Below are 56,482 nucleotides of genomic sequence, written 5' to 3' on the forward strand. Positions count from 1 at the left end.
ATTACCCGCGGGCAGTAAAAAAGAAGCCGCAACGTTATACGTTGCGGCTTCCTCAAAAGCTTAACTGACAAGCATTACGGCGCTGGCCGCCCATTTTTGTTACCAGCGGTAGTTGACCGAAGCGATGATGCTTCGGCCGCTGCCGTAGAAGCAGGCGTACTCGCCGCTGCAGGATGAAACGTATTTCTTGTCCGTCAGGTTCTGTACGTTGAGCTGAAGCGCTGCACCGCGCAGCGCCGACGAAGCCTGGCCGAGGTCATATTTCACCATGGCGTCGTACAGCGTGTAGTGCGGCACATCGTACTGGCCGATGGCGTCGGCCGGCGCATCGCCGATGTAACGCACGCCGCTGCCGACGGTCAGGCCGTTCAGCGCGCCGCTCAGGAAGCTGTAGCTGCCCCAGGCGGACGCCGCGTGGCGCGGGATGCCCGCCGGGCTGTGGCCGATTTCGTCCGCCGAGTTGGAGTCTTTGGTCACTACGTCGGTGTAGGTATAGGCGGCGGTCAGCTTGATCTCCGGCGTCGGCTGAGCGTGCACTTCCGCCTCAATCCCTTTGGATTTCACCTTACCAATCTGCTCGTAGGCGGAGGTGAGGCGGTTATAGGACGCTACATTGCGCTGGGTAATGTCGAACCAGGAGAGGGTCAGCAGGGTGTTGCCGCCCGGGATCTGGTACTTCACGCCCACCTCGGTTTGTTTGCCGGTGGTCGGTTTGAGCGGATCGGCGCCCGGCGCGCTCGGGTACAGGTTAGGATCGAACGAGGTGCTGTAGCTGACATACGGTGAAATGCCGTTGTCGAAGGCGTAAAGCAGGCCCGCGCGGCCGGTAAACTGGGCATCGTTGTAGGTCTGCTCTTTACCGCCGCTGGTGCGATCGCGGGTGTTGACCTGTGACCAGTCCTGACGGCCGGACAGCAGCAGGTTCCAGTTATTCCACTCCAGCTGGTCCTGCAGATACACCCCGACCTGATTCAGCGTCTTCAAGTCGCTGGAAGCCAGCGCCAGCGTGCTGCCATCGATGCTGGGGCGAACCGGGTTGGCCCAGTCGATCGGGTAGTCGTTGCCGCGATCGCGATACATCTTCGAATCGATATGGCTGTAGCGGTAATCCAGCCCGCCCAGCACCGTGTGCTTCACCTCGCCGGTGTCGAACAACCCCTTAAGCTGGTTATCCACGCCAAACTCGTTGGTCATCTGCGTTTCATGCTGCGCCATGCGGGTGACGGTGTGGTCGTTGACCTTCGAGTTTACGTTATAAACCAGATATTTATAGTCTTCATCGCGGTGGGTGAAGCGCAGGTTCTGGGTGAACGACAGCGCATCGCTGAAGTTATGCTCGAGGCTGTAGCCGATCGACGCCTGCTCGCGCCGCGACTTGTTGAAGCTGGGTTCGCTGATGTTGAAGTCGTAGGGCACATAGCCCGCGCTGGTCGGGAACAGCGTGCCGGCGCGCGGCAGGAAGTTGCGCGATCCGGCTTTCGGATCGTTCTGGTAGCTGGTCAGCAGCGTAAAGCTGGTGTCTTCGTTCGGCAGCCAGGTGAAGGCCGGCGCGATGGCCACCCGTTGCTGCTTGCTGTCTTTGACAAACTCATGTTCGGTTCTGGCGATGCCGTTCAGGCGGTAGAACAGGGTATTGTCGTCGTTGAGCTTGCCGCCGAAATCGAACGCCGTTTCCGCCAGATGGCGGTTGCCGGTGCTGAATTTGACTTCGTGAATGCTTTGGGCGGTGGGGCGCTTGCTGGTCATCACCACCACGCCGCCGGGGCTGACCTGGCCGTACAACACGCCGGCCGGGCCGTGCACCATCTCCACGCGCTCCAGCAGCCAGGGATCGATCTGCCCGGCGCCGCCGTTTTGGCTCGAAAGGCCAAAGTGCAGGCCGTCGAGCAGCTTGGGCGCATAGCGGAAGCCGCGGCTGATCACTTCGTCATTGCGGTTGGAGTTGCCGCGGTAGGTGGTGATTACCCCGCTGGTGTAGTTCAGCGCGTCGGCGACCGACGCCGGCTCCTGGTCGTTCATCTGCTCGCGCGTGACCACCGAGATGGACTGCGGCGTTTTACGCAGAGAGGCGGCGGTCTTGGTGCCGGCGGCGCTCTCTTTGGCGACGATCCCCTTGACCGGGGCGGTCACGCTGTTTTGCGCGTCGGCGGTCACCAGAATCGTCTCGTCCGCGGCGGCGGACGCGTGTGGCGCGAAGGGCAGTAAGGCCAGCGCCGATCCCAGCAATAAACGCTTGGCGGACATCGCCTCTGCGTTCGCGTTTTCTATCCCTTTGTTTTTAATCTTCATTATCTCTCCTGCATACCTGCGTTGTGTGTCATGCCACCCTGATAAACCCCGAAATTCCGACAAGCGCTCTTCACCCGTCGACGCGGAAACGCCGTGTGTGCACGACGGTAAAAATCCGACAAATAGTATTGAAAACGATAATGAGTATCAATACGATTGTCAGGTTTTGTAAAAATCACTCATGTTATGTAAGGGGCGCTATGGAGTTTTTGCCGGAAAAGAGGCCAGAAAGCGGTCATGAGGGATTGGCGGCGCAGTGGCTGCGTGAAGAGGCGGCAGGGCAGCCCGCGTGGTGGCAGAAGGTCGCCTCACAAGGCATGCCCATCGTCGAGCCGCACGATGACAGCCACGTCAAAATGACCTGGCTGTGGCGCGATCCCGCCGGCGATGAACGGCACTCGCCGATATGCCGCGTTTACGCCGATATCAACGGCATTACCGATCATCACAGCACGTCTCCCAGCAGCCTGACCCGGCTCCCCGGCACCGACGTTTGGTACGGCGCCGCCGTTATCGATCGCCGCTGGCGTGGCAGCTACAGCCTGATCCCCATTACCGACCGGGACCTTCCCCCCGTCTTCAGCGGCGACGAAACGTTGCGCGATCGCCAGCAGCGCGCCTGGTGGGTATCGCTGTTCCCGCTGGCGATCGCCGATCCGCTGAATCGCCTTTCGCTGGGGCCTTCGCATCGCCCGCGCCCGGTTTCCCTGGCGCAAGGGCCGGATGCCGACGACCAAAGCGCCTGGCAGGCCGCCGATCGGCCATTGGACGAGGCGCGGCTACAGCTTTTTCAGTGGCGCAGCGAACGTCTGGATAACCAGCGGCGCGTTTGGCTGTATGCCAGCGGCGACGCGGCGGTGAAAGCGAACCGCCCGTTGGTGCTATTGCTCGATGGCCAAAACTGGATCGAAAGGCACGCGCTGTTGCCGGTGATCGAGCATGAAACCGCAAAAGGGCGGCTGCCGCCTGCGTGCTGGCTGCTGATCGATGCGATCGACGGTGAACACCGGGAAAACGAGCTGCCCTGCAACGCCGCCTTCTGGCAGGCAATCATCGAAGAGCTGCTGCCGCAGGCGCAGAAGCGCGAAGCGTTCAGCGAGGAAGGGGCGCGCACCGTCGTCGCCGGCCAAAGCTACGGCGGGCTGGCGGCGTTATATGCCGGTGTGCACTGGCCGGAACGCTTCGGCCGCGTGCTGAGCCAGTCCGGCTCCTTCTGGTGGCCCACGGTGCAATTCGTTACCCAGTTCGAAAAACGCCACGAACTGGAGGAAGGCTGGCTGATACGCCAGGTTCGGCAACGCGACGCGGCGGCGCCCACGCTCACCGTGATTCAGCAAGCCGGCGATCGGGAGGCGGACATCGAATTCGTTAATCGCCAGATGCACCAGGCGCTGACGGCGGCGGGGCACCGCGCCGAATACCGCGTGTTTTCCGGCGGGCACGATGCGCTCTGCTGGCGCGGCGGCCTGGTGGACGGCGTGCGCCAGCTGCTTTCCGCGATGGAATAACCCACACATTTTGACAGACAGGTAATGCAAATGACTCAGGAACAACAAAACCCGTTCGATGACGAAAGCCTCCGTTTCACCGTTTTGGTCAACGCGCAGCAGCAGTATTCGCTGTGGCCGCAGTTTGCCGAGACGCCGCAGGGGTGGCGCGTGCTGATGGGGCCGGCGTCGCGCGGCGAATGCATCGACTACATCGAAACGCACTGGCAGGACATGCGGCCGGCGGCGCTGAAAGCGGCGGATGCGGCGCTGAAAGCGGCGGATGCGGCGCGTTAAGCGCCAGGCAGCCACATCGATACATTCCGTTTGAGGAAAAGGACAGACACCATGTCAGAAACGCTTTCTTTGCCGGATACTCAGGTCGAGTATCGGGAGTATCCGCTGGTTGCAGCGCAACCGGGGATCTGGATCGCCGACCAAATCGCGCTGCGCCGCAACGGCTTCGCCGTGGCGCACTACACCGAACTGCACGGCGCTATCGATCGTTCGTCGTTGGAGCGCGCCATCCGTCAAGGGCTGGCCGAAGCGGATACGGTTCAGGCGCGATTCTTTGAGGCGCAGGACGGCCAGCCGGTGCAGCGTTTGCCGCTGATAGCCGACCCCGCACGCGTGCAGGCGCCGGAGTGGCTCGATTTCAGCGCACGGCCGGACGCCGAACAGGCGGCGCTGGCGCTGATGAACGACGAGCTGGCGCAGGATCTGCCGGCAGACGGCGAGCGGCCGCTTTATCGCCATATGGTGATCCGCGTCAGCGCCGATCGCTGGTTCTGGTACCAGCGCTTTCATCATCTGACCCTGGACGGCTTCAGCTTCGAAGCCATCACCCGCCGGATCGCCGATCTCTATCGCGCGCTGCGCCACGGGCTGGCGCCGGCGGCCTCGCCGTTTACCCCGTTCGGCAAGGTGGTGGAAGAGTTTCAGCAATGGCAAACGTCGCCCGCACGTGAGCGGGCGGCCGAATTCTGGCGCCAGCATCTGCGCGATTTGCCGTCGCCGCTGTCGTTATCGACGGAAAACCGGGAGGTTGAACCGGGCGCCCAGCCGCTCAAACAGGCGCTGGTACTGCCTGAATCGCTGTTTGACGAAGCGCGGCGCGATGATGCGCTGCAGTCGCTGCAACCGGCCGATATCGTCACGGCGGCGCTGGCGATGTATCTGGCGCGCATGAGCGGCGAAACCCGCTTCTCAATCGGTTTTCCTTTCATGCGCCGGATGGGGTCGCAGGCGCTGGCGGCGGTCGGCCCGGTGGTCAACGTGCTGCCGCTGCTGCTTAACGTGACGCCGGATCTGTCGCTGGCGGACGTCTGCCAGGCCACCGTGGCGGAGATCAAGCAGGCGCGCCGCCATCAACGCTATGAGGCGGAGCAGATCAAACGCGATCTCGGCCTGGTCGGCGGCCATCAGGAACTCTACGGGCCGGTGGTCAACGTCAAGGTCTACCACGGCGCCTTGTCGTTCGACGGTCAGGCGGCCGTCACCCATACGCTGGCGATGGGGCCGGTCGACGATCTGGAGTTTGAGATCGGTTTTCGAAGCGGCGTGCTGACGCTGTCTTTGGTCGCCAACCCGGCCAAATACTCGCCGCGCACCTTGCATCATCACGCGGAGCGCATCGGCCATTGGCTGCAGCAGCTGGCGCGGCAGCCGCATCAACCGCACGGTCAACTGGCGTTGATCGGCGAAGGGGAACTCAGACAACTCGCGGCCTGGGGGCGCGGCGCAGAGCTGGCGCCGCCGGCGGGCATGGTCTCGATCATGGATGCATTCCAGCGCCAGGTTGAGCGCCAGCCCGAGGCGTTGGCGGTGGCCTGCGGCGACGTGCGCCTCAGCTACCGGCAGCTCTCCGAACGGGTGATGCAGCTGGGGCGAGTGCTGATCGAAAGCGGCATCGGCGCCGAAGACGTGGTCGCCATCGGCATTCCGCGCTCGGTGGACACGCTGGTCGCGCTGTTCGGCGTGCTGGCCAGCGGCGCGGCCTATATGCCGCTCGATCTGGACTATCCGCGTGAACGTTTGGCGCTGATGTGCGACGACGCGCGGCCGGTGATGTTGCTGACCCACCGCGCCACGCGGGCCAACATGCCGGATCTGCCGCAGGTATTGTGCCTGGACGACGCCCCGTGCCTGGCGCGCTGCGCGGCCGCCGAGAGCACGCCGATAACGGATGCAGAGCGGCGCGTGCCGCTGAGCGAGGCGCATCTCGCCTACATGATTTACACCTCCGGCTCGACCGGCAAACCCAAGGGCGTCATGTCCACCCACCGCGGGCTGCTGAACCTGTTCCTGTCGCACCAGGCCTCTCTGTTCGGCCCGGCGATCGAAAAATTCCAGGCTCGCCACGCGCGCCGCTTGCGCGCCGGCCATACCGCCTCGTTTTCTTTCGACTCATCCTGGGAACCGCTGTTCTGCATGATGATGGGCAGCGAACTGGTTATCTTCGATGAGGAGCTGCGCCGCGACCCCTGGGCGCTGCTGGAACAAACCCAACAGACGCCGATCGATCTGCTGGACATCACGCCGTCGTTCTTCTCGCAACTGGTGGACTGCGGCCTGCTGAAGGGGCAGTTCCCGCTGCCGTCGTTCGTGATGATCGGCGGCGAGGCGGCGACGCCGACGCTGTGGAACCTGATGCAGCAGCATCCGGAGGTGGAGATCCACAACTATTATGGCCCGTCCGAATACACCGTCGATACCCTCGGCGCGCCGGTGACGGCCGCAGACCAGCCGGTGATCGGCCGTCCCCTCGCCAATACCTCAGTTTGGCTGCTCGACAGCCGCCTGCAGCCGGTGCCGATCGGCGCGGCGGGCGAGCTGTACATTTCCGGCAAAGGCATTGCACGCGGTTACCTGCGGCGTCCGGATCTGACGGCGGCGCGCTTTGTCGCCAACCCGTTCGCCGAAGGCGAGGTGATGTACCGCAGCGGCGATCTGATGCGCTGGAGCGCGGAGGGTCAGCTGGTGTTCATTGGCCGGACCGATCACCAAATCAAGGTGCGCGGCTTCCGCGTCGAGCTGGGGGAGGTGGAAAGCGCCTTGGCCGCCTTGCCGGACGTGGGGCGTGCGGTGGTGATCGCCGAGCCGATCGGCGCCACCTATCGCCTGATCGGCTACTGCTCGGTACAGGATGACGCGCGCCGCGCCTCGCCAACGTTGCAAAGCGAGCTGCTGGGGCAATTGGCGCAGCGTCTGCCGGATTATATGGTGCCGGCGATCCTGGTGGTGATGCCGGAGCTGCCGCTCAACGTCAACGGCAAGATTGACCGCCAGGCGCTGCCCAAACCGCAGGAGACGCTGGCGCAAAGCATTCGCGAACCGGCCACCGAGCAGGAAAGGCTGATTTGCCGCGCGATGGCCAACTTATTGGGGATGGAGCGCGTCGGCGCCGACGACGATTTCTTTGCGCTCGGCGGCGACAGCATCTCGGCGATGGGGCTGGGCACCGCCCTGCGGCGCAACGGTTATCTGCTGCGGCCGCGCGAGATCTTCGCGCTGCACACCCCCGCGCGCATGGCGCAGGCGATGCAGCCGCTGGCCGTAGACTCTCAGGCCTCACGCAGCGTGCAGCAAGGCCCGATCGACGGGCTGCCAATCCTGCACTGGTTCGCCGAGACGGGCGATATGCATCGCCGCTTCGCGCACGGCGTTTTCCTGCGCGTGCCTGCCGAGCTGCAACCGGAACAGCTGCGTGATGCGTTGGATCAGCTGCGCGCGGCGCACCCGGCGCTGGGCGCCAGGATCCGCGATGGCCGGTTGGTGGTTGAAGAAGCCGCTACCGCTGAGTTCATGCAGGTTCAGGCCGTATCCGGCGAACTGGAGCCGGCGGCGGAACAGGCTTTCGACGCCGCACTCGAGCATCTCGATCCGGCGGCCGGCGCCATGATGCAGGCGATCCTGTTGCAGCGCGACGGGCAGAGCCTGGGGCTGGTGCTGGCGATCCACCACCTGGTGGTCGACGGCGTTTCCTGGCGCATCCTGCTCGAGGAGCTGCGGCAAGTGGCCGACAGCGCCATGCAGGGGCGGCCGATCACGCTGCCGCCGGAAGAAACCTCGCTCTATGAGTGGTCCGCGCGTTTACGCGCCGACGTGGAACGCCGGGAAGCCGAGCTGCCGTTCTGGCGGCAAATGCTGGCGGACGGCGTGCCGCGTTTGGGCCGGCGCGCTCTGGAACCGCAGACCGATCGCATCGCCTCGGTGAGCGAGCGGCGCACGCTGCTCGACAGCCGGTTGACCGCCGCGCTGCTCGGCACCTTGCCGCAGGATTATCGCGCCCAGGTTGAAGAGATCATGCTGTGCGCGCTGGCTCAGGCCTGCCGCCGCCGTTTCCAGGCCGCTTCGCTGCGTTTCTCTCTGGAGTCGCACGGCCGCGCCGAACTGGACGACGGCCTCGATCTGGCCCGCACCGTCGGCTGGCTGACGGCGGAGTATCCGCTGCGCATCGAACTGCATGACGCCGAGCACAATGAGGCCGTGCGCACGGTGAAACGGGCGACGCGAGCGGTGGCCGATCGCGGCGTCGGTTACGGCCAACTGCGTTATCTGCATCCGCAGCGTGACGATCTGGCGGCGCTGGCGCAGCGTAACGCCCCGGAGATTATATTCAACTACCTCGGGCGTTTCAGCCAGGATGAGGGGCACTGGACGCCGCAGCGCAGCCAAACCCGCTTCCGCGACGCCTTCGCCGTGGCGCAGGATGCGCAGCAGGCGCTGTCGTATGGCCTAGAGGTGAATATCTTTGTCGAAGAGCGGCGCGACGGCGCGTGCCTGGCGATCAACTGGAGCTGGCTGGAGGGGATTTTCAGCGAGAGCGACATTACGCAGCTGCACAGCGGCATCGAGCAAGCGGTGCGTTCACTGTGCGAATTTGCCGAACGGCATCCCGAACGCGCGGCGGCAACGTTGGTGGCGGCCGAGATCGCCCAGCCGGGCGCCGATGATGAGGCGGTGAGCGCCTGGGAGCGGGAGTGCGGGCCGTTAGCCGCGGCGCTGCCGCTGTTGCCGCTGCAACACGGCCTGCTGTTCCATGCGCAGACGGCGCAGCAGGGCGGCAGCTATAACTCGCTGACGCGCCTGAGCCTCTGCGGCGAACTGGACGCGCATCAACTTCAGCAGGCGCTGGATGCGGTGATCCGCCGCCATCCGCAATTGGCCGCCCGATTCAACCGCGAGGGCGAGCCGCTGCAGCTGATACCGCAGCAAAGCCATTGGCCGCTGGACAGCCACGCGCTGCCGCCGCTAACGGAAGAACAAGAAGCGCAGGCACTGCACCGGCTGGAGCAGCAGGAACTGCAGCGCGATCTGTTCAACCAGCCCGGCGCGATGCTGCACGCGCTGTGGGTCAAACACGGCGATAGCGAACGCTACACGCTGTTCCTTAACGCGCACCACCTGATCGTCGACGGCTGGTCGACGCCGGTGGTGCTCAACGATCTGATGCTTGCCCTGCGTGAAGGCGAGCAGGCGTTACCGCCGCTGCGTTCGAACTATGCCGATATCGTGCGCCGCCTGACCGCGCGGGATGCCGAAGCCTCGCGCCGCCTGTGGCGCGAGACGCTGCAGGACGTGCGCCCGACGTTGCTGTTCGGTGAAACGCAGGACGAACGCGTGCATGAGCTGGAAATGACGCTGCCGCCGGCCGAGGAAAGGCGCTTGCTGACCCTGTGCCGCGAACGCGGGTTGACGCTCAATACCGTAATGCAGGGCATTTGGGCGCTGCAGCTGGCCAGCTGTTGCGGCCAGCAGGACGTGGTGTTCGGCTCGCCGGTTTCCGGCCGTTTTGGCCAGATAGAAGGGATCGAGGAACACGTCGGCCTGTTCAGCAACACGCTGCCGGTGCGGGTTCGTCTGCAGCACGATCGTTCGTTGACGGAGCAGTTGACCGACCTGCAGCACCGGCAGATTGAACTGCTGGAGCACGATGATTTGGGGTTGGGGGAAATTCAGCACCTGGCCGGGGCGGGCACGCTGTTCGATACGCTGTTGGTGGTGGAGAACTACCCGGACAACGACGCTCTGCTGGGCGGCACAGGATCGCTGCGCTGCGATGCCATCCGCAACAAAGGCTATACCCACTATCCGCTGACGCTGCTGGTGCTGCCGGGCGAACGTCTGCGCCTGCTGATGGAGTACCGCGCCTCGGTGCCGCAGCCTGAGCGCTTCGCCGCGCGGCTGATGGCGCTGCTGCAACAGTGGATCGCCCAGCCGGATCTGCCGCTGCCGCGCTGGCAGTTGCAAACCCCGCAGGAGCAGGCGCTGATCGCGGCGGTTAACCGCACCGGGCAGGCGGTGGCGGACACCACCTTGCATCAGGCGATCGCCGATCAAGCGCGGCGCACGCCGGAACGCATCGCGCTGCAGGATGCCGGGCACAGTCTCAGCTACCGTGACATGCAGCGCCAGGCCGCGCTGCTGGCCGAGCGGCTGACGGCGGCCGGCATTCAGCCGGGGGATATCGTCGCGGTGGCGTTGCCACGCTCCGTGCGCCTCAGCCTGGCGCTGACGGCGATTGTGCAGACCGGCGCCGCCTGGTTGCCGCTGGACACCGGCTACCCGGACGAACGGCTGGCCTACATGGTGGAGGACGCCAAACCGCGGCTGATTATCACCGAAAACGCGTTGGACGCCCGCTTCGCCGCGCTGGCGCCGACGCTGCTGTTCGATGCGCTGGACGAGAGCGGGCGTGAACCGGCGCCGCGCCAACCGGCGGGGAACGGCGATTATCCCGCCTACGTGCTGTATACCTCCGGCTCTACCGGGCGGCCGAAAGGCGTGGTGGTGAACCACCGGGCGATCGTCAACCGCCTGTTCTGGATGCAGCACGAGTATGCGCTCGATGCGCAGGACGTGGTATTGCAGAAAACGCCGTGCAGCTTCGACGTTTCCGTCTGGGAATTCTTCTGGCCGCTGATGGTCGGCGCACGCCTGGTGATGGCGCCGCCGGAGGCGCACCGCGATCCGCAGGCGCTGACGACATTGATCGACAACTATGGCGTGACCACGCTGCATTTCGTTCCGTCCATGTTGGCTATCTGGGTGGAGGCGCTGAACGAACGGGCGCCACAGCGCGCCGCCGCCAGCCTGAAACGCGTGTTCTGCAGCGGCGAAGCGCTGTCGTGTGAACTGGCTTCCCGCTACCAGGCGTTGGTTACCGCGCCGCTGCACAACCTGTACGGCCCGACGGAGGCGGCGGTCGATGTCACCTACCAACCGGCGTCCGGCGCGGCATTGGCGGCGGTGAACGGCGCCGGCGTGCCGATCGGCAAACCGGTCTGGAACACCCAGCTGAGCATTCTCGACGCCATGCTGCGGCCGGTGCCCGTCGGCTGCGCCGGCGATCTCTACCTGCGCGGCATTCAGCTGGCCGATGGCTATCTGCATCGGCCGGGGTTGACGGCGCAGCGGTTTGTCGCCGATCCCGCCGGCAACGGCGCGCGCATGTATCGCACCGGCGATATCGCCCGCTGGCTGGAAGACGGCAGCGTCGAGTATTTGGGGCGCAGCGACGATCAGCTGAAGATTCGCGGCCAGCGCATCGAGCTGGGCGAAATCGAGCAGGCGCTGCTGGCACAGCCGGGGGTAGCGCAAGCGGCAGTGCACGCCATCGAGCTGGGCGAGGGCGCGACGGGGCTTGGCGGCGCCGATATGCGCCAGCTGGTCGCCTGGCTGATCGCCCAACCGGGCGTGACGCTGGATACCGCCGAGCTGCATCAGGCGCTGGAGCAGCGTTTGCCGGCGCACATGATGCCGGTCAGCTATGTCATGACCGACCGCTTCCCGCTCAGCGCCAGCGGCAAGCTGGATCGCAAGGCGTTGCCACGGCCGCAGCTGGCCCTGCAAGCCGGGCGTGCGCCGCAGGGCGACAGCGAACGCCTGCTGGCGGCGCTGTTCGGGGAACTGCTGGGGCGCGAGACGGTGTATGCCGACGACGACTTCTTCGCGCTGGGCGGCCATTCGCTGCTGGCGATGCGTCTGGCGGCGGAGCTGCGTCGGCGCGTCCCGCGGCCATTGAGCGTCGGGCAGATCATGTTCGCCCGCAGCCTGGAGAAGATGGCGCACCTGCTCGATGACGCGCAGGCAGCCAACTCGGCCGAGAGCCGCGGCGTCGGCGAATGCCTGCAGCTGCGGGCCGGCCAAGGCCCGGCGCTGTTCTGCCTGCATCCGGCTTCCGGTTTCGCCTGGCAGTACTCGGGGCTGAGCCGTTATCTGCCGGGGAGCTACCCCATCATCGGGCTGCAGTCGCCAAGACCGGATGGCGCCATCGCCACCTGCGAGGATATCGAGCAGATGGTCGATCGTCATCTCGCTAATCTGCGCCGCCTGCAGCCACAGGGGCCTTACTACCTGCTGGGCTATTCGCTCGGCGGCACGCTGGCGCATTCGATGGCCGCGCGCCTGCAGCAGCAGGGCGAAGAGGTGGCGTTCCTTGGGATGCTGGATACCTATCCGCCGGAAGGCCAGGATTGGACCGGCCCCAGCGAAGAGGAGGCGCAGAAAGAGGTGGCGCAGGAGCAGGCCGAGTTTATGGCGGAAGATCATGGCGATCCGGCGCTGATGGCGGAGAAGGCGGCGATGTTCGACAGCATCGTCGCCAACTACCGCGACGCGGTGCGCATTCTGTCCCAGGCGCGCAGCCGGCGTTTCCACGGCACGGCAACGCTGTTTGTCGCCGACCAGACGCTGCCGCCGGAGATGGATATCGACGCCGTGTGGGCGCCGTATCTGGATGGGCTGATCTGCCATCACCAGCGCTGCGAACACGCGGACATTCTGTCGCCGGCTTCGCTGGAGACGCTCGGCCCACTATTGCACCAGCTGCTGACGCGGCAATACGGGTTGGTATAACGCAACCGGGCCGGGGGGCGTGCGTCCCGGCCCGTACTAAAACATGATATGCAGGACACTATGGCCAGACCTTCTTTTTTTCTTGATTTCAGCTTGCTGAGAAGCAATGCGCATTTCCGCGCGATTTTCTGCGCCCGCATGCTGTCGGTGTTTTCCCTCGGCATGTTGGCGGTGGGGGTGCCGATCCAGATCCAGGCGATGACCGGCTCCACGTTGCAGGTGGGCGTGGCGGTGGCGCTGGACGGGGTGGGCATGTTTATCGGCCTGATGCTGGGCGGCGTGCTCGCCGATCGCTACGATCGCCGCAAGCTGATCCTGTTTGCGCGCGGCACCTGCGGGCTGGGCTTTGTCGCCCTGAGTCTGAACGCCTTCGCCCCGGCGCCGTCGCTGTGGGCGCTTTACCTGCTGGCGGCCTGGGACGGGTTCTTCGGCGCGCTGGGCATGACGGCGCTAATGGCGGTGATCCCGCTGCTGGTCGGGCGCGAAAACCTGGCGGCGGCGGGGGCCTTGAGTATGGTGACGGTGCGCATCGGCGCGATCCTGGCGCCGGCGCTGGGCGGGATCATCATCGTGTTCGGCGGCGTGGGGCTGGCGTTCGCCGTGGCCGCCGCCGGGACGCTGGGCACCCTGATCCCGCTGGTGCGCCTGCCGACGCTGTTGCCGCAGCAGCAGGAGCCGGAACACCCGCTGCGCGCGCTCGCCAGCGGCTTCCAGTTTGTCTGGCGCAATAAGGTGGTGGGGTCGGTGGTGCTGCTGGGAATGCTGATGAGCATCGTCGGCGCCGTCAGGGTGCTGTTCCCGGCGCTGGCGCAGGACGCTTACCACGTCGGGGCGTCCTCTATCGGCCTGATGTATTCCGCGGTGCCGCTCGGCGCGATGCTGGGCGCGCTGACCAGCGGCTGGGTGGGGCGATACGCTCGTCCCGGCGTGCTGATCCTGGTCGCCGCCATCGTCGCGTTTACCGCTATCGCTTCGCTGGGGCTGTTCAGCCACCTGGCGCCGGCGCTGCTGGCGCTGGTGTGCTACGGCTACGCCAACGCCATCGCCTCGCTCCTGCAATTCATGCTGATCCAGAGCAACACGCCGGATCATCTGCTGGGGCGGGTGAACAGCCTCGGCACCGCGCAGGACGTAACCGGCGATTCGATCGGCGCGCTGGGACTCGGCGTACTGGGCAGGGTGTTTACTCCATTGATGAGCGTGCTGTCGTTTGGCGCATTCGCCGCCGTGCTCGGCGTGCTGGTGGCCTTCAGCGTGCGCACGCTGCGCCAGTGCCGGCCGGCGGACGCGTTGGTCGAGCACGATGAGCCCGCTGCGGCAACCTCAGCGGCGGCAGACAACTAACCCCTCACGGCACCGGCTGTTCCGGCCGGTGCTGCTCCCCCCAGTTGCACATCATGTCGATCACCGGGATCAGCGAACGCCCGCGCTCGGACAGACTGTACTCCACCTTGGGCGGGATCTGCGGATACTCCTTTCTCACCACCAGGCGATCTTTTTCCAGCTCTTTGAGCGTCGAACTCAGCGTTTTGTACGAAATGGTGCCGACGCAGCGCTGCAGCTCGTTGAACCGCAATACCGGCTTATACAACGCCAGCCAGTAGAGAATAATCATTTTATATTTGCCGTTGATCACCGACAGCGTATAGCCATAGCCGGTGTCTTCGAGGCTGATGCCCGTTGGGCTGCAGTGGGATTCAGCGGTCATTAGGTACTTTCTCCAGGGTAAGTATGTGTCGCGAGTGTGCGTATTTTACATTGTTCCAGCATAACCTATGATGCGCCGATAGACACCTGACTGGAGAAATCGATATGAAAACCTTGGTGGTGGTGACCCATCCCGATATGGCGAACTCGGTGGTCAACAAACGCTGGTTGGAGGAGCTGCGGCGCTATCCGGAGCGGTATACCGTGCACGAACTGCATCAGGCCTATCCGGATTGGCAGATCGACGTCGCCCAAGAGCAGCGGCTGATTGAAGCCCATGACAACATCGTACTGCAGTTCCCGATTTTCTGGTTCAGCAGCCCGCCGCTGCTGAAAAAATGGCTGGACGACGTGCTCACCTACGGCTGGGCCTACGGTTCCCGCAGCGGCTACAAGATGCAAAACAAGAAGCTGGCGTTGGCGGTCACGGCGGGGGTGCGTGCAGAGGATTATGCGCGCGACGGGCGCTATCGTTATTCGCTGGAGGAAATCTTCCGGCCGTTTGAAGTCACCGCCGGCTACGTGCGGGCCGACTATGCCTCGTTCTTCGCCTTTTACGGCAAGGAGGCCGCGTCGGACGGGACGGTGGAGCCGCTGCAATCCCACGAATTGGATCGCAGCGCGCAAGGCTACCAGGCATTTCTCGCCGCCCTGAATTAACGCCGCGCCCCGGATGCGCCCGGGCGTGCGCATCCGGCTACTCGATGTGAACGCCGAAACCGTCTTGCCCCGGCGCGAGATGCGCTTTCAGCGTCAGCTGCGGGATCAGATAGTCACCGGCGTTCTGCCGCCGAAAGCGGATTGGCTCGGCGTTCCACAGATTATCCAGCCGCTGCCCGAGCTGCTCGCACAGGGCGGCAAAGCGTGCTTCATCGGTTTTGCCGGCGCGGTAGGTGACGAACGGCGGCAGCACCTCGAACCCTGGGTAGTGCAGCATGCCGTGCTGGATCGGGAACAGGATATCGTCGATCGGCCCGTTGATGCCACGCGGGGCGTAATGAGACTCCCAGCCGCCGGCGGTGACGATCAGCATCGCCCGTTTGCCCGCCAGCGTCCCCTCGCCGTAACGGTCGCCCCAATGAGTGTCGGAATGCTCACCCACGCCGTAGGCAAAACCATAGGCATATACACGCTCTACCCAGCCTTTGAGGATCGCCGGCATCGAGAACCACCACAGCGGAAACTGCAGCAGCACCGCGTCCGCCCAGCGCAATTTTTGCTGCTCCCGTTCGATATCGGCGCTCTGCATGCCGTTGGCGAACGCGCGCTGCGAATCCAGCGAAGGATCGAAACGAGCCGTTGCCGGGCCTTCCAGACTGTCGTCAGCGTCGAGCGCCGCTTTCCACTTCATGGCGTACAGGTCGGACACCTGTACCTGATGGCCGGCCTGCGTCAGGCGTTCAACGGCGAAGTTTTTCAGTGAGCCGGTCAGCGACAGCGGCTCCGGGTGGGCGTAAACAATCAGCACATTCATAACAGCTCTCCTTGGTGTGAGAGCTGCAGGTTAGGGTGTTAGTCAGTATATTAGAAATGAATTACCGTTATCCCAGGTATAACTATGAATAATTTAAGGCGGCTGGATCTCAACCTGCTGGTGACGCTCGACGCGCTGCTGGCGGAGCACAACGTCACGCGCGCGGCACAGCGGCTCAATTTCTCCCAGCCGGCGGTCAGCGTGCATCTCGCCAAACTGCGGGCGATCTTTGACGATCCGCTGCTGTTGCCCGGCCCGCGTGGCATGCGTCCGACCGCCAGAGCGGAACAGCTGCGGGAACCGTTACGTCAGGCATTGGCGGCGCTCGAGTTGGCGGTGACGCCGGCGACGCCGTTCGATCCCGCCGTGGCGACCGATACCTGGCGCGTGGCTGCCTTTGACTACGGAGAATCCACCATCGTGCTGCCGGCGCTGAACGGTTTACGCACGGCGGCGCCCGGCACCCGGCTGGCGGTGTTGGAGATCGCCCCGGCGCGCCTCGCCAAACGGATGGAGCAAGGGGAAATCGACCTGGCATTTCATACCCGAGAAGGTGCGCCATCCGGCCTGCGGCAGCGCACGCTGTTTAGCGAACACTATGTGCTGGTGGGCAGAATCGGCCACCCCAAGCTGCATGCCAGGCTGACGCCGGCGCAATTTTGCCAATTGGAACAGGTGATGGTCTCGCCGGACGGCGGCGGGTTCTATGGTATGACCGACAGGGCGTTGGCGGACGTGGGGCTGACGCGGCGGGTGGTGCTTTCCGTGCCACATTTTCTGTTCGTTATCTCGGTGCTGACGCAGTCCGATTTGGTGGCGATGCTGCCTGAGCGGCTGGTGCGCAATCAGCCTTTATTACAACGGCTCGAGCCGCCGCTGGCGGTGCCGGGCTTTGAAATGACCATGCTGTGGCACGAACGATCGCACCGGGATCCCGCTCACCGGTGGCTGCGCGAACATATCGTGCGTTCAGTGTGAGCGGGTTGGCGGGTTAAAGGGAGAAGCGTTTTTTGATTCTGTCGATCGGCGTGCCATCGCTGAGCGGCACCTGCGGCAAACGGTCGTAATCGCGAAAGCCCATTTTGTGATAGTAGGCGAGGCCACCGACGTTATCCGCCCGAATGGTGGCGTTGATGTGCTTGAAACCGTGCGACTTCGCCGCCGCTAATGTGGCAAGGAACAACGCACTGCCGACGCCGCGCACCTTCGGCGACAGGCGGGAAAAGGTGGCAATATCTGCGGTATCGGGCGGCAGAACATCATCTGCGCTCAGCGCCTGGAAGCCCACCAACAGCCCATCCACCTCCGCGACCTGGCAGCTCAGCGCATTGCTGCCGCTGATGAACCATTCGCTGAATTCGGCGGGGGTAAGGGGTGTTTCTATCGCCGTCGTGCCGCCGGCGGCGATCACGTCATTCAATAACTGCGTCAGGGCTTCAGCGTCTTGCGGGGTTACCGTTCTGATCTTCATTGCGTTGCTATCTCCTATGATGAATCGGCTGGAACCATCGAAAGAAGATAGACGCAGGCGTCCGATAATGAAATATCGGAACGTGCCGGACCAAAAGACAGTGAGGGGAATTACATGAACAGGAAGCGGTCGGCCAGCGGAACCCCACGTTCGAGACGCGGCGGCAACGCGTCGTCGCGATCGTCAGGCTGAGCAGCCTGCGGCGCGGCGTCTTCGGCTTTTTCAATCACCAGCTCGCCGAGCAGGGCCAGAAAACGAGTGAGCTTTTGCATATTCCCTCCGGATCCTTGATTACATTGCGAGTGATACTAATCGCCGCTCAACCGAATGGGAAAAACTTAAAACTCATATCCTAAGAACCGGATCGCATATCGCCTGACCGGGCGACGGTTGCCCATCGCCCGGTGTACGGTTTAGAAGGTGACGTTAACCTTGGCCCACAGGGTGCGACCTGGTTCATTCACCGCGCTGTTGGCCGAATACCCGAAGGCGCTGTTGCCCGCCAGGTTGAGGTGTTCGCTGTAGGTCTTGTTCAGGATGTTATCCAAACCGGCGCTCAGCTTGACGTTTTTATTCACCTTGTAGGCGGCGTTGGCGGAAAGCACGCCGAAGCCGGCGCTTTCGGCAAAGTCTTTGCCTACCACGTTGCCTTCGTTGATCGCCACGCGGTGTTGGCTGCTGACCAAACGCCACAGGCCGGTGCCGCTCCAGTCGCCGTACTCATAGGTGAGCCCCAGACGCGCCTCCAGCGGCGGGATCTGCGGCAGCGGCCGGCCGTCGCTGGTGTTTTTGCCCCAGGAGTAGGCCAGGCTGGCGTCGGTTTTCCAGTGCTCGCTCAGCTGGTAACCCATGCCCATTTCGCCGCCCATGATGTTGGCGTTGACGTTATCGGCCTGGCTGAGACGCGCGTTGTGCGGATCGTATTTGAACAGGATGAAGTCATCGACGCGGCCCACGTAAGCGGAAACCCAGCCGTTGAAGCGTTTGCCGTTGTACTGCGCGCCGATGTCGAGCTGCGTGGTTTTTTCGCTCTTGACGCTGGAGAACGGATCCTTGCTGCCGTTCGGGCCGAGCTTCGGCGAGAACAGCTCCCAATAATCCGGGAAGCGCTCGGTATAACCGACGCCGGCATACAGCATCAGCGGCAGGTCGGCCAACGTATGCTCAAGACGCATAAAGCCGCTCGGCAGGGTATCCGAACGCTCCCCGTCGCTGCCGCTGCGGAAATTCTCCACCAGGGTGCGGTCAAGACGCGCGCCGCCGATCAGTTTATCCTGTTCGCTGGTGGACCAGGTCAGTTCACTGAAGGCGCCGTAGCTGTTGAACTGGGCGTCTTTTTCCCAGCTGCCGCGGCTCATGCTGCGATGGGTGTTGGTTTGGGTGTCCAGGCCGCTTTCAAGCTTCACGTCCTGCCACTGCCAGGTGCCCATCACGCGGCCGCCGACGGTGCGGCGATCGAGCTGCATCGTCATGCCGGAGGACATCATGTGCCCGCCGTGGCCGCCCATGCTCATAGCGCCATGGCCCCCGTGGCCACCCATGCCGCCGCTGCCCGGCGAGCGCAGGGTAACGTTGTCCATCACGTGGTTGGCGTAGTTGTAGTAGACCTGCGCTTCCAGCTTATCCAGCACCTCACCGATGTTGGATTTTTCCACCCGCATGCCCAGGCTTTCGCGCTTGAACTGCGAACCGTCCATGCTGCGGCCGGCATAGCGCGCTTCGCCGTTGCCGCGCCCCATAGTCACTTCCAGCAGCGTGTCGTTGTCCGGCGTCCAGCCGAGCGCCAGATCGCCATTCCACTTGTCCCAGCGTGACGGCACGCGCGTATTGGTTCCGTCCTGATAGTCGTTGGAGCGGGATTTGTTGGCCATCACCCGCAGGTAGCCTTGTTCGGCACCGAGGCTGGCGTCGATATTCTCGTCCCAGCGGCCGTTGGAGCCGGTCAGTACGCTGGCGCTGCCCTTGATGCCCGGCTTGTCGAAGCGCGGGCGTTCACGCTCGAAACGCACCGTGCCCGCCGACGATCCCGGCCCCCACAGCACCGTCTGCGGCCCCTTGGTGATGGTCAACAGATCGAAGCTTTCCGGCGAGATGTAAGAGGTCGGCGCATCCATCCGCGATGGGCAGGCGCCCAGCATTTCCGAACCGTCGGTGAGGATCTTCAACCGCGAACCGAACATGCCGCGGAACACCGGATCGCCGTTGGTGCCGCCGTTGCGGATTTGCGAAAAGCCGGGGATGGTTTTCAGGTAGTCCGAACCGTCGCTGGCCGGCACCGGCTGGCGCGGGGTTTTCGGCGAGGTGACAATGGTGAGCGGGGAGTAGAGCGGCGCGGTGACGGTGATCACGTCGCCATCATTAACCTGTGCGTCGGTAGGGTGCTGATGCGCCTGCGCCGCGTGGCCGGCCAGCAGGAACAGCGGCATGGCGGTGGTGATGGCGCGGGTAACGGCGTTCTTTTTATAAGTCGGTTTAAACATCATCTTTCCTTAAGCTAACTCTTTTCCGTTCTTGGCCGTGGGATTATTCAGGCGTGGGGCGGCCTGGCGAAAATCACCATCGGAAAATACGGGGGTTAATTCCATCAACGTGGAAATAACCGGATTAATAATGTCGTCTCGATAATTAACCGTTGGGCGAATTAATTCCGCCGGGTTGAAGCGATCAACGGCAATACAGAGAGCGGCAATGGGTTTATTGTTAAATCAGAGGAAAGAGACGGGGGGCGCGCGCGGCTGTAATTCGGTGTGAACGACGTGGGCAAACAGGGGAACGAGATAGTGAATCGGCGGCGGGCGCGAAGCCAGCAACTGGGACCAGAACAGCGGGGCGTGGCTCACGTCCAGCAGCGGCGCGTGCAGCAACAGCACGCAGTAGCCGCAGGCGCTGTCGTCCATCATCATCGCCATGTTGTGATGGCCGCCGCCGTGCTGCATCAGCGGCTGTGAGGCTTTTTCAGGCTCAGGCGGCGGCGAGTGCATCCCGTGATGCATCGGCATCTCCATGCCGCAATCCGCCATGACGGTCGTTCCAGCACTTCCGGCGCGTACATGCTCCAGGGATCGCGAGACCACCGGCGCAATGAACAACATCAGAATGGCAAACATCCCTAACCAGGCGGCGGCCCGATGTCGCGATGCAGAGCGCTGAATTAACGACACAATCAACCTAAAAAAAGGGTTAACACAGGGTAGGGAATTGTACTGGTTTATGTCGAAATGTTAAAACCTTTTATTTCTGGTCAACGGTCTGTTGATGAATATATTATCGAATAAGCGCTTTAATTCTGACCAAAGGCTATTTTTTTGGCACCAATAACGTGATGGGGACAATATTAATGACGGAAAAACTGGCGAGCACCATTATCCCACTTTATGACGAACATGCCGCCGCCTGGGAACGCCTCAGACCCTCCACGCTGTTTGAACGGCCGTGGCTCGATCGCTTTTTGCAGCTCACCCCGGCCAATGCGCGGCTGCTGGATCTCGGCTGCGGCAATGGCGCGCCGATCGCCGCCTATTTTATCGAACAGGGGTATCGGGTCACCGGCGTCGATGGTGCTCAGGCGATGATCGCGCGCTGCCGGCAGCGTTTTCCTCAGCAGGAGTGGCGACAAATGGATATGCGCCAGCTGGATTTGGCGACGAAGTTCGACGGCCTGCTGGCCTGGGACAGCTTCTTTCATCTGGCGCGCGACGATCAGCGCCGCATGTTTCCGCTGTTCAGACGGCATGCCGGGCCGCATGCCGCACTGATGTTCACCAGCGGCCCTGCCGACGGCGTGGCGATCGGCAGCTTCGAAGGCCAGCCGCTGTTTCACGCCAGCCTGGCGCCGGAGGAGTACAGACGTTTATTGCAGGAGAACGGCTTCCGCGTGGTCGACCATGTGGTGGAAGATCCCGCCTGCGGGGGAAGAACGGTCTGGTTGGCGCAGGGTGTTGAGTGACAATGTCACGGGCAGATCCCCCAGGACCTGCCCGTAAACGTTATTGAGCGCTGACGCGCCAAACGGTGTTGCCCACGTCATCCGCAATCAGCAGGGCGCCGGCCTTGTCGACCGTTAATCCTACCGGTGCGCCATAGAGTTCCTTCTCGTCGTCGGAGACAAAGCCGGTGACCACCGCTTTGAGTTTGCCGACCGGTTTGCCTTGCTCAAACGCCACGTAGCTGACCCGGTAGCCGTTCAGCGGCGAGCGATCCCAGCTGCCGTGCTCACTGACAAAGGCGCCGCCGCGATACTCGGCCGGCAGTGCGTTCGCGGTATAGAACAGCAGCCCCAGCGGCGCGACGTGCGAGCTGAGGGCGTAGTCCGGCTTGATGGCTTTCGCCACCCGATCCGGCCGCGCCGGCTGCACCCGCCGATCGACGTGCTGGCCGAAATAGCTGTAAGGCCAGCCGTAGAAGCCGCCGTCCTGCACCGAGGTCAGGTAGTCCGGCACCAGATCGGCGCCGATCTCGTCACGCTCGTTGACGATCGCCCACAGCTTGCCGCTGTGCGGTTCCCACTGCAGCCCGGTTGGGTTGCGCAGGCCGCTGGCGAAGACACGGCTGGCGCCAGAGGCGGTGTCCACTTCCAGCACGGCGGCGCGCCGGTACTCTACGGCCAGGCCGTTTTCGGTGATGTTGCTGTTGGAACCGACGCCGACATACAGCTTTTTACCGTCCGGGCTGGCCAGCAGGGCCTTGGTCCAGTGGTGGTTGATGGTGTCCGGCAGATCGGCCAGCTCTTTACCCGCATCGCTGATGCGCGTTTCGCCCGGCTGATAGGTGTACTGCATGATGTTGCCGGTGTTGGCCACGTACAGGGTGTTGCCAATCAGCTGGACGCCGAATGGGGAATCGAGCCCCTCGAGGAAAACATGCTTTTCCCAGCGGCCGTCGGCGGTTGGGCGCAGCAGGGTGATGCGGTTACCGCCTTTGCCCCCTTTACCGGACTGGCCTTTCACCAGCCCGGCGATCAGCTGCTTGGGCGTGCTCACCGCCTCCGTGCCCGGCCCGTTGGCTTCCACCACCAGGACATCGCCGTTGGGCAGGGTAAGCAGCTGGCGCGGATGCAGCAAACCGTCCGCCACCTTATCGATTTTCAAACCCTCGGCCACTTTCGGCATCTGGTTTTGCTGCCAGCCGACGCCCTTTGGCACCTGCATCGGCGGCATCAGGAAGTTTTGCGCCGCCGGCAACACCGGATCCGGCCCCATTTGTTGTTCTGGCGAAATGACGGCGCTGTTATCGCAGCCGGCCAGCGCCAGCACGGCCGAAAGCGCAATCGCGGTGGATGATAGCTTCATGAAAACCTCCTTATTTTGCGCGGGCGCCCACGGCCAGCAGAATGTTGGCGAGGCTCAGCAGCGCGACCACGATCGCAGACAGCACCAGGCCTTGCGGCACCACGGCATACGCATCCCGGCTATGCACGAAAGCGTTAATGATGGCGAGAACGATGGCGATCAGATTCAGCCAGAAATGGAGCTTGACCGGTGAGCCCTGCAGCCGGCCGCTGCCGAACCACACCTGAACCAGGTTAATCAGCCGGGGAATAATGGCAAAAACCAGGCCGATGGCGATCAGCCAGCTGGCACCATTGACCCACTGAATATTCGCCGTGCAGGCATAGATGATGTCGAAAATCAGCGCCGCGGTGAAAAATCCGTAGGGGAGCGCATTGAGCCATTCATAGACGGCCACCGCGGCCGCTGAAGGCCTTGCTGTGGTTTGCGTTGTCATGCAGGTATCTCCATGAAAAATGATAGGTAAAAAGGCGTAGGCCCCTTAAAGCTTTGTTCAGATTCACCGATTTGAACAATTTTGATTCTCATTTTTAGCATGCGATGTTAAAACCAGAACCCTCACTGCGGCATTATCAATGGCTTAGCAACATCGGGAGGAAGGACATGAGTATAGAGCGCGTTCAGCGATTTCTGGCCGAGCACGCCCCGGAAACGGCGGTGACGGTGCTGACAAAGAATACCGCCACGGTGGCGCTGGCGGCGGAAGCCTTTGGCGTGGAGAGCGGGCAGATCGCCAAGACGCTGTCATTTCGCGTGAACGACGGCGTGGTGCTGTTGGTGATGGCGGGAACCGCCAGAATCGACAACAAGAAGTACAAACAATTCTTCGGCGTAAAGGCGCGCATGCTGCCGGCGAAGGAGGTGGAGGCGCTGACCGGCTATCCGCCCGGCGGCGTTTGCCCCTTTGCCGCACCGGCAGCGGTGAGAATTTACTGCGATCGCAGCCTGTGCAGCTACGGTGAAGTGCTTCCGGCAGGTGGCAGCGATAACTCAGGCGTGAGAATTGCGCCACAACGCCTGGCCAGCATCACCGGAGCAGAGTGGATTGACGTGACGGGGTAACGTTAAGTGACGGCGTCACAATTGCATTATGTTAAATTCGATGTGTTACCTCGTGATTAATATACTGTTTTAACTGGAAAAATCACTAGCTCATCGGGTTATGGCAAACCGCTTCGATATTGTGGCCATCCGGGGCGATCACAAATGCCGCATAGTAGTGGGCATGGTAATTGGGCCGCAAACCGGGTGCGCCATTGTCTATGCCGCCGGCATTTAGCGCAGCGTGGTAGAACGCATCGACCTGTTCACGGCTGCTTGCGGCAAATGCCAGGTGCAGGTGTGCCGGCTTTTCATCGGTTTGAAACAGGCACAATGACACGTTACCCCGATCGGGACATAGTTCGACGCCATAGCCGGGCTCGCCTTCGGCAACGATCTTTACGCCCAGCGGCGCCAGCGCATTGAGGAAAAACGCTTTGCTAAGGGCAAAGTCGCTGACGCCAAATTTCACATGGTCAAACATGGAGAGGCTCCTGGAGCATGGAAGAATATTCCCATTCAGTATAGCCAACGCCGTGGTGGGCGCCGAAAGCGATACAAACGCACGCCAATGCGTATTTAGCATACAAATAGTGCCCGTTTAAGTAACGCGTTTGGGAGAAATCTGCAGTATCTTAGCCGCCACGTTTTATCAGATTTCACGTAGCGCGATCAAAAAAGCAGGGGATTTCTGGCCAATATCGGCAGGTATGCGCCTTAGAAAATCATGTCCGGTCATCATTACTGAAACGGGAAATGGCGCACGCAGCATCACGGTCGAGGGCTATGAGACGCAGTGGCTGGAACGTTATCAAGATGAAGCGTTGAAACTACGCGAGATGTAGGCTGGCGTATTAACGGCAATTCATCATATCGGTAGTACAGCAGTGCCAAACCAACGATTGATATCTTGCTGGAGATTGAAAGCCTGGCGGCGTTGGATGGTGTGAATGACAAGATGCATGATATGAGATCTACGCCGCGTGGCGAGAACAGCATTACTGGCAGGCGTTCAGAGATTTTCTGCGCAAGCATCATGGTATTGCTGAGCAACACAAACACCAGGCAGCAGAAGACCGTCGGCAAAACCCGGCGGCTTATGGCCGGTTGAAAAACGAATTAGTTCAGCGGCATGAGTAGCCGGCGCCGGCATGGTTGGCCGCAGGAGAAAGCCCATGAATCAGGCCTGGACGGCAGAATCCACATATCACCACCAAGGTGCGCATAATGTATATTATGTTAAATTGAACGTGATGAATGCTAACCGCCATGGCGTGGAGCTTTCCTGAGTACGTAACTCTCTGCTGCTTATCGGGGCTCTTCCATAGAACCCCTAACCTCTTACTACTATCCTCTTAGTGGCTAAGGTATTCGTCAAATATATGCGAACCTAAAGTACGGATCACCGCTGAGCGTTCATCCAAAGAGGTATCCGCTTTTCTCACATAGATGCTGATGAATACAGGATCATGATTATTTGACCAGACCATCGACGTTATCCCTCTGACACCATAATCACTTGCACCTGACCTATCGGCGATTTTCCATCCTTTAGGAAGAGACGCTCTAAGCATATTATCAGCGACTTTGTTATTGACCATCCATTCTTTCAATTGCGCTTTTGATGCATCGCTGAGAACTTCGCCGGTCAAAATTTTCTTGATACTCTTGCTCATCGCATCAGGAGTCGTTGTATCTCGCAAATCATCCACGGGATTGACCGTCAATTCTGGCTCATATCGGTCAGAGCGAGTAACCGTATCTCCTATAGATCTCATAAATTCGGTCAGAGCTTCTGGTCCTCCACCCGAAAAAATAGCAAAATTAGCTGCTGTATTATCACTGTATTCATTGGCCGCTTTACAGGCTTGCTCAAGCGTAAATGGCTTGTTCATATAATCTTTAGCAACGGGTGAATAGGTCACAATATTTTTTTCAGTCACTACCATAGAATGATTTAATGAAAGCTTCTTTGCATCAACCTTTGCCAGGACATTGGCACAAGCAATTGATTTAACTGTGCTATCTAAAGGAAAGCGTTGGTTTCCATTTATAGAAATCGTTTTATCATCTGAAGATAGAATTGACAACCCTACCTTCCAGCCCTCTTTTTCGTACTGTTTAACTTGATCTTGTAAAGTCAAAGCAAAAGCAGAGGGTGCCATAGGCATGCTTAATACCAATGTGGCAAATATTGTAAGTCGCAATTTCATAGCAAACCTTTTATAGTCAATGTTTATATAATGAAATTATTCCAGCATAAATATAAGGTTTAATTTATGCAGGGTTTTGTTTTTCCTCATGATTATATTTTATTTTTTATGGTTAACAAATGATGATAATTTTTAGTAGCCTATAGAAAAACTTATAGCGTGAGTTAAATGACTCCATTCGATCAGCTTTTTAAACTCTGCTCAATCCTCTGCCGGCGTACCTTGATGAAAGCGCATCTGCCAACCCGCCTTTTCCGTCAGCAGCCAGATCGATGAGCGTTCAGTGCAACGAACGGCGCGGCCCTGCGCATCACGCTGAAAACTTTTGTACGTCAGCAACACGGCGCCTTCACTGATTTTCGCCAGCTTAAAACCTTCGGCGAAAATTGGCGGATAATCCGTTTCCATCTCCAGCGCCGCAACGGTTTGGCATTTGTCATAACGTAGGCCTGAACGACCAATCTCTTCAAAGTCTTCATGCAACAATGCCGGACATGTTTCGGATCGCAGCGCGTTGTTGGCTGGTGCAGTTCAACCTCAAGCGCCTGAATTTGGCTAAGCCACTGTGCAAAATGGGTCAAAATACCCTCCTTTTTGATCGCGCTACGTGAAATCTGGCAAACTTCGGCAGTCAATCTACATCTGAATGACACTCGTGAAACCTGACTATTCCCAGGATTCCTTCTCATAGGGTTTTTGCCAGTTTTTTTCCGTGACGGGCACCAGTTCCCCGTTGAACGTATAGGTACAACAGCGGCATCTCACCGGCACATCTTCTGCGGTGAATGCCGGGTTCACTTTCTGCAGTATCCCGTGCTCATCTATGCATAGCCCGCTGTAATAGCTCGACTCACCACAGCAGACATAGCTCTGCCAGTTTTTACGGTGCAGCGCCACCAGGTAAAAAATAGGTGCTTCTTTATCCAACCGACTAACCGCTTCGCTGTGCACTTCACTCCAGGGTTGGCCCACTGTACTGAGCAAAAATTGAAATAGCGGCGTGTAATCCATGCCATGTTGTATCCGCCCATGCATGCTTTCACGCAGCGGCAACTGCTCATCATCCAGCTGTTTGCTATGCCGTTCCCAGCGGTACTCACCACCGCTGGCTATGGGGCCTCTGGATGTCACGCTTTCTCTTCTATAGAGTTTTTTCTTTCTATCTCGATGTGCTCTCATCAAGCCCTCAATAGTGACATTGTCACACAAAAAGAAATCCTTACGCCGGTTTCCCAGCCAAATGCGACCGCCGAACCCGCAACTCTCCGTGCCGCCAGGCGCCGTCTGCCGTGGCGCGATTGTCGATCAGGCGATTCAAAGCCTCCTCGACCAGCCGGTCGATGCGTTGGCTGTAGCTGGTCAGCGCCCAATTGGCTGAGCCGGCTTCATCGATATCGTCGAAACCGACCACGGCCATCGCGGACGACGGCGCCGTTTGCCTGAGCGCTTCGAGCGCCCCCAGCGCCAACACGTCGTTCTCGCAGAACAGCGCCTCAACCCGCTCGCTTTCCGGCGTTGCCTGCAGGTATTCGCTCATCAGCTGGAAACCGCGTTGGCGATCGTAGTGGCCGGCGGTGAGCACCCGATCCAACTGAAAGCCGGCAGCCATCAGTTTGTCGCGGTAGCCTTCCATGCGCAGCAAATGGCTGCTTTGCGTGTCCGGCCCCTTCATGTAGCCAAAGCGCCGATGCCCTTGTTCTATCAGCAACTCAGCGATCTCTTCGCCGGCGCGGTAACCGTCGATATTGACCACATCAATGTGTTCACTTTCCGTATTGCGGCACACCTGCACCAGCGGGATCTGATGCAGGTCTTGCGCGATCGCCGCCCACTCTTGGGTTAACACCGTCGCCAGGAACAAAATGCCATCGACCTGCAGCTGATCGGCCATCGCCATCACCGCCCGGTAGTTTTCCCCGGCGGTGATGTTCAGCAGCAGCGCCATATAGCCGCGGGTTTGCAGCTGTTTGGTGACCATATCGAGCATCATCATCGAATGCGGGTTCTTCATGGCGCGTCGATCCGAAAATCGCTGGCCCCTCTTTTGTGCTGGGCGACATCTCCACCCATACCTTCTACATCTCGCAGCTGGTGATGCCCGATATGAAGATTGCCTCCCTGCTGTGCGATCGCCAGAGCTTTATTCCTTCTCGCGCCCCGCTGGAAGACAACGCCATGGTGCTGATGCACTACGAAAACGGCGCCGTCGGCCGCATGTGGGCCTCCGCCGTCAATGCAGGCGCAATGGACAGCCAAAGCATCCGCGTGGTGGGCTCGCTCGCCAGCCTGCAGTGGAGTGACGCCACCCCCGGCGAATTGCGCCATGAGATCCAGGGGCGGCCCAACCAAACGCTGCACCACGGCATGCCCTATCTGGACGACAGCGCCCTGGCCGAAGAGCGGCTCGGTGCGCTGCATACCGAAGGGCTGGCCGAATCCTGGGCCAATATCTACCTCAAGTTCGCCATCGCCATCAGCGCCAGCCAGCGCGGCGATCGGCAGACGCTGGCCACGCTGATCTATCCGGATATCGACGCCGGATTGGAAGGCGTGCGCTGGATTGAAAACTGCGTTCGTTCCGCCGACAACGGCGCCACCTGGGTTAATTACCAATAAGGAAAGCAGCATGAAACTTTCATTCTGTACCGACAGCCTGGGTCATTTACCCTTCGAGCAGATGCTGGATCGGCTGCTGGAGCTGGGGGTGAGCGGCGTGGAAATGACCACCGGCGGCTGGTCTCCGGCGCCCCATCTGGATACCGACGATCTGCTGGCTAACCCCGCCAAACGCCGGCAGCTGCAGCAGGCGCTGGCCAGCCGCGGCATGGAGATCGCCGCGCTCAACGTCTCCGGCAATCCGCTCGATCCCGGCGAACTGGGGCAACGCCATCAGCGCCAAACCGACAATACGCTGGAGCTGGCCGGGCTGCTGGGGGTGAAAAAGATCGTTATGATGAGCGGCCTGCCCCCGGCCAGCCCGCATGACACCATTCCCAACTGGATCACCTATACCGTCAGCTGGCCGCCGACGGTGAAAAACTGTCTGGACTATCAATGGAATGAAGTGGCAATCCCCTATTGGCAGGCGCTGGTCGCTCGGGCCAAAGCGTGCGGCGTCGAGCGCTTTGCGCTGGAAAACTTCAGCGCCATGCTGGTGTGGAACCCGGAAACGCTGTTCCGGCTGCGCGAGGCCGTTGGCCCGATGGTGGGCCTGAACCTCGATCCCAGCCACCTGATCTGGATGGGTGCGGATCCCATCGCGGTGGCCCGCGCCCTCGGCCCCGCCATTCACCATGTGCACGGCAAAGACGTGCGCCTTGAGCGCGGCGTCGTTGAGGTTAACGGACTGCTGGAGACCAAACCGATCGACGACGTGGCCCGCCGCGCCTGGAACTATGTCGCCGTCGGCTGCGGCCGGGATCTGCAGTGGTGGAAGGCGTTCTTCTCGGTGGTGCGCATGATGGGCTACAACGACTGGGTGTCGCTGGAAATGGAAGACCTGACCATGTCGGTCGATGCCGGCATCGTTTCCTCCGTTCAGGCGCTGCAGCAGAGCATCAGCCAGTAAAGCCAGGCGCGGCGGTCACGGCCGCTGCGCCCCCTTTCACTCCGGTTCACTCGCCCCGGCCGGCATTTGCCGCCGATACTGCGACGGCGACTGCGCCATCACCCGTTTGAAGGCGGTGCTGAACGCGCTTTCCGAGCCGTATCCCAACGAGTAGGCGATCGACGCGACGTTTTCTTTACCGGCCCGCAGGCGATCTGCCGCCTGCAGCATACGCCAACGCGAGAGGTATTCCATGGCGGTGCTGCCAACCAGCCCTTTGAAACGTTGAGCGAATACGGTGCGGGAAATGCCGGCGATGCGGGCCAGCTCTTCCAGCGTCCAGTTGCGCGCCGGCTCGGCGTGCATGGCGGCGATCGCCAGGCTGATCTGGCGGTCGGTCAGCGCCAGAAACCAACCTTTCGGCAGCCCATGGGCCGTTTCGAGGAACTGGCGAAACACCTGCACCAGCATCAAGTGCGCCAGGTGGGTCGACATCAGCGCACCGCCGAGCTGCGGGTGACGCAACTCGTTCGTCCACTGTTCGAGCGTCCAGCGCAAAACGCCCGCCTGGCTCGAGGCTTTGGGGATGTTGATGATCGGCGGCAGCGCATCAAACAGCAGCGCCGCATGCTGGCCGGAAAAACCGAAACGCCCGCTGATCAAAAAGACCTCGCCACCGCCGTTATGCACGGCGATGCCGTCGCGCGTCGCCTCGGCCATGATCTGCTCCCCTCCCTGCGGCGGCAACGCCGGATCGGACGCGACCCTGAAGCGCCGCCGACTGTTCAGCAAAAAGCAGTCCCCTTCGCGGAAATGGATCGGCTGCGTCAGATCGTCGGTCATGCCCCAGCAGGCGCCGCGCATCACCGCCGTGAATTTGATGCCTTCATGAGGGGGAAACTCGAACGACCAGTCCCCGGCGGCGTCGAAACCGGCGTAAAACTGGTTTTGGGGTTGCAGCAGCGACAACACGTCTGACAGCGGGTCCATGATGAAGTCCGTACTCTTGATAAACAAACAAGTACTTTAGCGCATGGATCGTCCGTCTCTCAAGGCTTATTCTTGACGACAAGTTTTATCGCGTCGTGCGGGCAAAGGCGACCTGAACCGCGTCGCTGCCCGAATCATCCATTGCTGTGCTGAGGGAATTCTGACTTTGAGCCGTTGTTCCAAATTGCGCCCGACAGCGGGCGGCTATGCTTCATCGCCACAATGGCGCGATCGGCGCTTTAACAATCAGCGGCCGCCGGCGCCGGGTGATCTGCCCGAGTCCACCCTGCGCGTGTGGTGGGACGTATTTTTCAACAAGCCCAAAGGCACGGTGCCGGCGACGCCGGTGCCGATTCAGCGCCTGTCGCGCGCCGAGCTTGAGGCGGCACCCGATCGTAGCCTGTACCGTCTGGGGCATTCCACGGTGTTGCTCAAGCTGCGCGGCCAATGGTGGCTGACCGATCCGGTGTTCTCCGAGCGGGCCTCGCCGCTGCCGTTCGCCGGGCCAAAACGCTTTCACGCGCCGCCGATCGCGATCGAGGAGCTGCCGCCGATCCGCGCCGTGATCCTCTCGCACGATCATTACGACCATCTGGACCGGGCCGCCATTCGGGCGCTGGACGGCAAGGTGGGCCAGTTCGTCGCACCGCTCGGCGTGGGCGATCGCCTGGCGGCCTGGGGCGTGGCGCCGGAAAAAATCCGCCAGTTCGACTGGTGGCAAGGCACGGAAATCGACGGCCTGCGGCTGACGGCTACCCCGGCCCAGCACTTTTCGGGCCGGAGCCTGACCGACGGCAACCGCACGCTGTGGTGTTCCTGGGTGATTGAAGACGATGAGCTGCGGATGTTCTTCAGCGGCGACAGCGGCTATTTCACCGGTTATGCCGAGATTGGCCGCCGTTTTGGCCCCTTTGACCTGACGCTGATGGAAACCGGCGCCTACGACAAACGCTGGCCCTATGTGCATATGCACCCTCAGCAAACCGTGCAGGCGCATCGGGATTTGCTCGGCCGCTGGCTGCTGCCGATCCATAACGGCACCTTCGATCTGGCGATGCACGCCTGGCAAGACCCGTTCGACCAGGTACTGCGCCATGCCGCTCCCTTTAGCGTGCAGGTCGCGACGCCGATGATCGGCGAACGTGTCGATATCGTTCGGCCGCACCCCGGCAGCCGTTGGTGGCGCTAAGCGCCGTTTTATTTATTCGCAGGAAACCTGAAATGAACAATGACCATAAAGTGTGGCTGATCACCGGCGCCTCGTCGGGCCTGGGCAAAGCCCTGGCGGAAGCGGCCATCGCCAACGGCGATCGGGTGGTGGTGACCGCCCGCCGTCTCGACCGCCTGCAGGCGCTGGCTAAGGGCCAGGAGGATCGCGTGCTGCCTTTGGCGGTGGACGTCACGGATGCCGCCGCGCGCGATAAAGCGGTCGCCGATACCCTGGCGCGGTTCGGCCGCATCGACGTGCTGGCCAACCTGGCCGGGCGCGGTGTAGCCGGCGCCTGCGAAGAGTTCAGCCTCGAACAGCTGCGCGAGCAGATGGAGCTGAATTTCTTTGCGGCGGCGGAGATGACCCGCGCCGTGCTGCCGCAGATGCGGCGCCAGGGCAGCGGCAACGTGATCACCGTAAGCAGCATCGCCGGTCTGGTGGCGATGAACGCCGCCGGCCCCTATTGCGCGGCGAAGTTTGCCCTCGAAGGCTGGACGGAGTCGCTGGCCATCGAGGCCAGGCCGCTGGGGATCCACGTGACCCTGATCGAGCCCGGCGCCTTCCGCACCGAATTTGCCGGCGACGTGAACATGCGGCCGACGCAGCGCATCGAGGCCTACCGCCCGTCGATTGCACCGTTTGAAACCTACCTGGCGCAGTCCGCCGGCCGACAGATGGGCGATCCCGCCAAAGCGGCGCAGCGCATGCTGGAGTTGGTCACTCTCACGGCTCCGCCGGTGCGCCTGATGCTGGGGCGCGACGCTTACGCCATGTGGGACACCACCCTCGCCAAACGCCAGCAGGAGCTTAACGCCTGGCGCGAACGGGGCGAAGACACCGCCTTTGATGGCGCAGAACTCACTGAAATTCAACTGTAACTCTCCACGATAACGAGGAATCTCGATATGAACAAAACCTGGTTTATTACAGGCGCATCTTCCGGCTTCGGCCAGGCTTTGGCTGAAGCCGTGCTGGCCAAGGGCGACAACGTGGTGCTCACCGCCCGCCGCCTGGCGCCGCTGCAGGCGATCGCCACCGGCCACGGCGAACGCGCGCTGGCTCTGCAGCTGGACGTGACCGATCCTGCGGCGCGCGCCGCCGCCCTGAAGAAGACCGTCGAAACCTTCGGCCGCCTCGACGTACTGGCCAACATCGCCGGCGCCGGTTCTTACGGGGCGCTGGAAGAGTTCACTTCCGAACAGATCCGCGCCCAGATGGAGCTGAACTTCTTCGCGGCCGCCGAGCTGTCGCGTGAAGTGCTGCCGCAGATGCGCGCTCAACGGTCCGGCCATATTCTCAATCTGACCAGCATCGCCGGCCTGGTGGCCTTCCCCGGCAGCGGTCTGTACAACGCCACCAAGTTCGCGTTGGAAGGGTTTACCGAAGCGCTGCACCACGAGGTCAAGCCGCTGGGGATCCACGTCACGCTGATCGAGCCGGGCGCCTTCCGTACCGGTTTCGCCAGCAGCGCCGCCATGAAGGCCGAACGCGAAATCGCGGCCTATGCGCCACTGGATGCCGGCATGGTGGAGTATTACCGCACGCAGAACGGCAAACAGATGGGCGATCCGGTTAAGGGCGCTCGCGTGATCGTCGATATGGTGGCCAGCGCCACCCCGCCGGTGCGTTTGATGCTCGGTAAGGACGCGTATCAGCTGTGGGACAGCGCGGTAGCCTCCCGCAGCCGCGATCTGGCGCCTTGGCGTGAACGCGGTGAAGATACGGCCTTCCCCGGCGCTGCGATGAACCCCGTTCAGGCGCTGTAATACCCACCTTTCAAACGGGCTGCCTATGTAGCCCGTTTGTTTTATGTGACGTCGTCACGTATGCCTTGCCTTTTGTCTCTGAGTCGAGCGTTCAAAACTAATTGCCAAAGCAACTGTTGCCATTTAACCTATATACACTGTTTGCCGAGGTATCCCATGTCATCGAAAGAAAAATCCCTCTATGCCCTCACCAACGCCCTGCAACCGGTTCGCCGGGTGTGGAAACAGGCTGCGACGCTGGCGATCGCCAAATCCGGCATCTCCATGTCGTTGGCTACCGTCGTGGTTCTGGTGCATCGCAATCCGCAGGGCATCAATCAGCGCGACCTGGCGGAAGAAGTCGGCGTCAATCCCGGTGCGCTGGTGCGTCTGTTGGATCAGGCCGCCGCGTTAGGCTTCCTCAAGCGGCAGGAGTCGGCCGGCGATCGTCGGTTTAAAACCCTGCGCATTCTGCCCGCCGGCGCCGAATTGGCCAAAAAGGTCGAAACCGCGGCCGATAAGCTGCGAGTCGAGCTGATGCACGACGTGCCGTTGGAAGATATTGAAACCGCTACGCGCATTCTGCGCCTGTTTGAAGAGCGCGCAGGCCACTATCTGCAACAGGCCGGCAATGAGCCATGAAAATCGGTAAACCGCAGCTGCTGTACGCCGCGAAACTGTTTATTTCCGCCATGCTGGCCTTCGCGCTGGCGGAAAGCATCGGCCTGCAAAATCCCTATTGGGCGATGGTGACCTGCTGCGTGCTGAGCAATCCGGTCAGCGGCGCCGTACGCGCCCGCGCCACCTACCGTTTTTGCGGCACGCTGTTCGCCGGCGTGCTGACGCTGGGCCTTTCGGCCTGGCTTAGCAACACGCCGGTGCTGTTGATCGTCGCCGCTGGGCTGTCATCGTCACTGATGCTGGGCCTCTCCTATCTCGATCGCACGCCACGCGCTTACTTTTTCCAGCTGGGCGCCATCACCATGATGCTGGTCGCCATCGCCTACATCAATCACCCGGACACGATGTTCACTATGGTCGTCACGCGGGTAACGGAGATCTGCCTGGGTATTTTGGCGGTGACGCTGGTAGACAGCGTGCTATTCCCATCGTCGCTGGCGCCGGTGTTGCGCACGCGGCTGAAAGGCTGGCTGGCTGACCTGGCGCGTTGGCAGGAGGACAGCCTCGACGGCAAGGGCAGCGACGCCCAGGCCGACGCGGACCGTATCCGTTTGCTGGGCGACATCGCCTCGTTCAATCAGATGATGACCACCCTTGGCTATGACAGTTCGGTCGATAAGCCCACCCGTCAGGCGGCGATTTCGATACAGCAACGCGTACTGCAAATCGTGCCGCTGCTCTCGGCCATCGGCAGCAGCATCGCCGCACTGCCGGTCGGCCTGCGCCCCCGCCTGCAGCCGTGGCTGAATGAGGTCCGGCGGCAGGCCGTTGAACCCGCACCGCACGCTGCGCCCTCGGTAAGCTTGTTGCCGCCTGCGGCGTCGCTGTCGCCGTGGGAAACGCTGGTCGTCGACGAGCTGGCTGAACAGGTTGAGCAGTGGTTAACGCTGTGGGCCGAGGTACAGCAGTTGAACGCATTCCTGGACGGCGAGCCGCTGCCCGCGGCGCTGCAGGCGCAGATGATGCGCAGCCGCGTCTTCTCGCCGCCGCCGGATATCGGCATGGCGGTGCGCATGTTCGCCGGAATTTTGACGACCTACGCCCTGCTGTGCGGCCTCTGGTATTTCACCGGCTGGGAACAGGGCGCCAATATGGTGCTGATGGGGATCGTGGCCATCGCCTTCTTCGGCGCCGGCGACAATCCCGGCGCCACCATCGCCACTTTTGGCCGCTTCGCCGCTATCGCTATGGCCCTCGGCGCCCTGCTCAGCTATGTGCTGCTGCCGCTGGCCGGGGATTACGGCAGTTTCCTGATCGTGATGGGGCTGTTTTTGCTGCCGCTCGGCGTGTGGGCGGCGAGCAACCCGTTGGCGACGTTGGCGATCGCCCTGTCGCTCAGCAACGTCAACTTTCAGGGACACTATGCGCCTAACAATATGGGGCTGTATCTGGAAAGCACTACCGGCACGCTGATCGGCGTCTATTTCGCATTCCTGTGCGCCGCGCTGTTCCGCCGCTGGGGCACCGATCAGGTGGTGGCGCGGCTGATGCGGCAGGATGCGCAAGAGATGCTGCGCCTCAATCGCCACGTCACGGAGCGCGACTTACAGCGCTATCAGGCCCGCGCGTTGGATCGCATCACCGCGCTGGGTAGCCGCCTGGCCGCCGTTGGGCAAGCCGATCGCAGCCCACAGCTGTTGATGCGCTTAAAAACCGCTATCGACCTGATTCGTCTACAGCAGGCCGGCGCTCTCAGCCCTGGCGCTTCGCCGAACGCCGGTCTGCCGGCGGCGTTCCGCCAACTTTCTCTGCACGCCGAGGCCCCCTCCGCGCTGCTGGGCCAGATCGACGCCGGTCTGCAACAGGCCTGGCGGCAGAACGATCGGCGCGCGCTGCGGCCGCTTACCCGGCTACGGCTGCTGCACTTCCCCACGGCTTTGCACTGGAATCCCTGACATGATCGGTGAAATCAACATTGACGGCGTGTTCATCTCGCCCTTACTGCTGTGCCTGGTGTGCGCATTCTTCTCGCGCATGGCGCTTTCCTGGACGCTCAGCGCGGTAGGCGTCTATCGCTGGGTCGCACAGCGCCCGCTGTTCGACACCGCCCTGTTTCTTATTCTGGCCGGGCTGTTTTTCCACGGCCTGAAATGGCTTACCACCCCCTGAGGACCCCATGTTTCGTGAACGTACTCTTGCTCTGCTGCGCCCCGCGCTGACCCTGATTGCCGTTTTGATCGCGGCAGGCGTGCTGTGGCAGCTTTATCTCTATTACACCTATGCCCCGCAAACGCGCGACGGCAAGATCCGCGCCGACGTGGTGCCGCTGGCCACGGATGTTTCCGGCAAGGTGGACGCCGTGCACATTCACGACAACCAGGTGGTGCATAAAGGGCAGCTGCTGCTCAGCCTGGACAAAGTACGGCTGCGCAATGCGCTGGATCAGGCCGAGGCCGCCGTGGAACGCGCCAACGTCCAGTTGGCGTCATCCCAGCGCGAAAACCGGCGCTATCAGGCGCTGCAGTCGGCTATTTCACAGCAGGAACGCGACAATCGCCGCGATGCCCAATCGCTGGCGAAGGCCAATCTGGATCAGGCCCTGGCGGATCGGGCGCTGGCGCGCATCAACCTGCAGCGCGCCGATCTCTATGCGCCGGTGGATGGCGTGATCACCAACTTCTCCCTGCGCCCCGGCGCTTACGCGACCGCCGGTCAGCCGATCATGGCGTTGGTGGATTCCAACAGTTTCTACATCGCCGGATACTTCGAAGAGACCAAGCTGGGCCGCATCCAGAACGGTGACAAGGTGGTGATCCGCATCATGGGGGAACGGCAGCCGCTCTATGGCCACGTCGACGGGCTTTCCGCCGGCATCAACGACAGCGAGCGCACCACCGCCGCCGGCAATCTGCTCGCCAACGTCAACCCGACATTCAGCTGGATCCGTCTGGCGCAGCGCATCCCGGTGCGCATCGCGATCGACACCATTCCCCACGGCGTCGAGCTGATCGCCGGCCGCACGGCGACGGTCAGTCTCAAGGATAACGGGGAATAATCTGCCGCTAACCGTATCGATGCGCCTTATGGCGTGATGGCCAACTTAATCACGCCATCGCGTTTCTCCGCGAACAACGAGTAAGCCTCTGCGATATTCTCCAACTGAAAGCGATGCGTCACGAACGGCGTGAGATCCAACCCGCCATGCTGGATCACGTTCATCATTCTGCGCATCCGCTCCTTACCGCCCGGGCACAATGCCGTGCGAATAGTATGATCGCCCAGCCCATAGGCAAGCGCACTCACTGGCAGATGAAGGTCTTCGCTATAAACGCCAAGGCTGGATAAGGTGCCGCCGGGTTTTAACACCCGCAGCGCCTGATTAAAGGTGGTTTGCGTTCCCAAACACTCTATGCTGGCGTCCACACCCCGCCCGCCGGTAAGCCTGAAGATCTCATCAACCGCATCGTGTTCCTTGTAATTCAGCAGGACGTTTGCCCCCATCTCGCCCGCCATTTTCAGCTTTTCGGGGGAACTGCTGACGGCAATGATCAGGCTGGCGCCCCGCAGGCGAGCCCCCGCGGTGGCACATAAGCCGATCGGGCCCTGGGCGAAAATGGCTACCGTATCGCCAATGTTAATGTTGGCATTTTCTGCCCCTTTGAAACCGGTGGACATCACATCCGGACACATCAGCACCTGTTCATCCGTCAGACCGTCGGGGATGAGTGCCAGATTAGCTTCCGCATCAGGCACCAAGACATATTCAGCCTGAGTGCCGTCGATAACGTTGCCGAAGCGCCAACCCGCCGTCGCTTTGTATCCGTGGCAGCGGCATTCGGGTAAATAGGAACCGTCCTGCGCGGGAAAGCCGTCCTGACATGAATAGGAGGTAAAAGAGGGGCAAATAGCCCCAGCCAATGCCCGCTGCCCCTCTTGAAAGCCTCTAACATTGCTTCCCAACTTTTCAATAATGCCGACCGGCTCATGGCCAATGGTCAACATACGCGGCACCGCATACTCTCCCCTGAGGATATGAATATCCGTGCCGCAGATTGTCGTCGTGGTTATTTTGAGCAAGGCATCGTTGGGGCCAGGGGAAGGAATCGGTTTTTCAATGAGTTCTATTCGGCCCTTTTCGATAAAGGCGGCGGCTTTCATCATGCGCATGGTGGAAGACCTTTGGTTTCTGCCGAAGTGGCTACAGAAAAGAATAATCCAATTGGTCATTTTTTCCGATTTTACTGCCTTGGTAAATAATTAAAAACGCCAGTAATCTTTATCGGTAAATAATATAAAAAATATAATTCTATGAAATAAAATTCAATAAATTCTGCTTTATCACGCTGCCGAAAAACACGGCCGATTTATATCGACAGACGCTGCATCATTTCTCTTTCCAAATACTCTACGCTCAGCGAAAATATACGTTATCTGATTGATAAAACATGCAGGGAATGCCATGTCACGACTCACCCTCCTCCCACTGAGCCTGGCACTTGCCGGCTGCGTGCCAATGCAGCCTGATGGCTGTGAAAAAGCCAGTGCGGTGAATGATTGCGTTTATGCCTGGCGTGCAGGCAGCGATGTTCCAACGGCAAAGCAACCGCCTAACCTGGGATGCGACGGACAAGTTTTTTATGAGCGGCCGCACTATTCCGCCTCTGCGAAGGCAGAAAAACGCGAAGGCGAAGTGAGCGCAACGTTTGATGTTGATGATAAGGGTAAAGCCAGAAATATCGTGCTGACGGGCACCCCGGCGTTCTATCGCGACACCAAAAGCGCCATTGCACGCAGCTGCTGGATACCGGGCCGCATTCATGAAACGGCGTTGTTTACTTTTAAACTCTCTGGTGATGCTGAAGCCAACCGATAGCGCAGGATAGGTTCCCTTGCAACGGTTGGTTCAACGGGTGGCGGCGGCATTCGCCGCCGTTACAGCATCCACTCGATCGGCAGCCAGCCGGCCACGGTGAGAATAATGCGTTTTACCCAACCGGCGCCGGGCTCTTGCTGATGCACCTCGGTGTGGCCGTCTTCGAAGGCTTCTTTCCACACCATTTTGCCCGCGGGCGTCAATACCGGGCGGTAGGCGGCGTACTCGAGCGGGCCATCAAACAGTTGGCGAGTGTCGGCTGCCAGCGTCGGGCTGTCGATCAAAAAACCCATTTCGCAGTTCAGGTGCGCCGAGCGCGGGTCGAAATTGAACGAACCGATAAACACCCGTTTATCGTCGATGGCGAAGGTTTTCGCGTGCAGCGCCGCGCCGGACAGCCCCAGCGGCTTGAGTTCCTTGCGCCCGGTCGGTTGACCGGCGCGCAGCTTCAGCTCGAACAGCTCGACACCCGCCTGCAGCAGCTCACGCCGGTATTTGGCGTAGCCCGCATGCACCACCAGCACGTCGGTGGTGTTCATCGCGTTGGTCAGCACGCGTATGGACTTCCCCTGTTTGGCAAGCGATTCAAAGAAGCTCGCCCCTTCCCGCCCCGGCACGAAATAGGCGGAAACCAGATCCAGTTGCCGGCCGACGCCGCCGATGATCTTGCCGAGCTGCGTCACCATCAACCGATCGCGCGACGCCTTGCCCAGCCCTTTCGCCGGATCGTCGGCCACCAGCTCTACCTGGGTGAATTCCGGCTGGACGGCGCCATCGCGAAAGCGCACCGCGCTGGTTTCCAGCTGCACCGCCAATTTGCGGGCCCGTTCGCTGCTTTCGGTCGCGGTGGCCTGCGTCAGGAAGGCAGAAAGATTACCTTTGCCCCGGATAATTTGCTCAACGCCGAACACCGACGCGCTGTTCCAGTAGCGATCGAACACCTCGGCCGTTTCTGCCACTACGCTGCCGACGCTCAGCACGTCGAGATCGAGGAAATAGTTTTCGTCGCCGACCTGGAAATACTCGTCGCCAATGTTGCGGCCGCCGATGATCGCCACGGCGCCGTCGACGATGTAAGACTTGTTATGCATGCGCCGATTCATGCGCATAAAGTCAAAGGCGTAACCGGCCAGCTTCGGCGTGCGCACGGTTGATGGGTTGAACAGGCGGATCTCGACGTTTTCCTGGGCGTTCAGCGCCGCCAGGGTCTCGTCCATGGCGACGCCGTTATCGTCCAGCAGCAGCCGCACGCGCACGCCGCGTTGGGCGGCGTCATACAGGGTTTTCAGCAGGATCTGCCCGGAGGTGTCGTTATGCCAGATGTAGTACTGGGCGTCGATCGACCTTTCCGCCATCCGCGCCAACGCCAGGCGGCTGGCGAACGCATCGTGCCCGCTGGCCAGCGGCACCACGCCGCTCAGGCCAGGATGCGCCGCCATCAGTTCGGCGGCCCGCGCCGGCAACTGCGCGGCAGGATCCGCCGGCAACGCCGCCTGCGGCAGACGCTGGGAAATATCCGGCAAACGAAAGAGGACTCTTGCCGCAATAATGGCGATCGTCACGGCGAGAATCAGATACACGACAATTTTTATCACGGGAAGCGGCCTCGGAGGTTGACTGCTTTGCTTTATACGTCATTAGGTTGCTTCAATCTATAGGAGAAGCGCGCTATGCCATAAGGCTATAGCGTAAAGCGCGAAGGCGAAACGCCAAACAGTTTTTTGAACGCCACCGAATAGGCGCTGTGGCTCTCGTAACCGCTTTCGAAGGCGGCATGGATGATCGAGTTGCCGGCCAACAGCAGCGGAATGGACGACAGCAGCCGCAGGCGCTGTTTCCACTGGCCGAAGGTGATGCCGGTTTGTTGAGTGAAATGACGCTGGAAGGTTTTCGCGCTGATCGACAGTGAATCGGCCCAGGCCTCAATGCCGCGATCGTCGGCCGGCGTGATGACCAACAGCCGGCAAATCTCGGCCATTCTCGCCTCTGCCGGCCAAGGCAAATGCAGCGCCAGCTGCGGCTGCAGGCTCAGCTCCTCTAGGAACAACGCTCTGAGCAGCGTATTGCGTTTGGTCTCCGCCCCTTCGGGCGCCAGCGTCGCCAGCTGAGCGATCAGTTCTCGCAGCAGCGGTGATACCTGCAATACGCCGTCGCGCAGCGGCAAACGCGCGGCGGTGACTTCATCAACCAAAATCCCGTAAACGCAAATGTTACTCTGCATGACCAGCTGATGTTCTACCCCCGGCCGCAGCCAGACCGCGGTGGTGGGCGGCACGATCCAGCGCCCGCTGCTCGCCTCGACCGCCATAACGCCCTGCTGCGAATAGAGCAAATGGCTGCGTTTATGCGAGTGGTAAGGAATGACAAAGCCCGCCGGATAGTGTTTCACCAGCCCCGTCACCTCGAACGAGGAGTTTTCGTGGCTGCTGAGGTCGATGCGTTTGGTTTCGGCGTTGTCGACTTCGAATCCCATGGTCGTTTGTCCCTTTTGATAACGCGAATGTCTTTTATTTGATAGAGGCGCCGCATGATCCTCCATATAGTGACGTTCTCGCAAGCCACACCAGGGGCCTTATGCGAAGAAACTCACTATTTACACCAAAATTTCATCGTTCTGCGTAAAACCAAGGCGATGACGTTGCGCATGCGCTGCGCGATGGCGGCTCGTTGCGGGGGCGACGTGGCCGAAAGTGATGGAAAGGGAAAGCGCGGTGGCTTAAATCAGGAGGTAGACGCATCAATCAGCAGGTAGCTCAGCCTGGGGGGCGGCTTAATGCTGCAGGGATAGGGAGAGCGCCTAGGCTCTCCTCTATCCATTCGTGTTATCACCTCAACGGGCCAACTCGGCGCCGTCCAGCTCGGAAATCGCCAGACAAATAACTTCAGTAATGGCCTGTACCGTATAGGCAGTATTGGCAGGGATGATTAACATCTCATGGGGTTGCAACGTCTGATCGTCAACCTTCAGTTCACCGCTCAGCACCATCAGTTTCACCCACCCCGGATGAAAACGCGCCGGTTGTCGGCTGCCCGCATCCAACTTCAGCAACGCCGTATGGCCAGGCGTCTCCCGTTTCAAAATATGAAAACGCACCCCATCGTAAGGCATGTTTTCGTAATGCAGTGACGCCAGTGTTCTCTTATGCATGGTAAGTGTCCTCGTGACCTGTGAGTAGCTGCTCCGCCTTCGGTCGCCATAAAAACGATTGGCGGCTGTCCCTACCGAAAGCACAGGCTCGCAGCCTCTTGGCGAACGGATTTAACTGTCGTACTTGCAGCGGCCCGACCGACCGCCGTTTCATGCCCAACCTGCCTCAGGCATGCTACTAAATATATAAGAGCCTCGCCGACGGCGCAAAAAACCGCTGCCAGGTTGAGCGTATATTCATTTCCCGTCGTCAAATCGCTCGGGGCGATAAGCGTGCGGAATGGCAGGATTGACGCCATACAGCAGCTCGTCGCTGACCAGTCGGCCAAGCGTTGGCGCGCACATCACTGCCGGGTGCATCACCGCCACATAGAGCCGGGTAGCGCCCAGTGGCCCGATGATGGGATAACCGTCGCGCGGCCGGGGCCGCATCCCCACCGAACACGCCTGCAGTTGCAAGGGTGCCGTATCCGGCAGGCGGTTTTTAATCGCCGATTGCGCGTCGTTTTCCACCCGTTTAACGTCCCCCTCCGGCGGGTAATCCTCCGCCGCCAGCAGATCGCCGTTTTGCGTATGGCGCACTTCAACGTCATCGCCCGCAATCAGCGTGTTCACTGCCAGCGCCGCCGCACGATAGCGTAACAGAATCGCCGGCGACGCCTCGATCGGCAGCGAGAACCCACTGCCATCCAGCAGCGCGGAGATTCCCGTGCCGCAGGCGAGCACCACCCGATCGGCGGCAATCGCGCCTTCCTCGGTAACGATGCCGATTATCTGCCCCTCTTCACGCAAAAATCCGGTGACGGTTCGCCCCAGGAGCAACTCCCCGCCCCACGCGCTAACGCACTCGAGCAACCGCTGTGTCACTTCTTGCGGATCGACGGCGCCGTCACGCGCCGCAAAATAGGCTTGGCTATCGGGCTGCCTGAGCCCCGGTTCCAGCGCGTTCACCTCGGCGGAGGGCAAAAGCCGATTGTCGGGGTTTTGCGTCGCCGGCGCCTGGCCATAGCTGAGCGCGCCGGACCAATTCACCCAGAGATCCGGGATCTCCTGCGCCAGGCGCATCCAGTCAGCGACGATCTCGCGCCGCAGAAACGCGTCGGGAGCGCCCTCAGGCACGCCTTCGCTGATCCAGCCAAACGAGCTGCCTGTGGCCCCCGCCGCGGGATACGCCTGCTCAACGACGACAACGTGCTGCCCCTGGCGCGCGAGATGATAGGCGACCGATGCCCCGACAATCCCGGCGCCCACGATAACCATGCGTGATGATGTTCCATTCATTTAATGATGTCCGTACCTCATTTCAAGTGCTGCCGCCAAAGCAGGCAGGCCGCCAGACAGGCTACTCCACCGCCGCAGGCCAATACGGCATAAGACGTGCCCCAGCTCTGGGTGGTATCCATCACGACGCCAAAGGATAAAGGGGCGAACGAACCGATGCCGAACCCCAGCAGCGATCGCCAGCCCATCACGCTGCCGAGCTGTTGCGGCGGCACGTTGTCCGCCATCGCGGCCGACAGCACGCCGGAGTCGCCGAGGATAAAGAAACTGCCGATGCTGACGGCCAGCAGCGTCCAGCCCGGCCCCCAGTTCGCCGACCACCCCATCAGCAGCGATCCCAACGCGCCGGCGGCGCCCATAAACATCAGCACCGATGCACGGTTAAAATAGTCGGAAACGGTGCCGACAATCAGCGTAGCAACCATGCCGGCCAGGTGGATCACCGCCGCGACGATCAATCCGGCACTGAGCGGATCCAGAGAGAAACCACTCAACGCCTCGCTGACCAGGCTGGGCGCCCAGGCCCAGTTACCGAGCAGTTCCCAGCTGTGGGCGATATACCCGACCAGCAACAGCAGGGTCGCATAGGTGATAGCATAACTTTCACGTTTCGTCTGCCTCCCCAGCGTACGCGGCTGCGGTTCCCGATAACCGACCAGGGCCAACGAACCGGCCAGCGCCCCCAGCAACGCACCGGCGGCACACAGGGAGAACGCCACGCCGGCCCCCCAGCGCATGGCGCTCCAACCGGCGATGAAAACCGACAGAAAATACCCCAACGAACTGGCCGCCAGCATCATGCCGATGGCGTAACCGCGCCGGGCCGGGCCGTTCATCCCCATCGCCAGCAGCAGCGCCGGCGTATAGGCGCCGCCCTGCGTCAGGCCGACGAAGGCCATCAACACCAGCGCGCCGGCATAAGAATGGGCAAACACGGCGAACAGCATCAGCGCAGCGGCGCCCAGCCAGGAAAACAGCAGGTAAACCCGGCGCGCCCCCAGCGAATCACACCACCAGGAAGCCACCAGCAGCGCCAGCGCGTTGGTCAGGCTAAATACCGTTTGCACCGTACCGGCGGAGGCGGCGTCGAGCTGCGACTCGCTTCTGATGGTCGGCAGTGCACCGGCGAACATCATGGTGCCCAGGCAGAGGCCGGCCCGGCTCACGCAAAGCAGAAAGAAAGCTCGCATCTCAGCGCCGTCTCCCTGCCCATCGGGGGGGGAGGATAATTCGACTAACACGAACGACAGACGGGGAAAATCGCTGCATGGCACGCTCGGCAAACCGGGAAAGATGCGTGATAATAGTGAGAAAAATCAACGGCTGACAAACGATCTTTCCTCGCTCATTTGGTTGAGCTAGACTCAACCTATGAAAAAAATTCACTCCCTGCCGCACCTGTCCGCTTTCGAAGCCGCCGCCCGCCTTGGCAGCTTCAGCGCCGCTGCGGATGAGCTGTTTCTCACCACCGGCGCGGTCAGCCGCCACATTCGCAGCCTGGAAGAACAGCTAGGGATCACACTGTTTTATCGCGGACACAAGTCCGTGCGGCTGACGCAGGCCGGCGAGAATTTTTCCCGCACCGCGTCCCGGGTGATAAGCGAACTGTATGCTGCGGAAAGCGCACTGAAAGCGAGCGCCGGCCGGCAGCGGCTGGTGGTGCACAGCCTGCCGACGTTCACCATGCACTGGCTGATGCCGAAGCTGGCGGCGTTCAATGAGATTCATCCGGAGGTCGCGATTGATATCACCACCAGCACAGGGGCCGTCGATCGCAATACGCCGTTTGATCTGGCGATCCGGCGCGATCCCGCGCACTTCTCCGGGCTGAAAGCGATCCCTTTTCTGCAGGAAGAGAGTCTGTTGGTCTGCAGCCAGAGCTACTTGCGCGCCATGCCGGTCAGTGCGCCCGGCACGCTGGCCGGGCATACCGCCATCCGCATCCGCGCCCGTGAGGATTTATGGCACAGCTGGCTGAATACCTACCCGACGGCGTTGGACGCCTCGCCGCCGCCGCTCACGCTCGACCATACCTTCGCCGCCATTCAGGCGGCCGAGGACGGTCTGGGGCTGGCCGTCGTGCCTTACCTGTTCTGCGCCAAGCATCTGTCGTCCGGCCGACTGGTGTCGCCTTTCCCGGCGTTGACTATCCGAACCGGCGTTTATTCCCTGCTGCTGCGCGATCGGGACGATGAGGTCGTGAGAAAGTTCGCCGCCTGGCTGCAGGCGTTTCAGGCTTAGGTCTCGGTAGAGTTAGCCGTGAAGCGCCAGGCCTTTTATCGCCTTATCCACCGCTTTTTTCGGTCCGCGCAGCGCCAGACCGACCAAATCCAGATTGTCCGCGTCTTCAGCGAGAAAAACCTGCCGATTGGCTTCATCGTGCCCGGTCGCGAACATGGCGTGCACATAGGGGATCAACGTCAATTCCCGCTCCAACCCTTTGCGATGCACATTTTGCAGGCCCGGCAAATCTGCGGCGAAAATCAGCATCGGCTGCCCGGAAATACCGCCGTAGCGTCTTCCCTGCGCATCCACGTAACACTCGCCGATGATTTCCGGGGCGGCGGCGGCGATGCCCGTCGCCAGAAAGGCCACCACGTTCAGCCGCTGCCAGGTCTGCAGATCGTCGCGTACGATAAACGCAATCTTGGTATCAAACATCTTTCGCTCTACTCCGTTGTGCTGTTAAAAGCACATCATCGGAAATGGCAAATCAGCGGTATAGAACGTTTGTGCACTGGCGTTGATAGGCCGCCGGTGATAAACGGTAGGCGCGCTGGAACCAGCGACCCAAATGGCTCTGATCGGCAAAGCCCACCTGCATGGCGACCTGCGCCGGTTCTTGCCCCTGCGCCAACAACAAGCGTGCGGCCCGCAGCCTCAACCGAACCAAATACGCATGCGGCGACTGGCCAAAAGCCCGAGTGAATTGGCGAGTCAGGCGGAAACGGTCCAGACCACACTGAAGCGCCAGGTCATCCAGACTGGGATTATCCGCCATATGTGCATGCAGATAGTCCCGTAAGCGGTTCATCTCAACCAAAGCGTCGTCGTGTTGGGAATCCGGCCTGGCACGGATGTGCCGTGACAATAGCGTCAGCAGATGGTCCAGGCTTTGATCGCGCGCCAGTCGCCCCTCTCTATGATGCAACGAGAAAAAGGCCTGCTGTATCGCGGCCGCCAGCATAGGATCGTCGGTCAACGTGCTGTGGAAGGCACCTTCCAGCACGGAGGCGTCCCCCATTCCACGGCGGTGCATAGCGGCGGATACCCAATGCTGGGGCAAATAGAGCATCGCATAGGTAAATCCCTCGGCCTGCGGCGCATGGCCATCATGCACCGCACCCGGTTCGATCAGCATGGCGCGCCCCGGCCGGCTGGTATGCAATGAGCGGTGGCAGTTGAAACGCTGTAAACCCTGCTGCGTGACACCCACCAGCATTTCATCATGATCGTGAGGATCGTAGGCATGTCCCTGAAAGTGGGCATTGACGCTCTCAATACCGGTTTCCTCATCGCGTCGCAGTTCGAGCCAATCTTTATGTTGATGATTTGACGCCATGCAATAAATCCGGAGTTCTGCTCACAGGAAAAGAAAAACAGCTTACCCTGAGACCGCCACCGTTGCACGCTCACAGCTCGCAGATGGCGTAAGTGCCCTTTCCGGCCGATTTCGCCTGATACATCGCGCCGTCGGCGCGGGTCAGCAGCATCTCCTCGGTCACATCGCCGCGTGGGGAAATGGCCGCGCCGATGCTGGCGGAAAGCCGTACCTTCTGCGGCCCGATCTGCGTAATTTTGGCCAGATGCGCCAACACGTTTTCGCAAAACTCGCTGACTTCGCGCCGCGGATCCGTCAACGGCCACAGGATCACCGTGAACTCGTCACCGGCCAGACGCGAGACGCTGTGGCGCTCGCCGGCGCAGGTGCTGAGCAATGTGGCGAACGTCTTCAGGATCGCGTCGCCGAAGTCATGGCCATAGCTGTCGTTAAGGGTTTTGAACCCGTCGAGATCGATAAACAGCAGCGCCATCTGCCGCTGATGGCAACAGGCCTGCAGCGTGCCCGACAACCGGCGTAGAAACGCGCGGCGATTGGTCAATCCGGTCAACATGTCGTGGGTTGCGTCATATTCCAGCCGCTGCTGCAGCCGCTTCAGTTCGGTGATGTCCATGGCGAGAATGTAGAAGCCCTGCGCTTCGCACGGCACCAGCGTGGTGTGGATCATCAGCAGCCCTTGCCGGGTCTGCAGCTCATTCTCAAAACTCACCATTTCGCCCGCGAGGGCCCGCTCGATCATCGGTTTTGCTATTCGATAAACGCTTTCCCCCATGAAATCGCGCACCGTCATCCCCCTGAGGCTGGACTCCTCCAGACCAAACCAGGTTTTGTAGGCGCTGTTGGCGAACAGGTAGCGTTCATTGCCGTCGATCTGGCTGATTAAGGCCGGCATATTGTCGGTAATGGCGCGCAGACGCTCCTTCTCCGCACTGAGCTGATATTCGGCGAGCACCCGGGTCTCAATCTCTTCGTTGAGCTTTTTAACCACCACGTTCAGCTCCTGCGTACGGATTTCGACGCGTTGTTCCAGCTCGTGTTGCAGAGCGAACAGATCGGCCTCGGCCGCTTTACGCTCGCTGATATCGACGATACCCGAGATGAAATGGTCCGGCTTGCCGTTCGGCAAACGATTGAGCGCCACCGTCAGCTGCACCCAAACGATCGAGCCGTCGGCGCGGAAATAGCGGTTTTCCATCGAATAGGTACTGATTTCATTTTTCAGCAGCTGCTGCAGCTTTTCCAGATCGGTGTTGAGATCGAGCGGATAGGTGATGTCCTGGAAGGTGCGATCCATCAGCTCGCGCTCGGAGTACTGAAGCATTTCGCAGATGCGCGGATTCACCCGCAGCCAATATCCTTGCAGCGAGACCAGCGCCATCCCTACCGCCGCCTGGGAGAAGGTTTGTTCGAACAGCGCCTCCGTGCGCTGCAGGTCGGATTTCAGGTTTTCGGTATAGACGAGGCGTTCAATGCTCTGCAGATATTCCTCCACCACGGCGGCGAAATCGTGCAGATCGGCCAGTTGAGCAGGAGAAAACGGCTGTGGGTGGCTGTCGATAATGCACAGTGTGCCGAGCGGCAAGCCATCGAGCGACAGCAGCGGCTGCCCGACGTAAAAACCGATCCTCGGCCCGCCGATCACCAGCGGATTATCGAAAAAGCGCGGATCCTTGGCGGTATCGGGCACCACCAGCGCTTCGCGTTGCAAGATGGCATGGCCGCAAAACGAGATATTGCGCGGCGTTTCTCGGGCATCCAGACCGTAGCGCGATAAAAACCATTGGCGATCCCGGTCGATCAGCGACACCAGCGCAATGGTCACGCCGAAGTATTTCGCCGCCAACCGCGTGATGCGATCCAGTTTTTCCACCGAGTTCGAATCCAGCACGTTCAGTGAGTTCAATACCGACAGGCGTTCGGCTTCGTTTTCGGGGAAGCAGGGTTCGAGCATGTTGTCTCCCATTGTGTCACCCACGGACCCGGCATAGCCGGCGTGAGTCCGTTCAGCCTATCCGTCGGTTAGCGGCAAATAATATCCTTGTCCATCATAGACTCACTCACAGTATCAATCCGATTATGTATTCTCGCCAACTTTGCCGGGCGTTGCGTTTCCCCCCACGCTGCGCTACAGTCGTTCACAAGGTGATGGTGTTCCACCTTTCCCAACCGCCGCGTTCACTCGAACCGGATGATGACGCCTGATATACAACTTCGCTTTATTTTTTAGGCAGGTATGTCAGGAGTCGCTATGAATGAAATCTCAGGTTTTACCCCTTTTCCACTCCAGCCCGATGCCGTCGCGCGGGAAATGCCCCTGTACGTTTTCGGCCATAAAAATCCCGACAGCGACAGCATCTGCAGCGCGCTGGTGGTCGCGGACTGGCTCAATCACCTCGGCAAACCGGCCGTGGCTTTCCGCCTAGGCGACCTCACGCCGGAAACCCACTACATACTGGCTGCCGCCGGCGTACAGGCGCCTGCGCTGCTGACAGACGATCTCCGTGACCGCAAAGTCTGGCTGGTCGACTTTACCGATATCGAACAAGGCCCGGCCTCATTGCCCGACAGCGACGTGGTCGGCGTTATCGACCATCACCGGCTGGGCACGTTAGTCACCCGCAACCCGCCCGATGTCTGGGTGCGCACCGTCGGCTGTTGCGCCACCCTGATCCTGCAGATCCTGACGGCAGAAAAACCGATGCCACTTAACGCCGCGCAGGCCACGCTGCTGCTGGGCGCCATCTTGAGCGACACCGTCGCGCTCAGTGCGCCGACCACCACGGAACAGGATCGGCTGGCGGTCACCCGGTTGCGCGCAATCTCTCACGTCGACTATGACGCCTTCACCGCCGGGCTGCTGGCCGCCAAAACCGATCTCTCCGGGCAATCCGCCCCGCAGTTGCTGCAGCGCGACGCCAAGAATTACCGCATCCATACCGTTTCGCTGCTGCTGTCGCAGATAGAAGTGCGGGCCATGAGCGACATCGATCCGCTGTTGCCCGCGCTGCAACAGGCGCTCGAGCAGGCGAAACAGGAGGCCGGGCTGGAGATGACCGCACTCCTGGTTACCGATATCACCCACCGCCGTTCCACCCTGTATTTCTCGTCGAACCGGGTGCTCGCCATTCGGCAAGTGTCGCTGCCCGGTATGACGAGCCGAAAAAAAGAGGTTTTACCGTGGTTAACCCTACAGATTGCTCACGCAGGGAGATAAGACATGCCGATCTACCAACACGCTTTACTGCTGGTACAGGATGAACGCGACGGCCGGGTGCTGTTGCGCCATGCCGAACGCCTCAATCAGCAGGTGAATACGCGCATTACCGTGGCGCACATCAGCGCCGACTATGCCGAACTGGACTACCTCAGCGATGCGCAAACCAAAGATCGCCAGTCCAGCGAGGTGATCGCCGCCAAAGCCATGCTCAGCCGCCTGGTGGAAGACTGCTCAATCCCCCTGGAGGTACGCGCAATGGTCAGCATCCATCGCTTCAAAGACGTCGAAGCCCTGATTGCCCGTGAAGGCGTCGATCTTTTGTTGCTCGGCCATCAGAACCGTCCGTTTGGCGTCTATGCCTCCTTCGGCTTCGAATTCATCAACCATTTATCCATCGATGTGCTGATAAAGCACGTTCCCACTCCCTAGAACGAGGTGACACCCCATGAACGATGAGATTGAAAGCGTAACCGCCAGAGAGATCCTGGATTCGCGCGGCAACCCGACCGTCGAAGTCGAAATGAGCGCGGCGGGCGTCGTGGCCCGGGCTTCGGTGCCTTCGGGAGCCAGCACCGGGTCGCGCGAGGCGGTGGAGCACCGCGACGGCGATCCGCACCGTTTCGGCGGCAAAGGCGTACTGGAGGCGGTGCACAGCGTCAAAACGGCGATCAACGAGGCGCTGCGCGGAGTGGATGTGCGCCAACAAGAGGAGATAGACCGCCGGCTGATCGCGCTGGACGGCAGCGAGAACAAGAGCCGATTGGGGGCCAACGCCCTGCTCGGCGTTTCTCTGGCCGCCGCCCGCCTCGCGGCGCAATTGTCGCAGCTGCCGCTGTATCGTTATCTGGGCGGCATCGGCGCCAACCTGCTGCCGGTGCCCTGCATGAATATCATCAACGGCGGCGTGCACGCCCGGTGGCAAGGGGCGGACTTTCAGGAGTTTATGATAGCTCCCCTGGGCGCGCCGTCGCTGCGCGAGGCCGTGCGCTGGGGCAGTGAAGTTTATCAGACGCTGCGCCAAATCCTGTTGGAAAAAGGCCTGTCGGTCGGCGTCGGTGACGAAGGCGGTTTCGCGCCGGCGGTCGCCTCAAACCGCCAGCCGCTCGAGCTGATCGTGCAGGCGATAGAGAAAGCCGGCTACCGGCCGGGAGAAGATATCGCGATCTGCATGGATCCGGCCTCGAGCGAATTCTACGCCGACGGCAAGTATCGCCTGCGCAGCGAGAATCTCGAGTTGGACGCAGCCCAGATGACGGCCTATTACCAACGGCTGGTGCAGGATTTCCCCATCGTGCTGATTGAAGACGGCTTGGCCGAGGACGACTGGGCCGGCTGGCGTATTCTGAGCGACGCCCTGGGCGACCAGGTGGAGCTGGTCGGCGACGATCTGTTCGTCACCAACGTGAAATACATCCAGCGCGGGATTGATGAACGGTTGGCCAATGCGGCGCTGATCAAGCTGAACCAGATCGGCACGCTGAGCGAAACCTTCGCCGCCGTACAGCTCTGCCAGGCGAACGGCTGGGGCACCTTTATCTCGCACCGCAGCGGTGAAACCGTCGACAGCTTTATCGCCGACATGACGGTCGCGATGCGAGCCGGCCATCTGAAAACCGGCGCGCCGAGCCGCGGCGAGCGGATCGAAAAATACAATCAGCTGATGCGCATCGAAGACCAGTTGGGCGCCGCGGCGGTGTATGCCGGGCGTTCCGCCTTTAAACGCCGCTAAGCTTTGCCGGCCGGGCCGGCGATGCGTCGGCCTGTTTTTCGCCCTTGGCTTGGCACAGCCCGGCGACACCGGACTCCAATAAGGTCAGCCGGGTCGTCAACAAGGTTTCTCGTTGTTCATTCAGCGTGGCCATCATCAGCTCGATCTCCGCCAGCCGTTCATCGACGCCGCGTATCAACCCATCCTCATAAGCGCTGCCCTGCAGCGCCAGCACGCGTTGGATCGCCTGCAGCGAAAACCCCAGATTTTGGCCGATTTGGATCAGGTGCAATCGCTCCAGTGCGCTATCGCTGTAGACCCGATAGCCGTTGACGCCGCGCACCGGTTTCGGCAGCAACCCCAGCTGCTCGTAGTAGCGTATCGCCGAGGCGGCCACGCCGGCGCGCTGCGCCAATTCTCCGATCTTCATGCCCTATTGACCTTAAAGTTAACTTTAAACCTAGTATAGCGCCATTCCCCTTACGACAGGAGCGCATAACCGATGTTTACCCCACTGACGCTGCCCAACGGCAGCCGCCTGACCAACCGTCTGGCCAAGGCGGCGATGGAAGAAAATCTGGCCGCCCCAGGCCAACTGCCCAGCCCGGCGCTGTGGCGCTTATACCGCTATTGGGCCGAAGGCGGCGCCGGCTTGATCATCACCGGCAACGTGATGATCGACGGCCGCGCCATGACCGGCCCCGGCGGCGTGGTGCTGGAACAAGACACGCCGCTCGCCCCGTTCGAAACCTGGGCCAAGGCCGCGCGCCAGGGCGGCGCGCAGGTGTGGATGCAGCTTAACCACCCGGGCCGGCAGGTGATGGCGAACATGGGCGGCAACGCATGGGCGCCCTCCGCCATCCCGCTGGCGATGGGCAAGCACAGCAAACTGTTTGCCCAGCCGCAGGCGATGGATGAAGCGCAGATCGCCGAGGTTATCGCGCGCTTCGCCGCCAGCGCGCACGCTGCCGAACGGGCCGGTTTTACCGGCGTGGAGATCCACGCGGCGCACGGCTATCTGATTTCCCAGTTTCTCTCGCCGCTGACCAACCAACGCAACGATCGCTGGGGCGGCGAGTTGGCGAACCGCGCCCGCCTGCTGCTGGAGGTGGTGCGTGCGGTGCGCGAGCGCGTCTCGCCGGGCTTTTGCGTGGCGGTCAAACTCAACTCCGCCGATTTTCAGCGCGGCGGTTTTTCTTCGGACGATGCCCGCCAGGTAGTGCTGATGCTGAACGATCTGCCGGTCGATCTGATCGAACTGTCGGGCGGCAGCTACGAAAGCCCGGCGATGCAAGGCGAAACGGCGGACGGCCGCACCCTGGCGCGAGAAGCCTATTTTCTGTCCTTCGCCCGCGATCTTGCCGCGGTGGCCCGCATGCCGGTGATGACCACCGGCGGCATCGCCCGTCCTTCGGTGGCGCAGCAGGTGCTGGACAGCGGCGTCGCGATTGCCGGCATCGCCACCGCCATGGCGGAAGTGCCCGATCTGCCGCGGCGCTGGCAAACCGGGGCGGCCCCCCATGCGCTGCCTGCCCCGGTCACCTGGCGCAGCAAAGCGATGGCGTCGCTCGCCCGGATGGCGTTGGTCAAGCGCCGGATGCGAGCGCTGAGTGACAATCGGCCGCGCAGCGTGCGCTATTCCCCGCTGTTCACGCTGCTCGTCGATCAGTGGCGTACCCGCCGCATCCTGCAGCGCTACCACGCCTGGTTACGGCAACGTTAACGGCAACAGCGCCGGCGAACCCGGCCGGCGCTGCGTAAAAATCGCGCTTTTTTGATCGCGCTACGTGAAATCTGAGAGAAATCACCGATCTGGATGCTGCGCTTTTAACGGTTGGCCATTTATATTCATCACAAACTTTGTGTATATAAACGCTATAGGACTTAAGGTGGTGAATAGATAAAAATAAGCCGTTAATTCCTATTTATGTTATTAAACGGAAATTCACCTTATTAATAAGCGTATTAAAGCCGCCTGCAGGTTGGCGACGGAAAGGATTTTTGTGCCATGTTAACGATATGTTGTTTTTTACCGGCAAAACCAACGGTCAATAAATCAACAACATATTGATGAGCCTAAGAATAAACTAAACAATTCAAAACAAAATCGGCTATTGAGTCCCAGGCGAAAAAGCCATATATTGGTCGCGCTTTTCACAAGGCAGTTACTTTTCTAATTCATTAATTCAATCGGAGCGTGTTGAGACCTTCGGTTGTAGGAGAGATATGATGACGGATAAAGTCCGTATTGATACTTTAGTTGCAAACTCATTAAACGGAAACAATGAAACCTATTTGGCGCGCCAAGCCGAATTTGAGTCGAATGTTAGGAGTTATCCGCGCAAATTGCCGTTGGCAATTGCGAAAGCCCAGGGCGTTTGGATCACTGATGTTGAGAATAATCAATATCTTGATTGCCTGGCCGGGGCGGGAACGTTGGCTCTTGGACATAATCACCCCGACGTCCTGCAAAGCATCCAAAATGTCATTACCAGCGGCTTGCCGTTACATACTCTCGATCTCACGACCCCGTTAAAAGATCGTTTCTCCGATTACCTGCTCTCTCTGTTGCCGGGCGAAGGCAAAGCCTATTGCCTGCAGTTCTGCGGCCCGTCCGGTGCCGATGCGGTGGAAGCCGCGCTGAAGCTGGCGAAAAAGCACACCGGCCGTTCCGGCGTGATCAGCTTCTCCGGCGGTTATCACGGCATGACCCACGGCGCGCTGTCGGTCACCGGCAACCTGTCGCCGAAGGCGGCGATCAACGGCATGATGCCAGAAGTGCAGTTCATGCCTTATCCGCATGAATACCGCTGCCCGCTGGGCATCGGCGGCGAAGCCGGCGTCAAGGCGCTGACCTACTACTTCGACAACCTGATCAACGACGTGGAAAGCGGCGTGCGTAAACCGGCGGCGGTGATCCTGGAAGCCGTTCAGGGCGAAGGCGGCGTTAACCCGGCACCGGCCGAGTGGCTGCAGCGCATCCGCAAAGTGACGCAGGAGCATGGCATTCTGCTGATCATCGACGAAGTTCAGGCCGGTTTCGCCCGTACGGGCAAGCTGTTCGCCTTCGAACACGCAGGCATCGAGCCGGACATCATCGTGATGTCGAAAGCGGTCGGCGGCGGCTTGCCGCTCGCGGTACTGGGCATCAAGAAAGAGTTTGACGCCTGGGAACCGGGTCACCACACCGGCACCTTCCGCGGCAACCAGCTGGCGATGGCCACCGGCCTGACCACCCTGCAATACCTGAAAGAGCACAAGGTCGCCGACAAAGTGGCCGCTCAGGGCGAATGGCTGAAAGGCAAACTGGCCGAGCTGCAGAAACGTTATCCGGTGATCGGTCACGTCCGCGGTCTGGGCCTGATGATCGGCATCGAGATCGTCAAGCCGAACGAAGCGCAGGATCACATGGGCTGCTACCCGGCCGATGGCGAACTGTCTGCCCTGCTGCAGAAGAAATGCTTCGAATCCGGCCTGATCCTGGAGCGCGGCGGTCGCAACGGCTGCGTACTGCGCCTGCTGCCTTCGCTGCTGATCACCAACGATGAGCTGGGTATTTTCCTGGATAAATTTGAGCAGGCGCTGTTGGCCGCCGGCGTCAAGCCAGTCTGATTGGAGCGAATGACCGCGATGTCCAAGTTAAACCCGATTCTGGCTTCCTCGGCGCACAGCGCCGAGGCTTACCGCCAGGCGATCGCGCAGAGCAGTGAAGCCGTCGTGCAGTGGCTGCAACAGCCCGAGATGTATCAGGGCAAAAGCGTGGCCGAACTGCGTGAGCGCATCAAGCTCGACTTCACCCCGCAAGGCCTGGGCAACCAGGCGGCGATCGATCGCGCCATCGAGTACTTTTTGAAAGACAGCCTGTCGGTGCACCACCCGCAGTGCGTGGCGCACCTGCACTGCCCGAGCCTGGTGATTAGCCAGGCCGCCGAAGTGCTGATCAACGCCACCAACCAGAGCATGGATTCCTGGGATCAAAGCCCGTCGGCCACGCTGATCGAAATGAAGCTGATCGAGTGGCTGCGTGCCCAGGTCGGTTACCAGCCCGGCGACGCCGGGGTGTTCACCAGCGGCGGCACCCAGAGCAACCTGATGGGGCTGATGCTGGCGCGCGATGCGTTCTTCGCGCGTCAGGGCCACTCCGTGCAGCAGGACGGCCTGGTGGGCGATCTGCGCAAGCTGAAGGTGTTCTGTTCTGAAAACGCCCACTTCTCGGTGCAGAAGAACATGGCGCTGATGGGCCTCGGCTATCAGTCCGTCACCCTGGTGAAAACCGATCGCTTCGCCCGTATGGACGTGAACGACCTGGCGGAAAAACTGGCACAGGCCAAGGCCAACGGCGAGCAGGTGATGGCGATTGTCGCCACCGCCGGCACCACCGACGCCGGTGCCATTGACCCGCTGCGCGACATCGCGCGGCTGGCGGCGGAGCAGCAGATTTGGGTACACGTTGATGCGGCCTGGGGCGGCGCGCTGCTGCTTTCCGAGCAGTACCGCGACTACCTGGACGGCCTGGAACTGGTGGACTCCATTACCCTGGACTTCCACAAGCAGTTCTTCCAGACCATCAGCTGCGGTGCTTTCTTGCTGAAAGACGAGCGCCACTATGAGCTGATGCGCTATCAGGCGGCCTACCTGAACTCCGAGTTCGACGAAGCGCAAGGCGTGCCGAACCTGGTGTCCAAATCGCTGCAGACCACCCGCCGCTTCGATGCGTTGAAGCTGTGGATGGGGCTGGAAGCGCTGGGGCA

The 56,482-nt window shown here is 61.1% G+C and carries 49 protein-coding genes, 2 pseudogenes and 1 riboswitch (1 of these 52 cut by a window edge); of the genes and pseudogenes, 26 read left to right on the forward strand and 25 right to left on the reverse strand.

Features of this window, described 5'->3' with window-relative positions:
- Window positions 1–99 precede the first annotated feature (99 nt).
- On the reverse strand, window positions 100–2,289 hold the full coding sequence (locus tag AC4PR2_RS16260) for a TonB-dependent siderophore receptor (protein WP_492175284.1): 2,190 nt from the start codon (window positions 2,287–2,289) through the stop codon (window positions 100–102).
- A gap of 200 nt (window positions 2,290–2,489) precedes the next feature.
- On the opposite strand from AC4PR2_RS16260, the gene fes reads away from it, so the two are divergent.
- The 4 genes from fes to entS are packed head-to-tail and all read left to right on the forward strand — an operon-like array spanning window position 2,490 to window position 13,979.
- Window positions 2,490–3,797, forward strand: coding sequence for an enterochelin esterase (gene fes / locus AC4PR2_RS16265; protein WP_337046689.1), 1,308 nt, complete (start codon window positions 2,490–2,492; stop codon window positions 3,795–3,797).
- A 30-nt stretch (window positions 3,798–3,827) separates the two neighbouring features.
- Entirely contained in the window at window positions 3,828–4,073 is a 246-nt protein-coding gene (locus AC4PR2_RS16270) for an MbtH family protein (RefSeq protein WP_492175285.1), read from the forward strand.
- 51 nt (window positions 4,074–4,124) lie between these two features.
- Entirely contained in the window at window positions 4,125–12,635 is an 8,511-nt protein-coding gene (locus tag AC4PR2_RS16275; protein WP_492175286.1) for an amino acid adenylation domain-containing protein, read from the forward strand.
- 60 nt (window positions 12,636–12,695) lie between these two features.
- Window positions 12,696–13,979: an enterobactin transporter EntS gene (gene entS, locus AC4PR2_RS16280; RefSeq protein WP_060439923.1), complete on the forward strand. Its 1,284-nt coding sequence runs from the start codon at window positions 12,696–12,698 to the stop codon at window positions 13,977–13,979.
- A 4-nt stretch (window positions 13,980–13,983) separates the two neighbouring features.
- Here entS and AC4PR2_RS16285 read toward each other — a convergent pair whose 3' ends face one another.
- Window positions 13,984–14,343: a winged helix-turn-helix transcriptional regulator gene (locus AC4PR2_RS16285; protein WP_142109910.1), complete on the reverse strand. Its 360-nt coding sequence runs from the start codon at window positions 14,341–14,343 to the stop codon at window positions 13,984–13,986.
- A 104-nt stretch (window positions 14,344–14,447) separates the two neighbouring features.
- Between AC4PR2_RS16285 and AC4PR2_RS16290 the strand changes: the two genes are divergently transcribed.
- Window positions 14,448–15,002 (forward strand): NAD(P)H-dependent oxidoreductase, encoded by a 555-nt coding sequence (locus tag AC4PR2_RS16290; protein ID WP_049199666.1) that lies wholly within the window; start codon window positions 14,448–14,450, stop codon window positions 15,000–15,002.
- A gap of 37 nt (window positions 15,003–15,039) precedes the next feature.
- On the opposite strand, the gene AC4PR2_RS16295 is transcribed toward AC4PR2_RS16290, so the two are convergent.
- Window positions 15,040–15,816 carry an NAD(P)H-dependent oxidoreductase gene (locus AC4PR2_RS16295; RefSeq protein ID WP_033653144.1) on the reverse strand — a complete coding sequence of 259 codons (777 nt, stop codon included), beginning with the start codon at window positions 15,814–15,816 and terminating at the stop codon, window positions 15,040–15,042.
- Between the two features lie 84 nt (window positions 15,817–15,900).
- Here AC4PR2_RS16295 and AC4PR2_RS16300 point away from each other — a divergent pair, with 84 nt between their 5' ends.
- Entirely contained in the window at window positions 15,901–16,794 is an 894-nt protein-coding gene (locus tag AC4PR2_RS16300) for a LysR family transcriptional regulator (RefSeq protein WP_337046693.1), read from the forward strand.
- Between the two features lie 13 nt (window positions 16,795–16,807).
- Here AC4PR2_RS16300 and AC4PR2_RS16305 read toward each other — a convergent pair whose 3' ends face one another.
- The 4 genes from AC4PR2_RS16305 to AC4PR2_RS16320 all read right to left on the reverse strand — a co-directional run bounded on the left by AC4PR2_RS16305 (window position 16,808) and on the right by AC4PR2_RS16320 (window position 20,394).
- Window positions 16,808–17,287: a GNAT family N-acetyltransferase gene (locus tag AC4PR2_RS16305; protein ID WP_197803305.1), complete on the reverse strand. Its 480-nt coding sequence runs from the start codon at window positions 17,285–17,287 to the stop codon at window positions 16,808–16,810.
- A gap of 110 nt (window positions 17,288–17,397) precedes the next feature.
- Entirely contained in the window at window positions 17,398–17,559 is a 162-nt protein-coding gene (locus AC4PR2_RS16310; RefSeq protein WP_197803303.1) for a hypothetical protein, read from the reverse strand.
- 141 nt (window positions 17,560–17,700) lie between these two features.
- Complete coding sequence (locus tag AC4PR2_RS16315; protein WP_089185981.1) at window positions 17,701–19,767, reverse strand: TonB-dependent copper receptor; 2,067 nt, start codon at window positions 19,765–19,767, stop codon at window positions 17,701–17,703.
- Window positions 19,768–19,992: 225 nt separating this feature from the next.
- On the reverse strand, window positions 19,993–20,394 hold the full coding sequence (locus AC4PR2_RS16320; protein ID WP_072265387.1) for a DUF2946 domain-containing protein: 402 nt from the start codon (window positions 20,392–20,394) through the stop codon (window positions 19,993–19,995).
- Between the two features lie 230 nt (window positions 20,395–20,624).
- Here AC4PR2_RS16320 and AC4PR2_RS16325 point away from each other — a divergent pair, with 230 nt between their 5' ends.
- Window positions 20,625–21,233, forward strand: coding sequence for a class I SAM-dependent DNA methyltransferase (locus AC4PR2_RS16325; protein ID WP_197803300.1), 609 nt, complete (start codon window positions 20,625–20,627; stop codon window positions 21,231–21,233).
- A gap of 40 nt (window positions 21,234–21,273) precedes the next feature.
- Here AC4PR2_RS16325 and AC4PR2_RS16330 read toward each other — a convergent pair whose 3' ends face one another.
- Both AC4PR2_RS16330 and AC4PR2_RS16335 read right to left on the reverse strand, forming a co-directional pair.
- Window positions 21,274–22,575 (reverse strand): PQQ-dependent sugar dehydrogenase, encoded by a 1,302-nt coding sequence (locus tag AC4PR2_RS16330; RefSeq protein WP_308344414.1) that lies wholly within the window; start codon window positions 22,573–22,575, stop codon window positions 21,274–21,276.
- Between the two features lie 10 nt (window positions 22,576–22,585).
- Window positions 22,586–23,011, reverse strand: a complete 426-nt coding sequence (locus AC4PR2_RS16335; RefSeq protein WP_492175287.1) for a DUF2231 domain-containing protein — start codon at window positions 23,009–23,011, stop codon at window positions 22,586–22,588.
- A gap of 167 nt (window positions 23,012–23,178) precedes the next feature.
- On the opposite strand from AC4PR2_RS16335, the gene AC4PR2_RS16340 reads away from it, so the two are divergent.
- On the forward strand, window positions 23,179–23,637 hold the full coding sequence (locus tag AC4PR2_RS16340) for a YbaK/EbsC family protein (protein WP_102984672.1): 459 nt from the start codon (window positions 23,179–23,181) through the stop codon (window positions 23,635–23,637).
- An 85-nt stretch (window positions 23,638–23,722) separates the two neighbouring features.
- Here AC4PR2_RS16340 and AC4PR2_RS16345 read toward each other — a convergent pair whose 3' ends face one another.
- On the reverse strand, window positions 23,723–24,100 hold the full coding sequence (locus tag AC4PR2_RS16345; RefSeq protein ID WP_060418875.1) for a VOC family protein: 378 nt from the start codon (window positions 24,098–24,100) through the stop codon (window positions 23,723–23,725).
- A 426-nt stretch (window positions 24,101–24,526) separates the two neighbouring features.
- Here AC4PR2_RS16345 and AC4PR2_RS16350 point away from each other — a divergent pair, with 426 nt between their 5' ends.
- Window positions 24,527–24,727, forward strand: a complete 201-nt coding sequence (locus AC4PR2_RS16350; RefSeq protein ID WP_087762811.1) for a hypothetical protein — start codon at window positions 24,527–24,529, stop codon at window positions 24,725–24,727.
- Between the two features lie 244 nt (window positions 24,728–24,971).
- Here the strand turns inward: AC4PR2_RS16350 and bla are convergent, their stop codons facing one another.
- The 4 genes and pseudogenes from bla to AC4PR2_RS16370 form a co-directional block, all read right to left on the reverse strand.
- A complete protein-coding gene (gene bla / locus AC4PR2_RS16355) occupies window positions 24,972–25,829 on the reverse strand; it encodes a class A beta-lactamase (protein ID WP_070914323.1) in 858 nt (285 codons plus the stop codon).
- A 201-nt stretch (window positions 25,830–26,030) separates the two neighbouring features.
- A pseudogene (locus tag AC4PR2_RS16360) lies at window positions 26,031–26,410 on the reverse strand (nuclear transport factor 2 family protein).
- A gap of 85 nt (window positions 26,411–26,495) precedes the next feature.
- Window positions 26,496–27,008, reverse strand: a complete 513-nt coding sequence (locus AC4PR2_RS16365) for a hypothetical protein (RefSeq protein ID WP_492175299.1) — start codon at window positions 27,006–27,008, stop codon at window positions 26,496–26,498.
- Between the two features lie 40 nt (window positions 27,009–27,048).
- A complete protein-coding gene (locus AC4PR2_RS16370) occupies window positions 27,049–27,840 on the reverse strand; it encodes a substrate-binding domain-containing protein (protein WP_492175288.1) in 792 nt (263 codons plus the stop codon).
- Between AC4PR2_RS16370 and AC4PR2_RS16375 the strand changes: the two are divergent.
- Both AC4PR2_RS16375 and AC4PR2_RS16380 read left to right on the forward strand, forming a co-directional pair.
- Window positions 27,840–28,445 (forward strand): annotated as a pseudogene (locus AC4PR2_RS16375) (Gfo/Idh/MocA family oxidoreductase); the annotation flags it as partial. The gene AC4PR2_RS16370 and the pseudogene AC4PR2_RS16375 sit on opposite strands and share 1 nt — an antisense overlap.
- 10 nt (window positions 28,446–28,455) lie before the next feature.
- The gene (locus AC4PR2_RS16380) at window positions 28,456–29,397 is read left to right on the forward strand and encodes a sugar phosphate isomerase/epimerase family protein (RefSeq protein ID WP_070914331.1); all 942 of its coding nucleotides are present in this window, start codon (window positions 28,456–28,458) and stop codon (window positions 29,395–29,397) included.
- A 36-nt stretch (window positions 29,398–29,433) separates the two neighbouring features.
- On the opposite strand, the gene AC4PR2_RS16385 is transcribed toward AC4PR2_RS16380, so the two are convergent.
- On the reverse strand, window positions 29,434–30,366 hold the full coding sequence (locus AC4PR2_RS16385; protein WP_060418889.1) for an AraC family transcriptional regulator: 933 nt from the start codon (window positions 30,364–30,366) through the stop codon (window positions 29,434–29,436).
- A gap of 166 nt (window positions 30,367–30,532) precedes the next feature.
- Between AC4PR2_RS16385 and AC4PR2_RS16390 the strand changes: the two genes are divergently transcribed.
- From AC4PR2_RS16390 to AC4PR2_RS16420, 7 genes are all read left to right on the forward strand, one after another.
- A complete protein-coding gene (locus tag AC4PR2_RS16390; RefSeq protein ID WP_443014522.1) occupies window positions 30,533–31,555 on the forward strand; it encodes an MBL fold metallo-hydrolase in 1,023 nt (340 codons plus the stop codon).
- Window positions 31,556–31,587: 32 nt separating this feature from the next.
- Window positions 31,588–32,454 (forward strand): oxidoreductase, encoded by an 867-nt coding sequence (locus tag AC4PR2_RS16395; protein ID WP_089185979.1) that lies wholly within the window; start codon window positions 31,588–31,590, stop codon window positions 32,452–32,454.
- Between the two features lie 27 nt (window positions 32,455–32,481).
- Window positions 32,482–33,342, forward strand: coding sequence for an oxidoreductase (locus AC4PR2_RS16400; RefSeq protein ID WP_443014523.1), 861 nt, complete (start codon window positions 32,482–32,484; stop codon window positions 33,340–33,342).
- 156 nt (window positions 33,343–33,498) lie between these two features.
- A complete protein-coding gene (locus tag AC4PR2_RS16405) occupies window positions 33,499–33,963 on the forward strand; it encodes a MarR family winged helix-turn-helix transcriptional regulator (RefSeq protein WP_060439940.1) in 465 nt (154 codons plus the stop codon).
- On the forward strand, window positions 33,960–35,897 hold the full coding sequence (locus AC4PR2_RS16410; protein ID WP_443014524.1) for an FUSC family protein: 1,938 nt from the start codon (window positions 33,960–33,962) through the stop codon (window positions 35,895–35,897). Before AC4PR2_RS16405 ends, AC4PR2_RS16410 begins: the two co-directional genes overlap by 4 nt.
- A gap of 1 nt (window position 35,898) precedes the next feature.
- A complete protein-coding gene (locus AC4PR2_RS16415; RefSeq protein WP_033648323.1) occupies window positions 35,899–36,111 on the forward strand; it encodes a DUF1656 domain-containing protein in 213 nt (70 codons plus the stop codon).
- A 7-nt stretch (window positions 36,112–36,118) separates the two neighbouring features.
- The gene (locus AC4PR2_RS16420) at window positions 36,119–36,997 is read left to right on the forward strand and encodes an efflux RND transporter periplasmic adaptor subunit (RefSeq protein WP_180548611.1); all 879 of its coding nucleotides are present in this window, start codon (window positions 36,119–36,121) and stop codon (window positions 36,995–36,997) included.
- A 26-nt stretch (window positions 36,998–37,023) separates the two neighbouring features.
- On the opposite strand, the gene AC4PR2_RS16425 is transcribed toward AC4PR2_RS16420, so the two are convergent.
- The gene (locus tag AC4PR2_RS16425) at window positions 37,024–38,109 is read right to left on the reverse strand and encodes an NAD(P)-dependent alcohol dehydrogenase (protein ID WP_443014525.1); all 1,086 of its coding nucleotides are present in this window, start codon (window positions 38,107–38,109) and stop codon (window positions 37,024–37,026) included.
- Window positions 38,110–38,401: 292 nt separating this feature from the next.
- Between AC4PR2_RS16425 and AC4PR2_RS16430 the strand changes: the two genes are divergently transcribed.
- Complete coding sequence (locus AC4PR2_RS16430; RefSeq protein WP_443014526.1) at window positions 38,402–38,815, forward strand: energy transducer TonB; 414 nt, start codon at window positions 38,402–38,404, stop codon at window positions 38,813–38,815.
- A 59-nt stretch (window positions 38,816–38,874) separates the two neighbouring features.
- Here AC4PR2_RS16430 and AC4PR2_RS16435 read toward each other — a convergent pair whose 3' ends face one another.
- From AC4PR2_RS16435 to AC4PR2_RS16455, 5 genes are all read right to left on the reverse strand, one after another.
- A complete protein-coding gene (locus AC4PR2_RS16435) occupies window positions 38,875–40,410 on the reverse strand; it encodes a phospholipase D family protein (protein ID WP_443014527.1) in 1,536 nt (511 codons plus the stop codon).
- 86 nt (window positions 40,411–40,496) lie between these two features.
- On the reverse strand, window positions 40,497–41,288 hold the full coding sequence (locus tag AC4PR2_RS16440; RefSeq protein WP_070914368.1) for an AraC family transcriptional regulator: 792 nt from the start codon (window positions 41,286–41,288) through the stop codon (window positions 40,497–40,499).
- A 357-nt stretch (window positions 41,289–41,645) separates the two neighbouring features.
- Entirely contained in the window at window positions 41,646–41,963 is a 318-nt protein-coding gene (locus tag AC4PR2_RS16445; RefSeq protein WP_038871643.1) for a cupin domain-containing protein, read from the reverse strand.
- A 237-nt stretch (window positions 41,964–42,200) separates the two neighbouring features.
- Window positions 42,201–43,244 carry an NAD(P)/FAD-dependent oxidoreductase gene (locus AC4PR2_RS16450; RefSeq protein ID WP_319856977.1) on the reverse strand — a complete coding sequence of 348 codons (1,044 nt, stop codon included), beginning with the start codon at window positions 43,242–43,244 and terminating at the stop codon, window positions 42,201–42,203.
- A 17-nt stretch (window positions 43,245–43,261) separates the two neighbouring features.
- The gene (locus tag AC4PR2_RS16455) at window positions 43,262–44,434 is read right to left on the reverse strand and encodes an MFS transporter (protein WP_492175289.1); all 1,173 of its coding nucleotides are present in this window, start codon (window positions 44,432–44,434) and stop codon (window positions 43,262–43,264) included.
- 181 nt (window positions 44,435–44,615) lie between these two features.
- On the opposite strand from AC4PR2_RS16455, the gene AC4PR2_RS16460 reads away from it, so the two are divergent.
- The gene (locus AC4PR2_RS16460) at window positions 44,616–45,485 is read left to right on the forward strand and encodes a LysR substrate-binding domain-containing protein (protein WP_060418903.1); all 870 of its coding nucleotides are present in this window, start codon (window positions 44,616–44,618) and stop codon (window positions 45,483–45,485) included.
- A gap of 12 nt (window positions 45,486–45,497) precedes the next feature.
- Here the strand turns inward: AC4PR2_RS16460 and AC4PR2_RS16465 are convergent, their stop codons facing one another.
- The 3 genes from AC4PR2_RS16465 to AC4PR2_RS16475 form a co-directional block, all read right to left on the reverse strand.
- Complete coding sequence (locus AC4PR2_RS16465) at window positions 45,498–45,905, reverse strand: DUF2000 domain-containing protein (protein WP_197767218.1); 408 nt, start codon at window positions 45,903–45,905, stop codon at window positions 45,498–45,500.
- A 52-nt stretch (window positions 45,906–45,957) separates the two neighbouring features.
- Complete coding sequence (locus AC4PR2_RS16470) at window positions 45,958–46,806, reverse strand: AraC family transcriptional regulator (RefSeq protein ID WP_060439948.1); 849 nt, start codon at window positions 46,804–46,806, stop codon at window positions 45,958–45,960.
- A 70-nt stretch (window positions 46,807–46,876) separates the two neighbouring features.
- Window positions 46,877–48,757: a diguanylate cyclase domain-containing protein gene (locus tag AC4PR2_RS16475; protein ID WP_492175290.1), complete on the reverse strand. Its 1,881-nt coding sequence runs from the start codon at window positions 48,755–48,757 to the stop codon at window positions 46,877–46,879.
- A gap of 181 nt (window positions 48,758–48,938) precedes the next feature.
- Window positions 48,939–49,014: riboswitch (Fluoride riboswitch) on the forward strand.
- A gap of 40 nt (window positions 49,015–49,054) precedes the next feature.
- Here AC4PR2_RS16475 and AC4PR2_RS16480 point away from each other — a divergent pair.
- Genes AC4PR2_RS16480 through eno form a run of 3 tightly spaced genes read left to right on the forward strand, consistent with a single transcriptional unit; the run spans window position 49,055 to window position 51,752 of the window.
- The gene (locus AC4PR2_RS16480) at window positions 49,055–50,020 is read left to right on the forward strand and encodes a DHHA2 domain-containing protein (protein ID WP_193159083.1); all 966 of its coding nucleotides are present in this window, start codon (window positions 49,055–49,057) and stop codon (window positions 50,018–50,020) included.
- A gap of 3 nt (window positions 50,021–50,023) precedes the next feature.
- Window positions 50,024–50,452 (forward strand): adenine nucleotide alpha hydrolase family protein, encoded by a 429-nt coding sequence (locus AC4PR2_RS16485; protein WP_443014529.1) that lies wholly within the window; start codon window positions 50,024–50,026, stop codon window positions 50,450–50,452.
- Between the two features lie 16 nt (window positions 50,453–50,468).
- Entirely contained in the window at window positions 50,469–51,752 is a 1,284-nt protein-coding gene (gene eno, locus AC4PR2_RS16490; RefSeq protein WP_060418913.1) for a phosphopyruvate hydratase, read from the forward strand.
- Here eno and AC4PR2_RS16495 read toward each other — a convergent pair.
- Window positions 51,739–52,161: a MerR family transcriptional regulator gene (locus AC4PR2_RS16495; RefSeq protein WP_060418915.1), complete on the reverse strand. Its 423-nt coding sequence runs from the start codon at window positions 52,159–52,161 to the stop codon at window positions 51,739–51,741. The two genes, eno and AC4PR2_RS16495, sit on opposite strands and share 14 nt — an antisense overlap.
- Window positions 52,162–52,233: 72 nt before the next feature.
- Here AC4PR2_RS16495 and AC4PR2_RS16500 point away from each other — a divergent pair, with 72 nt between their 5' ends.
- The 3 genes from AC4PR2_RS16500 to AC4PR2_RS16510 all read left to right on the forward strand — a co-directional run.
- On the forward strand, window positions 52,234–53,454 hold the full coding sequence (locus tag AC4PR2_RS16500; protein ID WP_492175291.1) for an NADH:flavin oxidoreductase/NADH oxidase family protein: 1,221 nt from the start codon (window positions 52,234–52,236) through the stop codon (window positions 53,452–53,454).
- Window positions 53,455–53,960: 506 nt separating this feature from the next.
- Complete coding sequence (locus AC4PR2_RS16505; protein WP_071845411.1) at window positions 53,961–55,343, forward strand: diaminobutyrate--2-oxoglutarate transaminase; 1,383 nt, start codon at window positions 53,961–53,963, stop codon at window positions 55,341–55,343.
- A gap of 18 nt (window positions 55,344–55,361) precedes the next feature.
- Window positions 55,362–56,482: the 5' portion of a pyridoxal phosphate-dependent decarboxylase family protein gene (locus AC4PR2_RS16510; RefSeq protein ID WP_047730945.1), read on the forward strand. Its footprint extends 349 nt past the window's final position; only the first 1,121 of its 1,470 coding nucleotides appear in the window; it begins with the start codon at window positions 55,362–55,364; its stop codon lies off the right edge, out of view.

It is taken from the genome of Serratia sp. A07 (assembly GCF_058725505.1).

Excerpts from the sequence above, each read along its gene's own strand:
- AC4PR2_RS16260 (WP_492175284.1), bottom strand. The coding sequence starts at position 2,289 with ATGAAGATTAAAAACAAAGGGATAGAAAACGCGAACGCAGAGGCGATG.
- fes (WP_337046689.1), top strand. The coding sequence starts at position 2,490 with ATGGAGTTTTTGCCGGAAAAGAGGCCAGAAAGCGGTCATGAGGGATTG.
- AC4PR2_RS16270 (WP_492175285.1), top strand. The coding sequence starts at position 3,828 with ATGACTCAGGAACAACAAAACCCGTTCGATGACGAAAGCCTCCGTTTC.
- AC4PR2_RS16275 (WP_492175286.1), top strand. The coding sequence starts at position 4,125 with ATGTCAGAAACGCTTTCTTTGCCGGATACTCAGGTCGAGTATCGGGAG.
- entS (WP_060439923.1), top strand. The coding sequence starts at position 12,696 with ATGGCCAGACCTTCTTTTTTTCTTGATTTCAGCTTGCTGAGAAGCAAT.
- AC4PR2_RS16285 (WP_142109910.1), bottom strand. The coding sequence starts at position 14,343 with ATGACCGCTGAATCCCACTGCAGCCCAACGGGCATCAGCCTCGAAGAC.
- AC4PR2_RS16290 (WP_049199666.1), top strand. The coding sequence starts at position 14,448 with ATGAAAACCTTGGTGGTGGTGACCCATCCCGATATGGCGAACTCGGTG.
- AC4PR2_RS16295 (WP_033653144.1), bottom strand. The coding sequence starts at position 15,816 with ATGAATGTGCTGATTGTTTACGCCCACCCGGAGCCGCTGTCGCTGACC.
- AC4PR2_RS16300 (WP_337046693.1), top strand. The coding sequence starts at position 15,901 with ATGAATAATTTAAGGCGGCTGGATCTCAACCTGCTGGTGACGCTCGAC.
- AC4PR2_RS16305 (WP_197803305.1), bottom strand. The coding sequence starts at position 17,287 with ATGAAGATCAGAACGGTAACCCCGCAAGACGCTGAAGCCCTGACGCAG.
- AC4PR2_RS16310 (WP_197803303.1), bottom strand. The coding sequence starts at position 17,559 with ATGCAAAAGCTCACTCGTTTTCTGGCCCTGCTCGGCGAGCTGGTGATT.
- AC4PR2_RS16315 (WP_089185981.1), bottom strand. The coding sequence starts at position 19,767 with ATGTTTAAACCGACTTATAAAAAGAACGCCGTTACCCGCGCCATCACC.
- AC4PR2_RS16320 (WP_072265387.1), bottom strand. The coding sequence starts at position 20,394 with ATGTTTGCCATTCTGATGTTGTTCATTGCGCCGGTGGTCTCGCGATCC.
- AC4PR2_RS16325 (WP_197803300.1), top strand. The coding sequence starts at position 20,625 with ATGACGGAAAAACTGGCGAGCACCATTATCCCACTTTATGACGAACAT.
- AC4PR2_RS16330 (WP_308344414.1), bottom strand. The coding sequence starts at position 22,575 with ATGAAGCTATCATCCACCGCGATTGCGCTTTCGGCCGTGCTGGCGCTG.
- AC4PR2_RS16335 (WP_492175287.1), bottom strand. The coding sequence starts at position 23,011 with ATGACAACGCAAACCACAGCAAGGCCTTCAGCGGCCGCGGTGGCCGTC.
- AC4PR2_RS16340 (WP_102984672.1), top strand. The coding sequence starts at position 23,179 with ATGAGTATAGAGCGCGTTCAGCGATTTCTGGCCGAGCACGCCCCGGAA.
- AC4PR2_RS16345 (WP_060418875.1), bottom strand. The coding sequence starts at position 24,100 with ATGTTTGACCATGTGAAATTTGGCGTCAGCGACTTTGCCCTTAGCAAA.
- bla (WP_070914323.1), bottom strand. The coding sequence starts at position 25,829 with ATGAAATTGCGACTTACAATATTTGCCACATTGGTATTAAGCATGCCT.
- AC4PR2_RS16365 (WP_492175299.1), bottom strand. The coding sequence starts at position 27,008 with ATGAGAGCACATCGAGATAGAAAGAAAAAACTCTATAGAAGAGAAAGC.
- AC4PR2_RS16370 (WP_492175288.1), bottom strand. The coding sequence starts at position 27,840 with ATGAAGAACCCGCATTCGATGATGATGCTCGATATGGTCACCAAACAG.
- AC4PR2_RS16380 (WP_070914331.1), top strand. The coding sequence starts at position 28,456 with ATGAAACTTTCATTCTGTACCGACAGCCTGGGTCATTTACCCTTCGAG.
- AC4PR2_RS16385 (WP_060418889.1), bottom strand. The coding sequence starts at position 30,366 with ATGGACCCGCTGTCAGACGTGTTGTCGCTGCTGCAACCCCAAAACCAG.
- AC4PR2_RS16395 (WP_089185979.1), top strand. The coding sequence starts at position 31,588 with ATGAACAATGACCATAAAGTGTGGCTGATCACCGGCGCCTCGTCGGGC.
- AC4PR2_RS16400 (WP_443014523.1), top strand. The coding sequence starts at position 32,482 with ATGAACAAAACCTGGTTTATTACAGGCGCATCTTCCGGCTTCGGCCAG.
- AC4PR2_RS16405 (WP_060439940.1), top strand. The coding sequence starts at position 33,499 with ATGTCATCGAAAGAAAAATCCCTCTATGCCCTCACCAACGCCCTGCAA.
- AC4PR2_RS16410 (WP_443014524.1), top strand. The coding sequence starts at position 33,960 with ATGAAAATCGGTAAACCGCAGCTGCTGTACGCCGCGAAACTGTTTATT.
- AC4PR2_RS16415 (WP_033648323.1), top strand. The coding sequence starts at position 35,899 with ATGATCGGTGAAATCAACATTGACGGCGTGTTCATCTCGCCCTTACTG.
- AC4PR2_RS16420 (WP_180548611.1), top strand. The coding sequence starts at position 36,119 with ATGTTTCGTGAACGTACTCTTGCTCTGCTGCGCCCCGCGCTGACCCTG.
- AC4PR2_RS16425 (WP_443014525.1), bottom strand. The coding sequence starts at position 38,109 with ATGCGCATGATGAAAGCCGCCGCCTTTATCGAAAAGGGCCGAATAGAA.
- AC4PR2_RS16430 (WP_443014526.1), top strand. The coding sequence starts at position 38,402 with ATGTCACGACTCACCCTCCTCCCACTGAGCCTGGCACTTGCCGGCTGC.
- AC4PR2_RS16440 (WP_070914368.1), bottom strand. The coding sequence starts at position 41,288 with ATGGGATTCGAAGTCGACAACGCCGAAACCAAACGCATCGACCTCAGC.
- AC4PR2_RS16445 (WP_038871643.1), bottom strand. The coding sequence starts at position 41,963 with ATGCATAAGAGAACACTGGCGTCACTGCATTACGAAAACATGCCTTAC.
- AC4PR2_RS16450 (WP_319856977.1), bottom strand. The coding sequence starts at position 43,244 with ATGAATGGAACATCATCACGCATGGTTATCGTGGGCGCCGGGATTGTC.
- AC4PR2_RS16455 (WP_492175289.1), bottom strand. The coding sequence starts at position 44,434 with ATGCGAGCTTTCTTTCTGCTTTGCGTGAGCCGGGCCGGCCTCTGCCTG.
- AC4PR2_RS16460 (WP_060418903.1), top strand. The coding sequence starts at position 44,616 with ATGAAAAAAATTCACTCCCTGCCGCACCTGTCCGCTTTCGAAGCCGCC.
- AC4PR2_RS16465 (WP_197767218.1), bottom strand. The coding sequence starts at position 45,905 with ATGTTTGATACCAAGATTGCGTTTATCGTACGCGACGATCTGCAGACC.
- AC4PR2_RS16470 (WP_060439948.1), bottom strand. The coding sequence starts at position 46,806 with ATGGCGTCAAATCATCAACATAAAGATTGGCTCGAACTGCGACGCGAT.
- AC4PR2_RS16475 (WP_492175290.1), bottom strand. The coding sequence starts at position 48,757 with ATGCTCGAACCCTGCTTCCCCGAAAACGAAGCCGAACGCCTGTCGGTA.
- AC4PR2_RS16480 (WP_193159083.1), top strand. The coding sequence starts at position 49,055 with ATGAATGAAATCTCAGGTTTTACCCCTTTTCCACTCCAGCCCGATGCC.
- AC4PR2_RS16485 (WP_443014529.1), top strand. The coding sequence starts at position 50,024 with ATGCCGATCTACCAACACGCTTTACTGCTGGTACAGGATGAACGCGAC.
- eno (WP_060418913.1), top strand. The coding sequence starts at position 50,469 with ATGAACGATGAGATTGAAAGCGTAACCGCCAGAGAGATCCTGGATTCG.
- AC4PR2_RS16495 (WP_060418915.1), bottom strand. The coding sequence starts at position 52,161 with ATGAAGATCGGAGAATTGGCGCAGCGCGCCGGCGTGGCCGCCTCGGCG.
- AC4PR2_RS16500 (WP_492175291.1), top strand. The coding sequence starts at position 52,234 with ATGTTTACCCCACTGACGCTGCCCAACGGCAGCCGCCTGACCAACCGT.
- AC4PR2_RS16505 (WP_071845411.1), top strand. The coding sequence starts at position 53,961 with ATGACGGATAAAGTCCGTATTGATACTTTAGTTGCAAACTCATTAAAC.